General features: G+C 70.0%; 48 protein-coding genes, 1 tRNA gene and 1 pseudogene (1 of these 50 running past the window's edge). 22 read left to right on the top strand and 28 right to left on the bottom strand.

The window, feature by feature from the left end:
• Positions 1-35: 35 nt before the first annotated feature.
• Positions 36-1,397 carry an amidohydrolase gene (locus QFZ67_RS29865; RefSeq protein ID WP_307664157.1) on the bottom strand — a complete coding sequence of 454 codons (1,362 nt, stop codon included), beginning with the start codon at positions 1,395-1,397 and terminating at the stop codon, positions 36-38.
• 184 nt (positions 1,398-1,581) lie between these two features.
• Between QFZ67_RS29865 and QFZ67_RS29860 the strand changes: the two genes are divergently transcribed.
• The gene (locus QFZ67_RS29860) at positions 1,582-2,058 is read left to right on the top strand and encodes a DUF3574 domain-containing protein (protein ID WP_307664156.1); all 477 of its coding nucleotides are present in this window, start codon (positions 1,582-1,584) and stop codon (positions 2,056-2,058) included.
• A 31-nt stretch (positions 2,059-2,089) separates the two neighbouring features.
• Here QFZ67_RS29860 and QFZ67_RS29855 read toward each other — a convergent pair whose 3' ends face one another.
• Both QFZ67_RS29855 and QFZ67_RS29850 read right to left on the bottom strand, forming a co-directional pair.
• Positions 2,090-3,271: a cytochrome P450 gene (locus tag QFZ67_RS29855; RefSeq protein ID WP_307664155.1), complete on the bottom strand. Its 1,182-nt coding sequence runs from the start codon at positions 3,269-3,271 to the stop codon at positions 2,090-2,092.
• A gap of 38 nt (positions 3,272-3,309) precedes the next feature.
• Positions 3,310-3,660 (bottom strand): MerR family transcriptional regulator, encoded by a 351-nt coding sequence (locus QFZ67_RS29850; RefSeq protein ID WP_307664154.1) that lies wholly within the window; start codon positions 3,658-3,660, stop codon positions 3,310-3,312.
• Between the two features lie 128 nt (positions 3,661-3,788).
• On the opposite strand from QFZ67_RS29850, the gene QFZ67_RS29845 reads away from it, so the two are divergent.
• Entirely contained in the window at positions 3,789-4,673 is an 885-nt protein-coding gene (locus QFZ67_RS29845) for an SDR family NAD(P)-dependent oxidoreductase (protein WP_307664153.1), read from the top strand.
• A 73-nt stretch (positions 4,674-4,746) separates the two neighbouring features.
• Entirely contained in the window at positions 4,747-5,298 is a 552-nt protein-coding gene (locus tag QFZ67_RS29840; protein WP_307664152.1) for a hypothetical protein, read from the top strand.
• On the opposite strand, the gene QFZ67_RS29835 is transcribed toward QFZ67_RS29840, so the two are convergent.
• Positions 5,258-5,752: an ATP-binding protein gene (locus QFZ67_RS29835; protein ID WP_307664151.1), complete on the bottom strand. Its 495-nt coding sequence runs from the start codon at positions 5,750-5,752 to the stop codon at positions 5,258-5,260. The two genes, QFZ67_RS29840 and QFZ67_RS29835, sit on opposite strands and share 41 nt — an antisense overlap.
• Positions 5,753-5,906: 154 nt before the next feature.
• Between QFZ67_RS29835 and QFZ67_RS29830 the strand changes: the two genes are divergently transcribed.
• Together QFZ67_RS29830 and QFZ67_RS29825 are read left to right on the top strand one after the other, a co-directional pair.
• Positions 5,907-6,764, top strand: coding sequence for a helix-turn-helix transcriptional regulator (locus tag QFZ67_RS29830; protein WP_307664150.1), 858 nt, complete (start codon positions 5,907-5,909; stop codon positions 6,762-6,764).
• Positions 6,761-6,967, top strand: coding sequence for a DUF397 domain-containing protein (locus QFZ67_RS29825; protein WP_307664149.1), 207 nt, complete (start codon positions 6,761-6,763; stop codon positions 6,965-6,967). The genes QFZ67_RS29830 and QFZ67_RS29825 overlap by 4 nt, the downstream gene beginning before the upstream one ends.
• Before the next feature lie 17 nt (positions 6,968-6,984).
• Here the strand turns inward: QFZ67_RS29825 and QFZ67_RS29820 are convergent, their stop codons facing one another.
• The 7 genes from QFZ67_RS29820 to QFZ67_RS29790 form a co-directional block, all read right to left on the bottom strand.
• Positions 6,985-7,176: a hypothetical protein gene (locus QFZ67_RS29820; RefSeq protein ID WP_307664148.1), complete on the bottom strand. Its 192-nt coding sequence runs from the start codon at positions 7,174-7,176 to the stop codon at positions 6,985-6,987.
• Between the two features lie 286 nt (positions 7,177-7,462).
• Positions 7,463-8,710, bottom strand: a complete 1,248-nt coding sequence (locus QFZ67_RS29815; RefSeq protein ID WP_307664147.1) for an SWIM zinc finger family protein — start codon at positions 8,708-8,710, stop codon at positions 7,463-7,465.
• Positions 8,707-11,562, bottom strand: coding sequence for a DEAD/DEAH box helicase (locus tag QFZ67_RS29810; RefSeq protein ID WP_307666015.1), 2,856 nt, complete (start codon positions 11,560-11,562; stop codon positions 8,707-8,709). Before QFZ67_RS29810 ends, QFZ67_RS29815 begins: the two co-directional genes overlap by 4 nt.
• Positions 11,563-11,738: 176 nt before the next feature.
• Entirely contained in the window at positions 11,739-12,689 is a 951-nt protein-coding gene (locus QFZ67_RS29805) for a slipin family protein (RefSeq protein WP_307664146.1), read from the bottom strand.
• 201 nt (positions 12,690-12,890) lie between these two features.
• Positions 12,891-13,331, bottom strand: coding sequence for a DoxX family protein (locus QFZ67_RS29800; RefSeq protein ID WP_307664145.1), 441 nt, complete (start codon positions 13,329-13,331; stop codon positions 12,891-12,893).
• 125 nt (positions 13,332-13,456) lie between these two features.
• Positions 13,457-14,374: an acyltransferase domain-containing protein gene (locus tag QFZ67_RS29795; RefSeq protein WP_307664144.1), complete on the bottom strand. Its 918-nt coding sequence runs from the start codon at positions 14,372-14,374 to the stop codon at positions 13,457-13,459.
• Positions 14,375-14,438: 64 nt separating this feature from the next.
• Positions 14,439-14,744: an ADP-ribosylglycohydrolase family protein gene (locus tag QFZ67_RS29790; protein ID WP_373430144.1), complete on the bottom strand. Its 306-nt coding sequence runs from the start codon at positions 14,742-14,744 to the stop codon at positions 14,439-14,441.
• 112 nt (positions 14,745-14,856) lie between these two features.
• Between QFZ67_RS29790 and QFZ67_RS29785 the strand changes: the two genes are divergently transcribed.
• Complete coding sequence (locus QFZ67_RS29785) at positions 14,857-15,138, top strand: DUF6343 family protein (RefSeq protein WP_307664143.1); 282 nt, start codon at positions 14,857-14,859, stop codon at positions 15,136-15,138.
• Positions 15,139-15,192: 54 nt separating this feature from the next.
• Here QFZ67_RS29785 and QFZ67_RS29780 read toward each other — a convergent pair whose 3' ends face one another.
• From QFZ67_RS29780 to rpsA, 4 genes and pseudogenes are all read right to left on the bottom strand, one after another.
• Positions 15,193-15,561, bottom strand: a complete 369-nt coding sequence (locus QFZ67_RS29780) for a tetratricopeptide repeat protein (protein WP_307664142.1) — start codon at positions 15,559-15,561, stop codon at positions 15,193-15,195.
• Between the two features lie 85 nt (positions 15,562-15,646).
• Positions 15,647-16,261: a dephospho-CoA kinase gene (coaE, locus tag QFZ67_RS29775; protein WP_307664141.1), complete on the bottom strand. Its 615-nt coding sequence runs from the start codon at positions 16,259-16,261 to the stop codon at positions 15,647-15,649.
• 22 nt (positions 16,262-16,283) lie between these two features.
• Positions 16,284-17,222: a PAC2 family protein gene (locus QFZ67_RS29770; protein ID WP_307664140.1), complete on the bottom strand. Its 939-nt coding sequence runs from the start codon at positions 17,220-17,222 to the stop codon at positions 16,284-16,286.
• Positions 17,223-17,421: 199 nt separating this feature from the next.
• A pseudogene (gene rpsA / locus QFZ67_RS29765) lies at positions 17,422-18,931 on the bottom strand (30S ribosomal protein S1).
• A 364-nt stretch (positions 18,932-19,295) separates the two neighbouring features.
• Between rpsA and QFZ67_RS29760 the strand changes: the two are divergent.
• Both QFZ67_RS29760 and QFZ67_RS29755 read left to right on the top strand, forming a co-directional pair.
• Entirely contained in the window at positions 19,296-20,099 is an 804-nt protein-coding gene (locus QFZ67_RS29760; RefSeq protein ID WP_307666014.1) for a class I SAM-dependent methyltransferase, read from the top strand.
• 38 nt (positions 20,100-20,137) lie between these two features.
• Positions 20,138-22,795, top strand: a complete 2,658-nt coding sequence (locus QFZ67_RS29755) for an ATP-dependent RNA helicase (protein WP_307664139.1) — start codon at positions 20,138-20,140, stop codon at positions 22,793-22,795.
• 9 nt (positions 22,796-22,804) lie between these two features.
• Here QFZ67_RS29755 and QFZ67_RS29750 read toward each other — a convergent pair whose 3' ends face one another.
• From QFZ67_RS29750 to QFZ67_RS29740, 3 genes are all read right to left on the bottom strand, one after another.
• Positions 22,805-23,794: a DUF3068 domain-containing protein gene (locus QFZ67_RS29750; protein ID WP_307664138.1), complete on the bottom strand. Its 990-nt coding sequence runs from the start codon at positions 23,792-23,794 to the stop codon at positions 22,805-22,807.
• A 12-nt stretch (positions 23,795-23,806) separates the two neighbouring features.
• Complete coding sequence (locus QFZ67_RS29745; protein ID WP_307664137.1) at positions 23,807-23,944, bottom strand: SPW_0924 family protein; 138 nt, start codon at positions 23,942-23,944, stop codon at positions 23,807-23,809.
• 154 nt (positions 23,945-24,098) lie between these two features.
• Positions 24,099-25,775 (bottom strand): lytic transglycosylase domain-containing protein, encoded by a 1,677-nt coding sequence (locus QFZ67_RS29740; RefSeq protein WP_307664136.1) that lies wholly within the window; start codon positions 25,773-25,775, stop codon positions 24,099-24,101.
• Between the two features lie 201 nt (positions 25,776-25,976).
• Between QFZ67_RS29740 and QFZ67_RS29735 the strand changes: the two genes are divergently transcribed.
• Complete coding sequence (locus QFZ67_RS29735) at positions 25,977-26,786, top strand: DUF4184 family protein (protein WP_307664135.1); 810 nt, start codon at positions 25,977-25,979, stop codon at positions 26,784-26,786.
• A 231-nt stretch (positions 26,787-27,017) separates the two neighbouring features.
• On the opposite strand, the gene polA is transcribed toward QFZ67_RS29735, so the two are convergent.
• Complete coding sequence (gene polA / locus QFZ67_RS29730; protein WP_307664134.1) at positions 27,018-29,726, bottom strand: DNA polymerase I; 2,709 nt, start codon at positions 29,724-29,726, stop codon at positions 27,018-27,020.
• 116 nt (positions 29,727-29,842) lie between these two features.
• On the opposite strand from polA, the gene QFZ67_RS29725 reads away from it, so the two are divergent.
• The 8 genes from QFZ67_RS29725 to QFZ67_RS29690 all read left to right on the top strand — a co-directional run bounded on the left by QFZ67_RS29725 (position 29,843) and on the right by QFZ67_RS29690 (position 39,745).
• Positions 29,843-32,116, top strand: a complete 2,274-nt coding sequence (locus tag QFZ67_RS29725; RefSeq protein ID WP_307664133.1) for an FdhF/YdeP family oxidoreductase — start codon at positions 29,843-29,845, stop codon at positions 32,114-32,116.
• An 83-nt stretch (positions 32,117-32,199) separates the two neighbouring features.
• Positions 32,200-32,673, top strand: a complete 474-nt coding sequence (locus QFZ67_RS29720; RefSeq protein WP_307664132.1) for a PaaI family thioesterase — start codon at positions 32,200-32,202, stop codon at positions 32,671-32,673.
• 136 nt (positions 32,674-32,809) lie between these two features.
• The gene (locus tag QFZ67_RS29715) at positions 32,810-33,151 is read left to right on the top strand and encodes a hypothetical protein (RefSeq protein WP_307664131.1); all 342 of its coding nucleotides are present in this window, start codon (positions 32,810-32,812) and stop codon (positions 33,149-33,151) included.
• Between the two features lie 874 nt (positions 33,152-34,025).
• The gene (locus tag QFZ67_RS29710; RefSeq protein WP_307664130.1) at positions 34,026-35,255 is read left to right on the top strand and encodes a branched-chain amino acid ABC transporter substrate-binding protein; all 1,230 of its coding nucleotides are present in this window, start codon (positions 34,026-34,028) and stop codon (positions 35,253-35,255) included.
• 97 nt (positions 35,256-35,352) lie between these two features.
• Entirely contained in the window at positions 35,353-36,282 is a 930-nt protein-coding gene (locus QFZ67_RS29705) for a branched-chain amino acid ABC transporter permease (protein WP_307664129.1), read from the top strand.
• 5 nt (positions 36,283-36,287) lie between these two features.
• Positions 36,288-38,114, top strand: coding sequence for a branched-chain amino acid ABC transporter permease (locus QFZ67_RS29700; protein WP_307664128.1), 1,827 nt, complete (start codon positions 36,288-36,290; stop codon positions 38,112-38,114).
• A 3-nt stretch (positions 38,115-38,117) separates the two neighbouring features.
• Positions 38,118-39,029, top strand: coding sequence for an ABC transporter ATP-binding protein (locus QFZ67_RS29695; protein ID WP_307664127.1), 912 nt, complete (start codon positions 38,118-38,120; stop codon positions 39,027-39,029).
• Positions 39,029-39,745 (top strand): ABC transporter ATP-binding protein, encoded by a 717-nt coding sequence (locus QFZ67_RS29690; RefSeq protein ID WP_307664126.1) that lies wholly within the window; start codon positions 39,029-39,031, stop codon positions 39,743-39,745. The genes QFZ67_RS29695 and QFZ67_RS29690 overlap by 1 nt, the downstream gene beginning before the upstream one ends.
• Positions 39,746-39,813: 68 nt before the next feature.
• Here QFZ67_RS29690 and QFZ67_RS29685 read toward each other — a convergent pair whose 3' ends face one another.
• Entirely contained in the window at positions 39,814-40,467 is a 654-nt protein-coding gene (locus tag QFZ67_RS29685; protein ID WP_307664125.1) for an ANTAR domain-containing response regulator, read from the bottom strand.
• A 98-nt stretch (positions 40,468-40,565) separates the two neighbouring features.
• Between QFZ67_RS29685 and QFZ67_RS29680 the strand changes: the two genes are divergently transcribed.
• Positions 40,566-40,640 (top strand) — tRNA-Leu (locus QFZ67_RS29680).
• Positions 40,641-40,749: 109 nt separating this feature from the next.
• The gene (locus tag QFZ67_RS29675; RefSeq protein WP_307664124.1) at positions 40,750-41,514 is read left to right on the top strand and encodes a hypothetical protein; all 765 of its coding nucleotides are present in this window, start codon (positions 40,750-40,752) and stop codon (positions 41,512-41,514) included.
• 29 nt (positions 41,515-41,543) lie between these two features.
• Here the strand turns inward: QFZ67_RS29675 and pyk are convergent, their stop codons facing one another.
• Positions 41,544-42,977 carry a pyruvate kinase gene (pyk, locus tag QFZ67_RS29670; protein ID WP_307664123.1) on the bottom strand — a complete coding sequence of 478 codons (1,434 nt, stop codon included), beginning with the start codon at positions 42,975-42,977 and terminating at the stop codon, positions 41,544-41,546.
• Positions 42,978-43,180: 203 nt separating this feature from the next.
• Positions 43,181-43,894, bottom strand: a complete 714-nt coding sequence (locus tag QFZ67_RS29665; RefSeq protein WP_307664122.1) for an SIMPL domain-containing protein — start codon at positions 43,892-43,894, stop codon at positions 43,181-43,183.
• A gap of 170 nt (positions 43,895-44,064) precedes the next feature.
• Here QFZ67_RS29665 and QFZ67_RS29660 point away from each other — a divergent pair, with 170 nt between their 5' ends.
• Positions 44,065-45,864: a bifunctional UDP-sugar hydrolase/5'-nucleotidase gene (locus QFZ67_RS29660; protein WP_307666013.1), complete on the top strand. Its 1,800-nt coding sequence runs from the start codon at positions 44,065-44,067 to the stop codon at positions 45,862-45,864.
• Here the strand turns inward: QFZ67_RS29660 and QFZ67_RS29655 are convergent, their stop codons facing one another.
• The 5 genes from QFZ67_RS29655 to QFZ67_RS29635 form a co-directional block, all read right to left on the bottom strand.
• Positions 45,865-47,298: a lysine N(6)-hydroxylase/L-ornithine N(5)-oxygenase family protein gene (locus QFZ67_RS29655; protein ID WP_307664121.1), complete on the bottom strand. Its 1,434-nt coding sequence runs from the start codon at positions 47,296-47,298 to the stop codon at positions 45,865-45,867.
• Complete coding sequence (locus QFZ67_RS29650) at positions 47,295-48,695, bottom strand: aminotransferase class V-fold PLP-dependent enzyme (RefSeq protein ID WP_307664120.1); 1,401 nt, start codon at positions 48,693-48,695, stop codon at positions 47,295-47,297. The genes QFZ67_RS29655 and QFZ67_RS29650 overlap by 4 nt, the downstream gene beginning before the upstream one ends.
• A 358-nt stretch (positions 48,696-49,053) precedes the next feature.
• Positions 49,054-51,582: an aminopeptidase N gene (pepN, locus tag QFZ67_RS29645; protein WP_307664119.1), complete on the bottom strand. Its 2,529-nt coding sequence runs from the start codon at positions 51,580-51,582 to the stop codon at positions 49,054-49,056.
• 81 nt (positions 51,583-51,663) lie between these two features.
• Positions 51,664-52,050, bottom strand: coding sequence for a chorismate mutase (locus QFZ67_RS29640; protein ID WP_307664118.1), 387 nt, complete (start codon positions 52,048-52,050; stop codon positions 51,664-51,666).
• 36 nt (positions 52,051-52,086) lie between these two features.
• On the bottom strand, positions 52,087-52,965 hold the full coding sequence (locus tag QFZ67_RS29635) for an AraC family transcriptional regulator (protein ID WP_307664117.1): 879 nt from the start codon (positions 52,963-52,965) through the stop codon (positions 52,087-52,089).
• Between the two features lie 151 nt (positions 52,966-53,116).
• Here QFZ67_RS29635 and QFZ67_RS29630 point away from each other — a divergent pair, with 151 nt between their 5' ends.
• A complete protein-coding gene (locus QFZ67_RS29630; RefSeq protein ID WP_307664116.1) occupies positions 53,117-54,868 on the top strand; it encodes a beta-galactosidase family protein in 1,752 nt (583 codons plus the stop codon).
• Between the two features lie 110 nt (positions 54,869-54,978).
• Here QFZ67_RS29630 and QFZ67_RS29625 read toward each other — a convergent pair whose 3' ends face one another.
• Positions 54,979-55,737, bottom strand: a complete 759-nt coding sequence (locus QFZ67_RS29625) for a trypsin-like serine protease (RefSeq protein WP_307664115.1) — start codon at positions 55,735-55,737, stop codon at positions 54,979-54,981.
• Between the two features lie 254 nt (positions 55,738-55,991).
• Here QFZ67_RS29625 and QFZ67_RS29620 point away from each other — a divergent pair, with 254 nt between their 5' ends.
• On the top strand, positions 55,992-56,805 hold the 5' portion of the coding sequence (locus QFZ67_RS29620; protein ID WP_307664114.1) for a hypothetical protein. Its footprint extends 95 nt past the window's final position; the window shows 814 of its 909 coding nt (coding positions 1-814); the start codon lies at positions 55,992-55,994; its stop codon lies off the right edge, out of view.

Genomic DNA, 56,805 nt, shown 5'->3' with positions numbered 1-56,805 from the left:
TGTCGAACTGGCCGTCGTGGCCGCACTCCGGTCCGCTAACCGTCGTAGTCCTGGATCCGGCGGCCTTTACGGCGCTCGGTCAACGCGGGCAGCTGACCGGCGAGTTCGGCGACGATCGCGGGTACGTCAAGGGTCAGCAGCCGCCGGTCCCGCATCAGGATCCGCCCGTCGACGACGGTGGTCCGTACGTCACTGGAGCGCGCGCTGTGCACAAGGGTCGCGGCGATGTCGTGCAGCGGCTGGGTGTGCGGCCCGGTGAGATCCACCAGAATCAGGTCGGCCCGCCGCCCGGGGGCGAGCGCGCCGATCTGATCACCGAGCCCAATGGCCCGCGCGCTCTGGGTGGTTGCGTGGCCGAGCGCCTGGCGGGCGGTCAGCCAGGTCGGGTCGTTCTCCACGGACTTCTGCACCAGTGCGGTGAGTGCCATGCTCTCCCACACATCGAGGGTGCCGTTCGAAGCGGCTCCGTCGGTGGCCAGACCGACGGGAATCCCCGCGGAGGCGAGCGCCCGGATCGGAGTGGTGTCCCAGGCGAACTTGAGGTACCCCTTGGGCGCACTGGCGACCGCGATCCGCCCGGCGCCCCGCCGCAGTACGGACAGGTCCTTCTCGGTGATCCCGGTGCCGTGCGCGATGAGCACATCCACATCCAGCAGCCCGGCCCGCTCGAGCACCTCGACGGGCGTACGGCCGCACCGCGCAAGGCTGTTCTCCGTCTGCGCCGCATTCTCAGCCGCGTGGATGTGCACGAGCAGCCCATGCTCACGAGCCAGCGCGGCGGTGACCTCGAGATCGCCGTCGTCGACGGTGTACGGGGCGTGCGGAGCCAGCGACGTGGTGATCCGCCCCTCGGCCGCGCCCCGCATCCGCAGCGCGAAGTCGAGGGAACGCTCGCGCCCCTCGGCGCCCTGACTGGAGAAGTAGGCCCAGCCGAGATTGGCCCGCAGCCCGCTGTCCGCCACGGCGGCGGCCACCTTGTCCATCGAGAAGTAGTGATCGGCGAACGCGGTGACCCCGCCCCGGATCATCTCGGCACAGGCCAGCTGGGCACCGAGCTCGACGACCCGGTCGGTGAGGTTGGACTCGATGGGCCAGATCCAGTCGTTGAACCACTCCTCGACGGGCATGTCCTCGGCGATTCCGCGCAGGGCGACCATCGGTGTGTGGGTATGGCAGTTGATCAGCCCGGGCATGGCGAGCTGCCCACGCCCGTCGATGCGCTCGACGGCGGGGAGTCCGGCCACGGCACGCGCGGAGGTGACGGCCTCGATGAGCCGGCCGCGTACGACGACGGCGGCGTCCTGGAGGAAGCCGATCCCTTTCTCTTCGTCGTGTACGAGGGCGATGCACCCTTCAATGATCAGATCCGCGGGCCGCTCGGCGTCCGCAGCAACCATGTGGTCCTCCTCGTGACGTTCTGGGGATTCCAGTCTGTCGGCATACCGGCTTGACGAAGTCCCCATCCGAGTGGGATCCGGCCGAAGTTGGCGTCCCGGCGCGCAGCGGCGACGGACGCTTGCCAGAGTGAACGCGCACGTGGCAGCCCGCCGTGCAGACCACCGGAGGAAGGAACCCCCACCCGTGCCCAGCTTGAAGCAGCGCACTCTGCTCTCCGTCGCCGGTGCCACCTTCGCCGTGCTGGCCGTGGGTGCGCCCGCCGCCACCGCCGCGCTGGACAGCCAGAAACCCAAGGCGTCCACCGCCCGGTCCACCGCGGCGGCGCATGGCAGTGCGTACATCGAGACGCGACTGTTCTTCGGTACGGAGCGGCCCGACGGCGGGCCCGATGTGACCGATGAGCAGTTCATGGCCTTCGTCGACCGGAATGTCACGCCGGGTTTCCCGTCCGGGCTGACGATCCAGGACGGGCGCGGGCAGTGGCGCGACTCCAACGGCACCATCGAGAAGGAGCGGTCGTACGAGCTGATCCTGCTGTATCCGGCCCAGGAGGCCGCGACCCGGAGTCCGCTCATCGAGCGGATCCGGGAGGCGTACGAGAAGGCGTACGGGCAGGACTCGGTGGCGCGGCTGGACGAGCCGACACTCGCCGACTTCTGAGAGCGCGGCTTTCCTGCGAGCGCCCCGGGGGTCAGTAGCGCACGGGCAGGGTGAGCAGACCACGGGCCCGCATCGAAGGCCGCCATCGCAGTTCGCCGTACGGGACGTCGAGCTCCAGCCGCGGAAACCGCTCCAGCAGCGCGGCGAGAGCGATCTCGGTCTCCATCCGGGCCAGGGGGGCGCCCAGGCAGTAGTGGATGCCATGGCCGAGCGCGAGGTGGCCAGTCGCGTCGCGGCCGATGTCGAGACGGTCGGGGTCGGTGAAACGGTGCGGGTCGCGGTGGGCGGCCGCGAGCGAGAGCAGGACGGTCTCGCCCGCCGGGATCGTGACGCCTCCGACGGTGATGTCCTCGGTGGGGAAGCGGCGGATGGCAAGCGGTACGGGGCCGTCGTAACGGGCCAACTCCTCGACGGTGCCGCCCAGTCGGCCAGGGTCGGCGCGCAGCGCGGCCAGTTGGTCGGGGTGGCTGAGCAGGGCCAGGGTGGCGTTGCCGATGAGGTGGACGGTGTTCTCGTATCCGGCGAACAGGATGAGGAAGGCCAGGGACATCAGCTCGTCCTCGCTCAGCCGGTCTTCCTCGTCGCGTACCGCGATCAGGGCAGAGAGCAGGTCGTCGGCCGGCTCGGCGCGCTTGCGGGCGATGAGCTGGGTGAAGAACGCCAGCATGCCACCGACCGCTTCCTTCGCCCGTGACGGCTCCGCAGGATCCGGGGCAACGAGGGCGTCGGTCCACGCCCGGAAATCGCGCCGGTCTTCAGGGGCCACGCCGAGCAGGTCGCAGATGACGTTGATCGGCAGAGGCGCGGCGTACGAGGCGATCAGGTCGGCGCGTCCGTACGGGGCGATGGCGTCCAGCAGCTGATCGGCTGTTTTCCGGATCGGCTCGCGCAGCTGCGCGACGCGACGCGGGGTGAACGCCTGGGACACCAGACGCCGGATGCGGGTGTGGTCCGGCGGGTCCATGTTGAGCAGGTTCGCGTCCAGCGCCGGCGGCAGCGCCATCCCCCGGTAGCCGCCGGGTGCCGCGTTGCGCTTGTCCAGGGAGAGCCGGGGATCGGCAAGTGCCTGGCGTACGTCGTCGTAGCGGGTGACAAGCCAGGCCGGCAGCCCGTCCGTCCCAGCGATGCGGTGTACGGGCCCGGCCTCGCGGAGCCGCGTGTACACGGCGTAGGGGTCGGCCATCAGCTCGCTCGTCGGATCTTGGAGTGCCATGGCTCCACCCTAGACAGAGGCGAGCAACACAGGCTCGGTCAGGCGAAGTTATCGCTGAGGTAGCGGGTAAGAGCGTCGCTGGTACGGGACAGCTCTGCGGCCTGCTCGGAAACGCTGTCGCGGATCTCGCGGATCTTCGCCAGCAGTGTGGGGCAGACCTCGGGCTGCCGTCCCGCCGCGCCTTCGCAGGGCAGGATGTCGCGGATCTTGTCAGTCGGCAGGCCGATGGCCAGCAGCGCACGGATGCGGAGGACCACTTCGGGCGCTTCAGGACCGTAGTCGCGATACCCATTGGCCCGGCGTTCGGACGTGAGGATGCCCTGCTGCTCGTAGTAGCGCAGCGAGCGGGTGCTGACGCCGGTCGCTCGACTCAACTCGCCGATCGTCATGCTTCTCCACTCGCAGTCGCTTACCGCTCGGACGCTTCCTTGACCTTGACACTGATGTCAAAGTTTAGCGTCGGCGCATGAGCACTCGTTCTCCCCGATTTCCTGCCCTCTCATGGTCCACCGATGACATGCCCGACCTGGCCGGACGTACCGCCGTTGTCACTGGCGCCGCAAGCGGTCTCGGACTGGCGATCACACGATCGCTTTTCGCCCACGGCGCACGAGTAGTCATGGCGGTGAGGAACACAGCCAAGGCCGAACTCGTGCGCACCGAACTGCCCCAAGGTCCGGGTGAAGCGGTGGTGATGGAACTCGACCTGCTCGACCTGGCCTCGGTGCGCCGGTTCACGGCCGCGTTGCACGACCGGTTCGCGGCGGTCGACCTGCTGATCGAGAACGCCGGGATCAGCAGCCAGTCGCTCACGTTGAGCGCCGAGGGCGTGGAGAGCCAGTTCGCGACGAACCACCTGGGCCACTTCGCGCTGACCGGCCTGCTGCTGGATCTGCTCGGCAAAGGCCATGATCCGCGGATCGTCGTCGTCGCGTCCGCGCTGTATACGAGCGCCGACTTGGACCTGGACCGTCTCGACGGTAGTGGCACCTACTCACCGGGCCGGGCCTACAACCGCTCGAAGCTCGCCAACGTACTCTTCGGCCGCGAACTCCAAAGTCGCCTGCAAGCGACTGGCTCCACGGCCAGAAGCTTCGTCGCCCACCCGGGCATGGCGAAGACACCGCTGCACACCACCTACCCCTCACCCGCGCTGCGGCTCGTGACGAAAACGGTGGCGGCGCTGATCGGACGGCCCGCAGAACAAGCTGTCGTTCCGATCCTCTACGCCGCAACTTCCCCCGACGCGGTGCCGGACAGCTTCTACGGCCCGACCGGCCCCAAGCTCCACGCGCGCGTGCAGCCCTCGGCGTTCACCGGCCCAGGCCGCGACCACGACACAGCCTGGGCCCTATGGGAGAAATCACAACAACTCACGGGTGTCCACTACCTCGACGGCTGAGCGGGCAGGACCATTCCGGAGCTGTCGACGGCTGCCTGCCGTATTCCGGCCCCGCAATGGGCAGTTCTCCCCCATGACGGATCGCCCGCTGCTCCTACTCGACGTCGACGGCCCACTCAACCCGTACGCGGCGCGTCTGCCGCGCCTGCGCGGCTACGCGACACACCGCCTGCACCCCTCGTACTGGCTCTCCAACCAGCCCTCGGGCTCCCGGCGCCACCGCCGGGGCCTGCGCATCTACCTCAACCCGGCCCACGGCCCACGGCTGACGGGCCTTCCCTTCGAACTGGCCTGGGCCACCACCTGGATGCACGAGGCCAACACCATGATCGCCCCGGGCGTCGGCCTGCCCGCCGACCTGCCGGTGATCGAGTGGCCGGAACTCTTCGCGAAGGACCCGGACGGGCTGTACTGGAAGACCCGGCCGCTGCTGGAGTGGGCGGCGGGGCGCCCGTTCGCCTGGGTGGACGACATGATCACGGACCTGGACACGGCGCACGTCGCGGCGCACCACGACGCGCCGGCGCTGCTCTTGCGGATCCATCCGCGGCGGGGGCTGCGGGAGGCGGACTTCGCCACGCTGGTCAGTTGGGCGGAGGACTTGTCACCCGCCGGGCCCCAGTGACGCTGGGGCCCAGGGCGATCGAACACCAGACGGTCTTCAAGACGGCGTCGCTGTCGTCGACGCCCCAGTCGGCAGCGAGGGCGTCGACGAGAAGCAGGCCGCGACCGCCCTCGGAGTCGAGAGGTGCGGACCCAAGGTCAGCCGGGGCGGGCAGCCCGCGGTCGCGGCGGGCATCGCTGACCTCCATACGGAGCGTGCCAGGAGGAATAACGGTGAGCCCCACCCGGAAATCCCGGCCGGGGACACGACCGTGCGTGATGGCATTCGCGGCGAGTTCAGCCACAAGGAGGGCAGCCGTACGGGAGGAGTCGGAGTCGTACGGCCAGCCCCAGGCGTCGAGTTGCTGAGTGGCGAGTCGTCGGGCGAGGCGGGCGCCACGGCGAGTCGCGCTCAGCCGGACCGTGAAGCGGTGGGTGGAAACGGGGAGTTCGGTACTGACGGTTTCGTGATTCACATCACTCAGCGTGTCCGTGCGTGCGTAATCTGAACAGGAGCGTTGTCGGTACGCAGCGTGATTGTCCAAGCTCGGAGGCGTGCTGTCCGGGTTGTCGGGCGTGACGCAGTGCGCAGGGCGACGTTGGGCAGGGGCGCGGCGAAGGTGGGACGACATGGCGGATACGACAGGGCCGATGAACGACGAGGCGGAACAGCAGCCGGACTGGGACGAGGGGACGGCGGAACTCCTCAAGACCGTCGGCAAACAGGTCAGGCTGTGGCGGGAACGGATCCACTTGACCCAGGCCGAGCTCGGCAGGGCGATCGGCTACACCGAGCACCAGGTCTCAGCGGTCGAGCGGGGACGGCGCATCCCGAAACCGGAGTTCCTGGACAGGGCGGACGAGGCGCTGGGGGCGGGCGGAATCCTGGCTGCGTTCAAGGAGGACGTGGAACGGGCCCGGTATCCCAGGAAGGTGCGGGATCTCGCCAAGTTGGAGGCGGATGCGGTCGAGTTGGGCGCGTACGCGAGCGCCGTTATTCACGGGCTCCTTCAGACCGAGAAGTATGCCCAGGCGCTGTACCGCATGCACCGGCCGATGCTGGACGAGGATGCCATCGAGCGGAATGTGGCCGCGCGTATGGCCCGGCGGGAGATCTTCGAGCGGCGGCCGGCGCCGTTCTTGAGTTTTGTCCAGGAAGAGGTGACGCTGCGCCGCCCGGTCGGTGGCAGGATGGTGATGCGCGGGCAGCTCGAACGGATGCTGGAGATCGGCCAGTTGCGGAACGTGGAGATTCAGGTGATGCCGACGGACCGCGAGGACCATGCGGGTCTCCCGGGATCGTTCCTGCTGCTGGATCCCAAGAACGGGCAGAAGGCAGCGCATTCGGAGGCCGCGTTCTCCAGTCACGTGACGGCTGAGCGGAATAAGGTCCGCGTCCTTGAAGCACGCTATGGGATCATCCGGGCGCAGGCTTTGACTCCACGGGAGTCACTGGCATTCATCGAGAAAGTGCTGGGAGAGACATGACCATCAAGCCCTCTGCCGACCGTGCCGCCGGACTGAAGTGGTTCAAGAGCAGCTACAGCACAAGCGAAGGCCCCGAGTGCATAGAGGTCGCCTCCGCCCCCGGCACCGTCCACGTCCGGGACTCCAAGGACAAGGCAGGCGCGCAACTCGCCTTCACAGACGGCTCCTGGGCGGCGTTCGTCCCGTTCGCGGCCTCCCGCTAGCGCCCAACGGCCCCGGCTCAGCCGCGCTGGCTGCCGAAGTGGATGTTCCCGATCGTGCCCGACTGGATCACCGGACCGTGCTGTGTGCCGCCGCTGATCGTGTTGTGGACGTCGAGCCGCTGCGGGGCGGTCTCCCCCGGCGACAACTCGTCGAGCAGCGTGCGCAGTTCCGCCGCGGACTCCGGGTCCGCTCGGAGGGTGCGGCGCATGCGGGAGCGCCATTCGGCCTGGATGTCGGCGGCCGCCTCCTCGTCCCTGTACTGCTGGGCGTCGACCAGTTCGGCGCGGGCGGTGTCCAGGTCGGCGGCGACGCTCTCGGGGGTGGGTGGAGCCGCGGGAGAAGAAGCTCACTGCGTGCTCCCGCACCGAAGTCCAGGTGTCCGTGACCATCTGCTGGACGAGCGCGGTCGCTCCCGCCGTCGCCAGTGCCACCAACTCGGCTTCCACGAGGCCCCCTTCGGCCGACTGCAGGTTCTGGGCAGAAAGCCTGGTCGGTCACCTGCCCAGCAGTGCGGTGAGAGCGCCCACCGGGTCGGCGTCGGGGGTGCCGCGGGGCCACCAGTCCTCGCGGTCCGGGTCCGATTCATAGCCGTACCAGAGGCCGTCGCGGCCGAAGCGGAGTTGGAGGGAGCGGGTGGAGAGGTGGTTGCGCCAGGGGCGGAAGTGGGGGAAGTCGGCAGCGATCAGGGCCGGGCGGGCGCGGTCGAAGGGGCCCGCGGGCGGGTCCCAGGGCTCTTCGAGTACGGCTAGGGCCTCGCGGCCGCCCTGCCGCCAGGCGGCCACCGCGCGGGCCAGGTCGGTGGGGGTGTGGTCGGTGGCGGAGGCGAGGTCGCGGTAGAGCGCGCGGGTGGAGGCGGTCAGGCCCGAGCCGGGGTGGGCAGCGGCAAGCCGGACCGCGTCCTGCCATTGGGTCAGCTCCGCGGTGGGGTCGGCGCCGGTGGTGAGAAGGGTGTGGGCGCGGGCGGCCGCCTCGGTGGCGAGGAGGTCCAGGGCGAGGGGGTCGGGCGCGCCGGGCGTGTGGGGGTAGGCCGGGGGGCGGCCCGGGTGGCTGGGCACGGGGAACGGGGGCGGGAGAGCCGGGAGCGAGCGCGGGGCGAGCGCCTCGCGGGCAAGGACCGTCGGCACGGGCGCGGCGGTCGCGGCGCTCGTTCGCTCGGCAGCCGACCGGGTCGCGTTGCGATGGGAGAGGTCGGCGAGGATTTCGCGTTCACCACGACCGCGCATCAGGAACAGTACGAAGGGGTCCTGGTCGAGCAGCCTGGCCGTCTGGTAGCAGAGCGCGGCCGCGTGCTTGCAGGGGTAACCGTCGTCCGGGCAGGAGCAGTCGGGGATCAGGTCGCCGGGCGTGGGAAGGAGGTCCGCCACGGCTGCCAGCGCATGCGGTACGTCCTTGTCGAGCAGCGCCGCGATGTGGTCGGGGCGGGCCGCCGCCACGGCCAGGAACTCGTCCCAGTCGTCGTCGGTGAGCGTACGCAGGCGGATCTCCGTGCGGTACGGGCGCGGTCTGGTGCCGTGGACGTACGCCATGACCCGGCCCGGCATGACCGTGATCGCGTCGACATGGCCGCGGCTCGCGTACGCACGCCCCCGGGTCAGCCGCGCCCGGTCCAGCGCGGTGTCCTCCAGCGCCTCCACCCAGGCGTTGCCCCACCAGCTGGACGCGAACTCCTCGCCCGTGAGCGGCTCCAGGGCCGGGAACGTCCGCCGGCGGTCGTCGTAACGGGAAGGCGTGCGAGGCGTCATGACGGCCTCCGCAGCGAGACGAGGTCTGCCAGCTCACGGTCGGTCAGCTCGGTCAGGGCCGCCTCGCCGGAGCCGAGGACCGCATCGGCCAGCGCCCGCTTGGATGCGAGCATGTCGGCGATCCGGTCCTCCACCGTGCCCTCCGCGATCAGCCGGTGGACCTGCACCGGCTGTGTCTGGCCGATGCGGTACGCGCGGTCCGTCGCCTGCTCCTCCACCGCCGGATTCCACCAGCGGTCGAAGTGCACGACATGGCCCGCCCGGGTCAGATTCAGGCCGGTGCCGGCCGCCTTGAGGGAGAGCACGAAGACCGGGATCTCACCGGACTGGAAGCGGTCCACCATGCGCTCGCGCTCCGCCACCGGCGTTCCCCCGTGGAGGAGTTGGGACCCGATCCCCCGGGACGTGAGGTGCGCGGAGAGCAGGCGGGCCATAGAGACGTACTGGGTGAAGATCAGGACCGAGCCGTCCTCGGACAGGATCGTCTCGAGGAGTTCGTCGAGGAGTGCGAGCTTGCCGGAGCGGCCGGCCAGCCGCGCGGTGCCGTCCCCCGCACTGTGCTCCTTCAGGCTGTGCTCTTTCAAATACTGCGCCGGGTGGTTGCAGATCTGCTTGAGGCCGGTCAGCAGCTTCATCACAAGCCCGCGCCGCGCGATACCCTCCGCGCTCTCGATCGCCGCCATCGTCTCCCGTACGACCGCCTCGTACAGCGACGCCTGCTCCCGGGTGAGCGCCACGGGATGGTCGGACTCCGTCTTCGGCGGCAGCTCGGGCACGATGCCCGGATCGGACTTCTTGCGGCGCAGCAGGAAGGGTCGGACCAGCCGGGACAGCCGCTCGACGGCGTCGTCGTCCTCGCCGTTCTCCACGAGGCGTGCGTGGCGGGAGCGGAAGGCCTTCAGGGGGCCGAGCAGTCCTGGGGTCGTCCAGTCCAGCAGCGCCCACAGCTCGGAGAGGTTGTTCTCGACGGGCGTGCCGGTCAGCGCGACCCTGGCCGGGGTGGGGATGGTGCGCAGGGCTTTGGCGGTCGCCGAGAACGGGTTCTTGACGTGCTGCGCCTCGTCGGCGACGACCATCCCCCAGGTGTGCGCGGCCAGCCGGTCCGCGCTGGTGCGCATCGTGCCGTACGTGGTGAGGACGAAGCCGCCGTCGAGCTCGGGCAGGGTGCGGTCGGCGCCGTGGAAGCGGCGCACCGGCACGCCGGGGGCGAAGCGGGTGATCTCCCGCTGCCAGTTGCCGAGCAGGGAGGCGGGGCAGACGACCAGCGTCGGGGCGGTGCGGTCGCGGTGGAGGTGGAGGGCGATCACCGTGACCGTCTTGCCCAGGCCCATGTCGTCCGCGAGGCAGCCGCCGAGCCCGAGCGAGGTCATCAGGTCGAGCCAGGCGAGGCCCCGCAGCTGGTAGTCGCGCAGCGTGGCGGCGAGGGCAGGCGGGGGTGCGACCGGGGTGGAGGCCGCGGTGAGCCGGTCGCGAAGGGTGGCCAGCGCGCCCGTCGGCACCGCCTCCACCGTCTCGCCTTCCACGTCTGCCGTGCCGGTCAGCGCCACCGCGAGCGCGTCGACCGGCTGTAGCAGCCCCAACTCCCGCTTGCGCGCCTTGCGTACGAGATCGGGGTCGACCACCACCCACTGGTCCCGCAGCCGCACGATCGGGCGGTGCGACTCGGCCAGCCTGTCCATCTCGCGCTCGGTCAGTGGATCCCCGTCGAGCGCCAACTGCCAGTTGAACTTGAGCAGTTCCTCGCTGTCGAAGAAGGGTGTGCCGTCCGTCGCCGAGCCGGGCGCGGGCCGTACGACCGCGGCGGCCGAGAGCGTACGAGCCAGTTCCTTCGGCCAGTGCACGGCCACCCCGGCCGCCGCCAGCCGTGCCGCCCCCGGTCCCAGCAGCTCGTACAGCTCGTCCTCGGTGAGCGGCAGCACATCGGGCACGTTCCGCTCGAGGAGGCCGGCGAGCGGCGGCCAGACCCGGGCAGCGCGGCGCAGCGCCAGCACCGCGTCGATCCGGGCGCGCGGCCCGAAGTGCTCGTCCCCGTCGCCCGCCCACAGCCGGGCCGCGTCGATGACGAGCGTCGGATCGGCGAGGCTGTGCACCTGGACGAGGGCCGCCCCGGCGTTGCGCTCCGCCCCGTCTTCCTCCTCCCCGATGTCGAAGAGCTCGAACGCGGACAGGTCGAGGCGCAGCGAGATCCGCACCCCCGCGTCCATGCCCGCCGCGGCCTCCGCCGCCCACTCCCGCGCGCCGGGCAGATGCTGGGCGGAGGCAGCCGCGAACGGCGCCCCCGCGGCGTAAGCGGCGGCCGGCGTACGCGGCAGGGTGTCGGCCACCGCGTCGAAGAACGACCTCACCAGCGCCTCGGGGTCGGGCAACTGCAACGGCCGCAGATCGGGGACGGGGACGGGGACGGCATGCGCCTCGTACGGCATGGCGGCGGCGATGGCCCGCAGCTGGGCGATGTCGGCCGCGTCCAGGGGCCCCGCGCGCCACGCGTCATGATCGGCCGCGGTCAGTCCGGGCAGCAGTCTGCCGCGCGCCACCAGATGGACGGCGTGCAGTGCGGCCGCGCCCCAGCAGGCCGCGGCCGCGTGCGCGGCTGGGTGGTGGCGGGCGCGGGTCAGCAGCGGTACGGCCTCGGCGACCGGCAGCAGCAGGGCGGGAACGGTGCGGCTGCGGACGCCTGTGTCGGTGCCTGTGTCGGTGCCTGTGTCGTCGCGGCCTACGACGGTGAGTTCGCCGGTCGCGCCCCGGAGCCGGTCGCCGTCCGGATCCCAGAAGGCGACCCGGCCCTCGCGGGGCAGCGGTGCCGGAATGAAGACCGCGGCACAGGTGTGCAGCGTCTCCCGCAGGCGCAGCATGTCGGACGTCACAGGGTCGCCTCCCACCCACAGGTCGTATGCGGATGTACCGAAGTACTGGATCTACGACCTTACGGGTGGGGTCTGACAATGGGCACCGACAACCGCCCGAGCGCCCCGCGACCTGCGACCCGCGACCCGCGACCCGCGACCCGCGACGACGGTGCTGCGACCGGTCAGGCCGCAGGCGGCACCGATGGCGGCGCGAGCGGCGGGACGGCCTGCGGCGGTGGCGGTGGCTGCGCGGGTGCCTGTGCGGGCTGTGACTGCGGTGACTGCGACTCCACTTGCGGCGGCTGGGACTCGGCCTGCGCATCCACGGCCTGTGAACCGGCGTGCGACTCCACCGCCTGCGGCTGTCCTGGCGGCTGAGCCGCCCGTTCCAGGAACCGCAGCAGCTCCACCGGGAATGGCAGCACCAGGGTGGAGTTCTTCTCCGCGGCGACGGCTACCACGGTCTGGAGCAGCCGCAGCTGAAGCGCCGCGGGCTGTTCCGCCATCACGCCGGCCGCCTCGGCCAGCTTCTTGGACGCCTGGAGCTCGGCGTCCGCGTTGATGACGCGGGCCCGCCGCTCTCGGTCCGCCTCCGCCTGCCGCGCCATCGACCGCTTCATCGTCTCCGGCAGTGAGACGTCCTTGATCTCCACCCGGTCGATCTGCACGCCCCAGCCGATGGCCGGACTGTCGATCATCAACTCCAGCCCCTGATTGAGCTTTTCGCGGTTCGACAGCAGATCGTCCAGATCGCTCTTGCCGATGATCGACCGCAACGACGTCTGCGCCATCTGCGAGACCGCGAACCGGTAATCCTCCACCCGGATCACGGCATCGGCGGCGTCGACGACCTTGAAATAGATCACCGCGTCGACCCGCACCGTCACGTTGTCCCGCGTGATGCCGTCCTGCGCGGGCACCGGCATGGTCACGATCTGCAGATTGACCTTACGGAGCCGGTCCACGATGGGCACGATCATGGTGAAACCCGGGCCGCGCACGTCACTGCGCAACCGGCCGAGGCGCAGGACCACACCTCGCTCGTACTGCTTGATCACCTTGGCGGCCGCCATGACATACGCCAGACAGCCGGACGCCGCCACCACGCCCGCAGTCACCAGCTCCTCGACCATCAGGGCACCCCCTACCGTCCGAGCCGGATGTCAAATACCAGGGTATGCCCGATATACCCCCTCGGGCGAGCCTCAAGCGCCAGCGGATCCGTGCCCTGCCACGGCGGAACGGAGGGAGGCCGCACCCGTCGCGGGTGCGGCCTTTCCCGAGCCCGCCGAGCGGACCGAGCGGACGGTGCCCGCCGAGCGGACCCCCTGCGGCTAGAGGCGCTTGCGTACGAGAGCGACGAGCTCCGCCGTGTGATTGCGCCGCACCCAGGCGATCCCGCCGAAGACGACGAAGAGGATCACCGGCGTGATCGCGTACTGGCCGTCGAACACCGTCACCTGAGTGATGAAAGCGCCGATCATCAGGCCCATGAAGGCGAGCGCCGAAAGCCCGGAGAGGATCGGGATCACCAGCGCGATCGCGCCGGCCAGCTCCAGACCGCCGGTGAGATACATGAACCAGTCACCGAAGCCGATCTTGTCGAAGGACTCCGCCGCGGAGGAGTGGCCGATGAGCTTGGGCGCGGCGCTCGCGATGCCCATGAACACCGCGAGCAAGATCTGGAGCGTGCGCACGGCGAGGTGCGAGCGGCGGCCCAGGGTCGTCCCGGTGGTGGCGGTCGTGGTGACGGCGGTGGCGGTCGTTGCGGACATCGTGGTCTCCTCCGTAAGCGTTCCGTAGTGCTTTCGCAGAGGTAGACCGGGAGGCGGCCCGGGACTCATCGCTCCCCCCGGGCCCCGACTTCAAAAACTTCGACTTCGCTTGTCCGGCACGGTGTTCAGAGCTCGAACCAGCCGTGGCCGGAGTACCAGTGGCGGCCCGCCCGCAGATGGTCGCCGATCGCGCGCTCCAGCGTCGTGCGGCGCGGCAGCGCGTCGAGCGGCAGTTCCGGATCGCCGAACACAAAGCCGACCGGAACGTCGTCCTCCGCCTCCTTCTTCTCGTACGCGGAACGGAAGCGGTGCTGGAAGCGGACGATGTTGGATTCCTTCGGCAGATACTCGGCGAGCTGCGGGTCGAGCAGCCATGAGTGGCAGGTGGCGACCCGGTACGTCTCCTCGGGGAAGTGGCGCGCGAAAAACTCCCTGGCCCGGGCGAGGGACCGGTCGCACGCCGCGGGCGTGATCGGCCCGAGGAAGTCGGGGATGTGCACATTCAGCGCGAAGTCCCCCGGCCCCAGCGGCAGTCCGGCCGCCCTCACGGCCTCGCCGCTCCGCCCGCCGAGCCGGGACCGCTGGAACTGCAACCGCCCCAACTGGTAGATCTCGCCCCGGAAGTGCAGCCCCAGCCAGCCCGGTATCAACAGTCCGCCGGTGCCCCGGCGCCTGCGGTGAAGGACCATATGGCGGCCGAGGTCGGCCAGCGTGTAACGGGAGACGTCGTCCGGCACGGAACGCTCCCGGTGGTACGCCCGTACGTACGGGAGGGCCGCGACAAAGACGTACACCGGGAAGCAGCGGGCAGGCGCGCCCGAGTCATCGGGCATCCGCGGCAGTTCCCCGCCTCCGCCGATCCTGCCCATGTCCTCGAGCATCTCCTGGACGCCCGTCTCCAGCAGCCGGCGCAGCCCGGGGTCCGCCGTCATCCCGCCCCGCAGCGCGAGGAGTTCATTGATGTCCTCGTGCGGCACCGCCAGATCCAGCAGCGCCTCGGCCAGCTCGTCCGCCTCCGGCAGCTCCACCAACGCGGTTGTCACCAGCGACTCCTCCCCCTCACCGTCCCGAATATCCGTGGTATCCGGTATACCCGGTATATCCGGCTCAGTTGTGCGGATATCGGTCGTACGGATGCACCGGCTCGCCGTAACCCACCGTGGCGTGCTCGGTCTGCAGGCTCAGATCGTCGGCCAGCTCGGCGATCACGCCCCGCCCCTCGGTCAACACCAGCCAGGATGCAGGCAGTTGTACATCGCTGTACCGCACGCCGAGCAGACTGCCGCAGATGGCCCCGGTGGAGTCGCTGTCACCCGAGTGGTTGACCGAAAGCAGCAGGGTCTCGGTGCCGAGCAGGCATCCGCGGATCCTGGCCCGACGGGCGGCCGTGCTCTCCCAAGACTGCTTGTCCACTGCTCGGCTCCTCGACGTCGGCTTCGGCTTCGGCTTCGGCTTCGGCTTCGGTTTACGGGAACGGGAACGGGAACGGATACGGGTGCATCCTGGAGTAGGAGATGCGATTGCCATGCGCACTGGGAGTGAACCGACAACTGCACGCAGTCCCCTGCGACTGCGGCTCTGGCTGAGTGTATGGGGCCTGATCTGGGCCGGGACGGGCACGGCGGCCTTCGCCCTCGCGGGGCGTCCCGGCTGGGCGGTGGCGTGCGGGGTGCTGATGCTGATCGTCACCATTGATCTGTTCATGGTCCTGCGGCACATCCACCAGGGGCCGCACTACCAGCCGGGCCGCGACATCCCGCCGTACGAACCGGACCACGGCGGCCGCAGCCCGCGTCCCGGTCGCTAGACGTGCCCCGGTCTCAGGACGGCCACTGGATTCTGTGAGATCAAGCCTCGAAAGTCAGGTCTCCGCGTCGAAGCGCGCGGCCTTTACATACTCCGGCTTCGGGTCCAGCGCCGCCGCCAGGCGGAAGTGGCGCTTGGCCTGTTCCGGACGGCCGGCCCGTTCGAAGGTGCGGGCCAGTGCGAAGTGGGCGAAGGCGTTGTCCGGCTCGCGCTCCAGGACCAGCTCGAATTCGAGCTCGGCCGGGCGCAGTTGGGCCGCGGCGAAGAAGGCGCGGGCACGCAGCAGCCGGGCCGCGGTGTTCTCGGGGTGGGCCGCTATCACCGAGTCCAGCAGTTTCACGGCACCGCGCGGATCCCTCGCGGCCAGCAACTGCTCGGCCGCGCGGTAGTCGATGACGTGCGTCTCCGGATTGCTCTTGGGCACGGTCGCATCCTTCCCCTTGCTGCCCGGTTCCAACACCGCGTCCGGCAACGGTATTCCGATCAACTTCGCACAGGTCTGCGGATGCCTAGCGAGAGCGGGGCTGCGCGGCGGCACGCTGGATCAGCTCCGCCCAGACCTTCCGTACCTGCGGCTCCAGATTCTCCAGCGGCCCGTCGTTGTCGATGACCAGATCGGCGATGGCCCGCCGCTGCTCGCGCGTGGCCTGGGCAGCCATCCGCGCACGCGCCTCGGACTCCGCCATTCCGCGCAGCCGTACCAGCCGGTCCAGCTGCGTCTCGGGCGAAGCGTCTACCACGACCACCACGTCGTACAGCGGCGCCAGATTGTTCTCGGCGAGCAGCGGTACGTCGTGGATCACGACGGCGTCCGGCCCTGCGGCCTTCTCCAGCTCCATGGAACGCGCCCCGACCAGCGGGTGGACGATCGAGTTGAGCGTCGCCAGGCGGTCGGAGTCGGCGAAGACGATCGAGCCGAGCTTGGGCCGGTCCAGGGTGCCGTCGGGGCTGAGGATCTCCGGGCCGAAGGCCTCGACGACGGCCACGAGTCCGGGCGTACCGGGCGCGACGACCTCGCGAGCGATCTTGTCGGCGTCGATCAGCACCGCTCCGTACGTTTCGAGGAGTCGGGAGACTTCGCTCTTGCCGGCACCGATTCCGCCGGTCAGGCCCACCTTCAGCATGGCCGCAGCCTACGCGAGCGGGCTATGCGTCACCCTCCCGCTCAGCGAGGAAGCGTTCGAAATCGCGGCCGATCTCGTCGGCGGACGGCAGGTCCACCGGCTCCGCGACCAGACTGCCCCTGGTCTCGGCGCCCGCCACCGCGTCGTACTGGTGCTCAAGGCCCTGCACCAGCGCCACCAACTCCTCGTCGCCCTCCCCGATCTGCCGCTCGATCTCGGTCTGGGTGCGGTGCGCCTCCGTGCGCAGCGAATGCGCGACGCCCGGCAGGACGAGGCCCGTCGCGGCCGTGATCGCCTCCAGAGCGGTCAGCGCGGCGTCAGGGTAGGAAGATCGTGCGACATAGTGCGGCACATGCGCGGCGACGCCGAGGACGTCGTGGCCCGATTCCATCAGGCGGTACTCGATCAGCGCCTCCGCGCTGCCCGGTACCTGCGCCTCGTCGAAGGGGCTGCGGTGGCCCGGCATGAGGTCCGTGCGGTTGCCGTGCGGGGTGAGGCCGACGGGGCGGGTGTGCGGGACGCCCATCGGAATGCCGTGGAAATTGACCGCGAGCCGCACGCCGAGCCGCTCGACGATCTGTCGGACGGCGGCGGCGAAGCGCTCCCACTCGACGTCCGGCTCGGGGCCCGACAGCAGCAGGAACGGGGCGCCCGTGGCGTCCTGGACCAGTCGGACATCCAGCGTCGGGGTCTCGTAGGCGCTCCAGCGGTCGCGGCGGAAGGTCAGCAGCGGGCGGCGGGCGCGGTAGTCCACCAGCCGGTCGTGGTCCAAGCGGGCCACCACCTGGTGGGGCAGCGTCTCGAGCAGGTTGTCGACGATCTGCTCGCCGGCTTCACCCGCGTCGATATATCCGTCGAAGTGGTACAGCATGACCAGGCCGGCCGATTCCTGCGCGAGCGCCATGTCGACGACGGCGAGGCCCTTCGGCTCCCATTCGTACAAACCCTGCGGATCAAGCACGATTACCGCTCCTCCTCGTGTTCGTACAGAAGAACGCCCGGTGACTCACGGGCATTCCCGCCTCACGCGATGAACACACCGAAGGGGAGGCTCTGTTCAGGGCGGCGGGTTTGCGGCGGGTATGCCATAACGCAGTAAGGCCCGCTCCCCAGGGGGAGCGGGCCTTACTTTCAGCTAGTTACCAGCTGTGGTCAGAGCGTCAGCTCTGGCCGCCGGCCAGCTTCTCGCGCAGGGCAGCCAGGGCCTCGTCCGACGCCAGGGCGCCGGAGTTGTCGTCCGACTCCGAGGAGTACGAACCACCCGTGACACCCGCACCGGTGTTGCCACCGGCGGCCGGGGCGGCAGCGCCCTCGGCAGCAGCGGCCTCGTCGGCCTCGCGGGACTTGATGACCTGGGCCTGGTGCTGCTCGAAGCGCTGCTGCGCCTCGGCGTACTGGCCCTCCCACGCCTCGCGCTGGGTCTCGAAGCCCTCGAGCCAGTCGTTGGTCTCCGGGTCGAAGCCCTCGGGGTAGATGTAGTTCCCCTGGTCGTCGTACGACGCGGCCATGCCGTACAGCGTCGGGTCGAACTCGACCGAGGCCGGGTCGGCACCGAAGGACTCGTTGGCCTGCTTCAGCGAGAGGCTGATGCGACGGCGCTCGAGGTCGATGTCGATGACCTTGACGAAGATCTCGTCGTTGACCTGGACGACCTGCTCCGGGATCTCCACGTGGCGCTCGGCCAGCTCGGAGATGTGGACCAGACCCTCGATGCCCTCGTCGACGCGAACGAACGCACCGAACGGAACGAGCTTGGTGACCTTACCCGGGACGACCTGACCGATCTGGTGGGTCCGGGCGAACTGCTGCCACGGGTCTTCCTGCGTCGCCTTGAGCGACAGGGAGACGCGCTCGCGGTCCATGTCGACGTCGAGAACCTCGACGGTGACTTCCTGGCCGACCTCGACAACCTCGGAGGGGTGGTCGATGTGCTTCCAGGAGAGCTCGGAGACGTGGACGAGACCGTCGACGCCACCCAGGTCCACGAAGGCACCGAAGTTGACGATCGAGGAGACGACGCCGGAGCGGACCTGACCCTTCTGCAGGGTGGTGAGGAACGTCTGGCGAACCTCGGACTGGGTCTGCTCGAGCCAGGCGCGGCGGGACAGGACCACGTTGTTGCGGTTCTTGTCCAGCTCGATGATCTTCGCCTCGAGCTCCTTGCCCACATAGGGCTGGAGGTCGCGGACACGGCGCATCTCGACGAGAGATGCCGGCAGGAAGCCACGGAGGCCGATGTCGAGGATGAGACCACCCTTGACAACCTCGATGACGGTGCCGGTGACGATGCCGTCCTCTTCCTTGATCTTCTCGATGGTGCCCCAGGCACGCTCGTACTGGGCGCGCTTCTTCGAGAGGATCAGGCGGCCTTCCTTGTCCTCCTTCTGGAGAACAAGGGCCTCGATCTCGTCGCCGACCTTGACGACCTCATTCGGGTCGACGTCGTGCTTGATCGAGAGCTCGCGGCTCGGGATGACACCTTCGGTCTTGTAACCGATGTCGAGCAGGACCTCGTCCCGGTCGACCTTCACGATGACGCCGTCGACGATGTCGCCGTCGTTGAAGTACTTGATCGTCTCGTCGATCGCCGGCGAGGAAGGCTTCCTCGTTACCGATGTCGTTGACCGCTACCTGCGGAGTGGTGGCGGTGGTCTCGGTGCTGCTCGTCATGTGGGAAAGGGCTCCGGTACGGACAGTGAGTCGTAGGTACTGCTACGCCGAGAGCCCGTATCGCAGCTGTAGAAGCCGGACAGCCTAGGAAGCGCCGCCCAGGAAAAGGGGGCGCCTCGTGAACCGAGGGGACATACATACAGATGCGAGCGCGGCCTGCTCTGTCTGAGGCGCGCAGGCCCGCAGCGCAACTTGTAGCATACGGGGGCAGCCGGACACGGTCAATGCGCGAAGGCGCACACCCGGGCGGAAGACCCCATACCGGCACAACTAACCACGCGGCGGTAGCCGCATATTGGCGCGGCGCCGAGGCCACGATGGCCGCCATTGGTCGCGCTGAACGCAAACTACAACGACGGTGACGATGTTCCAAGATTTCGAGCCGGAAGCCACCCGCCGTAACGCCGGCGACTCGGAGAGCAGCCACGCCAGCCGCGGCTGGTGGGACCGGAACGCCGATGAGTACCAGACCGAACACGGCGCGTTCCTCGGCGACGACCGCTTCGTGTGGGGGCCGGAAGGGCTCGACGAGGCGGAGGCCGGGCTGCTGGGTCCGCCCGGTTCGCTGAAGGGGCTCGACGTCCTCGAGATCGGCGCGGGCGCCGCGCAGTGCTCGCGCTGGCTGGCCGCACAGGGCGCGCGCCCGGTGGCCCTGGACCTCTCCCACCGGCAGCTCCAGCACGCCCTGCGGATCGGCGACGACGTCCCTCTGGTCGAGGCGGACGCGGGGGCGCTGCCCTTCCTGGACGGCTCCTTCGACATCGCGTGCTCGGCGTACGGGGCGGTGCCGTTCGTCGCGGACCCGGTCAAGGTCTTCCGCGAGGTACGGCGTGTGCTGCGGCCGGGCGGGCGGTGGGTCTTCTCGGTCACCCACCCGATCCGCTGGGCGTTCCCCGACGAGCCGGGCCCCGAGGGTCTTTCGGTGGCCGCCTCGTACTTCGACCGCACTCCCTACGTCGAGCAGGACGAGGCGGGTCGTGCGGTGTATGTGGAGCACCACCGGACGATCGGCGACCGCGTGCGGGACGTGGTGGCCGGCGGATTCCGGCTGGTGGATCTCGTCGAGCCCGAGTGGCCCGACTGGAACAGCCACGAGTGGGGCGGCTGGTCCCCGCTGCGCGGGAATCTGATCCCCGGCACGGCGATCTTCGTCTGCGAGCGCGACTGAGGCGGCTTCGGCCTCAGGACTCTTGCGAGACTGGGGCGGTGATCCGCGACGAAGCACTCGGCAGCCTGCCCGTACGCTCCGCCCTGCCCGCCCTGGAGCGGGCGCTGGACGAGCACGGGTGTGCCGTGCTGTGCGCGCCCCCCGGAACCGGCAAGACCACCCTCGTGCCGCTGGCCCTCGCCGAACGCGGCGCACGCGTCGTGGTCGCCGAGCCGCGGCGGATCGCGGCGCGGGCCGCGGCCAGGCGGATGGCGTGGCTGCTGGGCGAGAAGGTCGGCGGGAAGGTCGGCTTCACCGTGCGCGGGGAGCGCGTGGTGGGGCGCGGGACGGTGGTGGAGGTGGTGACCACCGGTGTGCTGTTGCAGCGGCTGCAGCGCGACCAGGAGCTGGCCGGGGTCGATGTGGTGATCCTCGACGAGTGTCATGAGCGGCATCTGGACGCCGACACGGTGGCCGCCTTTCTGCTGGATGTACGGGCCGCGCTGCGCCCCGAGCTGCGGCTGGTGGCGGCCTCGGCGACCACCGACGCGCAGGGCTGGGCGCATCTGCTCGGCGATGCGCCGGTGGTTCAGGCGCAGGGCGTGACGCATCCGGTGGAGGTGGTGTGGGCCCCTCCCGCACGGCCGGTGCGGCCGCCGCACGGGATGCGGGTCGATCCGGCGCTGCTGACCCATGTGGCCGCTGTGGTGCGCCGGGCGCTCGCCGAGCGCGCGGGCGATGTGCTGTGTTTTCTGCCCGGGGTCGGTGAAATCGCCCGGGTGGCGGGCCAGTTGGGGAATGTGGAGGCGGAGGTGCTCCAGGTCCACGGGCGCGCACCCGCGGCGGTGCAGGACGCGGTGCTGTCCGGGGGCTCCGGGCGCCGGGTCGTGCTCGCGACGTCGGTCGCCGAGTCGTCACTGACCGTGCCGGGCGTACGGGTCGTCGTGGACGCGGGTCTCGCGCGCGAGCCGCGCACCGATCACGCGCGAGGTCTGAGCGCGCTGGCCACGGTGCGAGCTTCGCAGGCGGCGGCGCGGCAGCGGGCGGGACGAGCCGGCCGGGAGGCTCCCGGCACGGTGTACCGCTGCTGGTCCGAGGCGGAGGACGCCAGGCTGGTGCGGTTTCCGTCACCCGAGATCAAGGTCGCTGACCTGGCGGAGTTCGCCCTGCAGGCGGCGTGCTGGGGCGATCCGGCGGCCTCGTCTCTCGCGCTGCTCGACCCGCCCCCGGCCGGTGCACTGGCCGCGGCGCGCTCGGTACTGACCGCGGTCGGCGCGGTGGACGCGGCGGGCCGGGCGACCGAACGGGGCATACGGATGGCCCGGTTGGGCCTGCATCCACGGCTGGCGCGGGCGCTCCTGGACGGCGCGCACGAGGTGGGTGCGCGCCGGGCCGCGGAGGTGGTGGCGCTGCTCAGCGAGGAGCCGCCGCGGGAGTACGGGGACGACCTGGCCGCGGCGTGGCGCTCGGCGCGGCGGGGCGGTGACGCGTATGCGGGGCGGTGGCGAGCGGAGGCGGGGCGGCTGGCGTCGTCGCTGTCGTCTGTTCCCCACCCCGCCCCTTCCCGTAACTGGGGGCTTCGCCCCCAGACCCCCAGTCCTCAATCTCCCCCAGACTTCGTCCGGGGGGACCCCCAACGGGCTGAAAATCCAGCCTCGCCGGCGTTTGAGGCGCGGGGTCCGGGGCGGAGCCCCGGTGCGGGAAGGGGCGGAGTGGGGGAAAGCCACCTCTCCGACGACGCCGCCGCCGGGGTCGTCGCCGCGCTCGCGTTTCCCGAGCGGGTGGCCAAAGCCCGTGGCGAAGGCGCGTTCTTGATGGCCTCCGGGACCGGCGGCGAGCTCGTCCCCGGATCGGGGCTGCGCAACGCGCCCTGGCTGGCCGTCGCCGTCGCGGACCGGCCCGCGCACTCCGCCTCCGCGCGGGTGCGGCTGGCCGCCGTCGTCGACGAGGAGAGCGCCCGTACGGCCGCCGCGCATCTGCTCGTCACCGGCGAGGAGGTCCACTGGGAGAACGGCGACGTCGTCGCACGGGAGGTGGAGCGGCTGGGGGCCATAGAGCTCTCCGTACGCGCCCTCAAGGACCCGGATCCCGCTCTCGTACGCGAAGCTCTGCTGGACGGGCTGCGGCGCGAGGGGCTCGGGCTGCTGCGCCGGACGCGCGAGTCGGAGGGCCTGCGCGAGCGGCTCGCCTTTCTGCACCGGGAACTGGGCGCGCCCTGGCCCGATGTGTCGGACGCCGCGCTGCTGGACCGTACCGACGAGTGGCTGGAGCCGGAGCTGTCCCGGGCCCGGCGGCGGGCCGATCTCGGGCGCGTCCAGGCCGGGCAGGCGCTCCAGCGGCTGCTGCCCTGGGCGAGCGGGGACGCGGCCCGGCTCGACGAGCTGGCGCCGGAGCGGATCGAGGTGCCGAGCGGCTCGCGGATCCGGGTGGAGTACGGCGGGCCGCAGCCCGTCCTGGCGGTGAAGCTCCAGGAGTTGTTCGGGCTGCGCGAGACGCCCACGGTCGCGGGCGTGCCGGTGCTGGTGCATCTGCTCTCGCCCGCCGGACGGCCCGCCGCCGTCACCGCGGACCTGGCGTCCTTCTGGAAGGACGGATACCGCTCCGTACGGGCGGAATTGCGCGGCCGTTATCCCAAGCACCCCTGGCCCGAGGATCCTTCGACGGCGGAGCCGACCCGGCACACCAAGGCGCGCCTCAGCAGGGAGAGCGGCAGCTGATCCGACGGGTCAGACAGGGACGGGCTCGGGCTCCGGATCGGCCGCGGGCGTCTGCGGCCTGCGGCTACGCGCCTCCAGGACCAGTGCGAGCGCCAGCAGCGCGCCGCCCAGTACGAGGAAGCCCCAGGGCAGGTACGAGGTCATCAGCAGCACCAACTGCCGCTGGGACCTGACCAGTTCGACGGTCGAGTCGATGTAGTCGGGACGCATCTTCACATGCCCGGCGAACGCGGTGACCTTGTCGCGGCCGCCCAGCAGCGTGCCGCCGCGCAGCTCTTCCTTGTGGATCTCCTCGCCGTTGACCGGCGCGCCGGTGACCGGGTCGACCCAGAACATCCGCTTGGTGGTGTACCAGCGGGTGGTGCCGGTCTGCTGCTCCAGCGTGGTCGCGTCGATCCCCGGGATGGGCATCTTCTTCGGGTACGGCACCTTGGTCCACGGGATGGTCTGCTCGAAGTAGTAGACGTCGAGCCCGCGGAACTTCTGCGTCCCCTTGTAGTGGATGGGCGCGGACGTACGGGCCTGGGCGTCGAAGTACTCGTAGGCCCGCTTCTCGGTGAGGAACGGCCACTTGAACTCGATGCCCTCGCGCCGTACCGCGTCGCCGTCGACCGACTCGCCGGTGGCGTGCACGGGCGCCTGGCTGTGGGCGTCGAAGATGTAGCGCTCGGGGATCTGGGAGACCATCTTGCCGTCGGGGCCCTGGACGTACGAGAGGGAGTCCCAGACGACGACGTCGCGGCCGGCGCTGCGCTCGATCTTCTCGGACTCCTCCACATTGCCCTTGAGCGTCTGCACGATGGTGACCTTCTCGACCTCCTTCGCCGTGAGCGAGCCGTAGTCGAGGAGGGTGGCGGGCTTCGCCTCCAGCACCATCTCCTGGTACTGGCCGGCCGGGATCTTCGCGAGCCGCGGGAAGGCGTACCAGCGCAGCAGCGGGGAGAGCGCGGCGAAGAAGACGGCGAATGCGAGGAGTACGAGGCTCGCTCTGCGGCGCATGGTCCGGCCCTCCTACTTCTTGGGGCCGGGGACAGTGGTCAGCAGCGGCTTGGGTGAGGTCTCGCCGGGCGGCGCGCCGATCGCCGAGACGGTGAGGACGAGGGCGAGGGCGGCGGCCAGCCCGAGGGCGGCGGCGACGAGGGCGCGCATGCTCGGCCTCCCGGTGGCTCGGATCCGATGCGGATCTGATACGTCGTCAGGGCGGAGGCACCGTAGCAATGGAGCCGCGAGATGAGAACACGTTGCACCGCCCCCATGTCAGCCGTCGACACAGGGGCGGTGCGGGGGAGTGCTGCGTTGCGGGTCAGGCCGCCGGCGCGGCGACCTTGAGCTCGATGGTCACGATTCCGCCGCCCGGCGTGGTGAGGCGGAGCAGGAAGGTGCCCGTCTGATCGTCCGCGAAGATCTTCGGGAGCTTCAGGACGCCGTTGGCGTCGGTCTTCAGGTCCGTGAGGGTGCGGATCGTCTTGCCCTCGGCGTCCTTGAAGTAGGGGCCCTTGTCGTTCACGGCCGGGTCGTCCGCGGAGGTGATCACGGTGGCGGTGACCGCGACACCGGACGCGATGGCGCCCTTGTAGGTGGCCTTGACCTCGACGGCGTCCGCGAACTCCGTGCCAGGGGCGGCCGTCAGGACCTTCTCGTCGGTCCTGGCGATCACGTCCGCCGCCCGGACGGTGACGGTCGCGGCGAAGTCGACGGCGGGCAGGACACGGCCCACCACTGTGGCCCGGACCCGGAAGTTGCCGGTCTTCTCGCCCGCCTGGAGCGCGGGCGATGCGACTGTGCCGTCGGCGCCGGTGCTGAGGGTGACGCTCGCCTTCCCGCCGGTGAAGCGGGTGTCGGTGTCGCCGACGACGTCGAAGCGGACGGCCTGGTTCGGGACGGTCCGGCCTTCGGTGTTCTTCACCCGCACGATGGCCCGTCCGGTGAACGCGTGGCCCGCCATGGCGGTCAGCTCGCCGGTGCCGGCGTCCTCGATACGGGAGACGGGCGGCGGCGTCGGAGTGGGGGGCGGCGTCGGGGTGGGGGGCGGCGTCGGCGTCGGGGGCGGCGTCGGCGTCGGGGTGGTGGTGGTGCCACCGGGCTTCGGCGGGCTGGGGCTGGGGGTGGAGGGGGGCGTCGGAGTCGGCGTGGGCTTGCTCTCCGCGGAGTCGGAGCTGTCGGGCCCGTTGGAGATCGGCAGCACACCAGTGCCGTCCGGGACCTCGTGAGTGCCGCGCTTGTAGTACTCGAACCAGGACAGAACCGTACGCAAGTACTCGCGCGAGTGGTTGTAGCCGAGGATCGCCCGGTCGAGGTCGGACTTGACCGCCAGGTCGCGGCCGTCGGCGCAGAGATAACGTCCGGCGGCGAGTGCGGCATCGTAGATGTTGTTGGGGTCCCGGCGGCCGTCGGCGTTGGCGTCCTGACCCCACGTCTCCCAGGTGGACGGGATGAACTGCATCGGGCCGACCGCGCGGTCGTGCGTCGAGTCGTCGTCGTACGCACCGTTGTCGGTGTCCGAAATGTTCGCGAAGCCGACGCCGTTGAGGACCGGGCCGAGGATCGGCGAGAGCGTGGTGCCCTCGGCGTCGACACGGCCGCCGCGCGCCTGACCGGACTCCACCTTGCCGATCGCGGCGAGCAGTTGCCACGGCACATGGCAGCCGGGGTCCGAGCCGGCGATGGTCTGCTCGGCCTGCTTGTACGCCGCGAGGACGGTGGCGGGTATGCCCGCTTCCGTCGTACCCGTCGCGGGCAGATCGATTGAAGTGCCCGGTTTGTCCGGGGTGTTCAGCGGCGGAAGGTCCGTGTAGTACGGGGAGTTGCCGGTGACCGGGGTGCCGGACGGCGGGGTGGCGTCGGAAGCCCCCTGGCTGTCGCCCGTGGTGGCATGCGTGATGCCGGGCGCCTGTGAGGCGGAGAGTGCGGCCACAGCGGCCGCGGCCACAGCGGTCGTGGTCGCTCCCCTGCGCAGTCGGCGGCCGAATTGCGCTGCCATACGTCTGTTCCCTCCCCGTCGGCTGCCCGCGCTCCCCAGCGCAAGGACTCAGGTGACCCTACGGCAACTCCGCGCCCTGGAACACCGGCCCCTGACCGCTTTTCACCAGTCCGCCACCTCTCGGTCGCCCGGAATCCGGAGTCGGAGCATCACGCATACTGGGCGCCATTGATCAACAGCGGTCACCAGGGGGGCACGACCATGCCGTTCACACTGAGCCATGCCGCGGCGGTGCTGCCGGGCATCCGCGGGGACGGGGTGGCGCGCGGTCCGCTGCTCGCCTCGGCGCTCGTGATGGGCTCGTTCGCCCCCGACATGACGTACTTCGCGGCCACCGCCGTTCCGGGCGCGATGGAGTTCGGCAATGTCACCCACGCCCCGCTCGGGGTGCTGACGGTCGATGTGGCGATCACGGCGGCGCTGGCGGCGGTGTGGCTGATGGTGCGCGAGCCGCTGCTGGCCCTGCTGCCCGCCGCCTGGCAGGGGCGTGTTCACGCCTTCGTACGAGGGCGTGGGCTGCCCGCCGACCGGCCCCTGGCGCTCGCGCTCCGGTTCTACGCGTCGGCGGTCATCGGCGCGAGCACGCATATCGTGTGGGACGCCTTCACCCACCACGACCGGTGGGGTACGGAGTTGCTGCCGGTGCTCAACGAGACGGCGGCGGGGCTGCCGGTGTATTCGTACGCGCAGTACGGCACTTCGGGCCTGGCCATGGTGGCGCTGGTGTGGTTCACGGTGTCGGCGCTGCGGCGGCAGCCCGCGGTCGCCGCGCCCGCGTCGGTGCCGGTGCTGGACGGGCGGGGGCGGTGGCTCGCCGGATCGCTGCTGGCGGGGTGCGTGCTGCTCGGCGTCGTACAGCGGTGTGCGCGCTGGTACGCGTACTACGGGTGGGCGGACTCGCCCCTCGACATCATCCCGACGGCCTGCTTCGGGGCGGGCGCGGGGCTCGCGGTGGGCCTTGTGGGGTACGGGGCGGGGATGCGGCTGCGGGGGCGCGCGGTGCGGGTCTGAGGCGTGAGCCGTGCGGCGGCTCCTTCCCCTACCCGCCCGTTCCCGAACTGGGGGCAGGCTCCCAGGCCCCGTACTCGCCCTACGCCCGCGGGCGTAGGGCGAGTGCCCTCAAACGCCGGACGGGCTGAACATTCAGCCCGTCCGGCGTTTGAGGTGGGGGTCCCCCCACGCCCGCCAGGGGGAGGGGCCCGGGGGCGGAGTCCCGGTGGAGGGCCCGCGCGGGTGCCACGGTCAGTGCGCCGCGGACTCCCAGTCCGTGCCCACGCCGACCGAGACGTCCAGCGGCGCGCGCAGGGACACGGCCGCGGACATCTCCTTGCGCACCAGCGACTCGACCCGGTCGCGCTCGCCCGGAGCGATCTCCAGGACGATTTCGTCGTGGACCTGGAGCAGCAGCCGGGAGGAGAGCTTCGCCTCCGCCAGCGCACGGTCGACATGGAGCATGGCGACCTTGACGATGTCCGCGGCGGTGCCCTGGATCGGGGCGTTGAGCGCCATTCGCTCGGCCGTCTCGCGGCGCTGGCGGTTGTCGCTGTTGAGGTCGGGCAGATAGCGGCGGCGGCCGAGCATCGTCTCGGTGTAGCCGGTGGCCCTCGCCTCATCGACGACGCGCCGGAGATAGTCCCGGACGCCGCCGAACCGCTCGAAGTAGGTGTCCATCAGGCCGCGCGCCTCGGCCGCCTCGATGTTCAGCTGCTGGGAGAGGCCGAACGCCGAAAGGCCGTAAGCCAGTCCGTACGACATGGCCTTGATCTTGCGGCGCATCTCCGCGTCGACGGCGGACTTCGCCACACCGAACACCTGGGAGGCGACGGTGGTGTGCAGGTCCTCCCCGGAGGTGAAGGCCTCGATCAGGCCCTCGTCCTCGGAGAGATGCGCCATCACACGCAGCTCGATCTGGCTGTAGTCGGCGGTCATCAGCGACTCGAAGCCCTCGCCGACGACGAAGCCGCGGCGGATCGCCCGGCCTTCGTCGGTGCGCACCGGCACGTTCTGAAGGTTCGGGTCGGTGGAGGAGAGCCGGCCGGTCGCCGCCACGATCTGGCTGAAGCTGGTGTGGATCCGGCCGTCGGCCGCGACCGTCTTGATCAGGCCCTCGACCGTGGACCGCAGACGGGCCTGCTCGCGGTGGCGCAGCATGATCACCGGCAGCTCGTGCTCGGTCTGGGCTGCCAGCCAGGCCAGCGCGTCCGCGTCCGTGGTGTAACCGGTCTTGGTCTTCTTGGTCTTCGGGAGGTTGAGCTCGCCGAAGAAGACTTCCTGGAGCTGCTTGGGCGAGCCGAGGTTGAACTCGTGCCCGACGGCGGCGTGCGCCTCCTTCACGGCCTGCTGCACCGCGCCCGCGAACTGCTGCTCCATGGCCTCCAGATGGGGGCGGTCGGCGGCGATGCCGTGCCGCTCCATGCGGGCCAGCAGGGCGGAGGTGGGCAGCTCGACGTCGTGCAGCAGCTCGGCCGCGCCGACTTCGCGCAGCCGCTCGGTGAAGGCCTCGCCGAGGTCGAGTACCGCGCGGGCCTGCGCCATCAGGGCTTCCGCCTCGGCCTGTTCGTCCGTGCCGAAGGCAAGCTGGCCGTCGGCCGGGGCCGGTGCGAGCTCACGGCCCAGGTACTCGATGGCGAGCGCGTCCAGCGCGAAGGAACGGCGTCCCGGCTTGACGAGGTAGGCGGCGAGGGCGGTGTCCATGGTGACGCCGTCGACGCTCCAGCCGTGCTCGGGGAAGACCCGCATCGCGCCCTTGGCGTTGTGCATGACCTTGGGCCGGCCGGCGTCCGCGATCCAGGCGGCGAAGGCCCGCTCGTCGGACTCGTCGAGCTGGGTGGTGTCGAACCAGGCGGCCGCTCCGGAGGCCGCGGCGAGCGCGATCTCGGTGACATTGCCGGTGCCCAGGGCCCAGGTGTCGACGGTGGCCACGCCGAGCGGCTGCGTGCCGTGCTCCTCCAGCCACGGGGCGAGCTCACCGGAGCCCAGGACCGCGCCGTCCAGCTCGACGCCTGCGGCCGGGGCGACGGGCTCCTCGGCCTCGGCGCCCGGGTCGACGGCGAGGAGGCGCTCGCGCAGGCTCGGGTTGCGGATCTCCAGCACGTCCAGCACGCCCTTGACGGCGGCCCGGTCGTACGGAGCACGCTCCAGGTCCTGCGGGGCCTTGGGCAGCTCCACGTCGCGCACCAGCTGTGTGAGGTGGCGGTTGAGCTTGACCGCTTCCAGATGGTCGCGGAGGTTCTGCCCGGCCTTGCCCTTGACCTCCTCCGCACGCTCGACCAGATCGGCGAACGAACCGAATTGGTTGATCCACTTCGCGGCCGTCTTCTCGCCGACGCCGGGAATGCCCGGGAGGTTGTCGGACGGGTCGCCGCGCAGCGCCGCGAAGTCGGGGTACTGCTGCGGCGAGAGTCCGTACTTCTCGAAGACCTTCTCCGGGGTGAAGCGGGTGAGCTCCGAGACGCCCTTGGTCGGGTACAGCACGGTCACATGGTCGGAGACCAACTGGAAGGAGTCGCGGTCGCCGGTGACGATCAGCACGTCGAAGCCGGCCGCCTCGGCCTGCGTGGCGAGGGTGGCGATCACGTCGTCCGCCTCGAAGCCGTCGATCGCGAAGCGGTCGGCGTGCATCGCGTCGAGCAGCTCCCCGATCAGCTCGACCTGACCCTTGAACTCGTCAGGGGTCTTGGAGCGGTTCGCCTTGTACTCCGGGAACTCCTGCGAGCGCCACGTCTTGCGGGACACGTCGAAGGCCACCGCGAAATGCGTGGGCGACTCGTCGCGCAGCGTGTTCGCCAGCATCGACGCGAAGCCGTAGATGGCGTTGGTCGGCTGGCCGGTCGCGGTCGTGAAATTCTCCGCGGGCAGCGCGAAGAACGCCCGGTACGCCAGGGAGTGCCCGTCCATGAGGAGCAGGCGCGGTCGGTTGTCTGCGGTCTTCTTCGATGCCGTCTCAGCCACGGGCACGATCCTGCCACGTACCACTGACAATCCCGACCCACGGGCATTCCCGACCGTGACCGGAACCGTGGCAGGATCGAAGACGTACCAAAGATGCATGCTCGAGGGAGAGCGCGATGTCCAGCAAGCCGCCCGCAGGTGATCCGGTCCAGGACGCGCCGCAGGTCTCGGACCCGCAGCACGCGGCCGCCGGTCTCGCCGCCATCGGGCACACGCTGCGCATCGCCCAGCAGCAGATGGGCGTGCGCCGCACCGCGCAGACGCTCCTCAAGGTCAACCAGAAGGACGGCTTCGACTGTCCCGGCTGTGCCTGGCCGGAGGGCGACAAGCGGCACACGGCGGAGTTCTGCGAGAACGGCGCGAAGGCCGTCGCCGAGGAGGCGACGCTGCGCCGCGTCACACCCGACTTCTTCGCCGCGCACCCCCTCGCGGACCTCGCCTCACGCAGTGGCTACTGGCTGGGGCAGCAGGGCCGCATCACGCAGCCGATGTATCTGCCTCAGGGTGCCGACCGGTACGAGGCGGTGACCTGGGAGCGCGCCTTCGCGATCATCGCGGAGGAGCTCACGGCGCTGGCCTCCCCCGACGAGGCGCTCTTCTACACCTCGGGCCGCACCAGCAACGAAGCCGCCTTCCTGTTCCAGCTCTTCGCCCGCGAATTCGGCACCAACAATCTCCCCGACTGCTCCAACATGTGCCATGAGTCCTCCGGATCGGCACTCAACGAGACGATCGGCGTCGGCAAGGGCAGCGTCTCGCTGGAGGATCTCCACCAGGCGGACCTGATCATCGTCGCCGGGCAGAACCCGGGCACCAATCACCCCCGGATGCTCAGCGCTCTGGAGAAGGCCAAGAACGCGGGCGCGAAGATCATTTCGGTGAATCCGCTGCCCGAGGCGGGACTGGAGCGGTTCAAGAATCCCCAGACGCCGCGCGGCATGATCAAGGGCGTCGCGCTGAACGACCTGTTCCTGCAGATCCGCATCGGCGGCGACCAGGCCCTGTTCCGGCTGCTGAACAAGCTGATCCTTGAGACTGCGGGCGCGGTCGACGAGGAGTTCGTACGCGAACACACGCATGGGTACGAGGAGTTCGCGGCCGCGGCCCGCGGGGCCGACTGGGACGAGACGCTCGCCGCGACCGGGCTCGACCGTGCCGCCATCGAGCGGGCACTGGAGATGATCCTCACCTCGAAGCGCACCATCGTCTGCTGGGCGATGGGCCTGACCCAGCACAAGCACGCCGTGCCGACCATCCGCGAGGTGGTCAACTTCCTGCTGCTGCGCGGCAACATCGGCCGCCCCGGCGCCGGCGTCTGTCCGGTGCGCGGGCACTCCAACGTCCAGGGCGACCGCACCATGGGCATCTTCGAGCGCCCGGCCCCCGCCTTCCTGGACGCGTTGGAGAAGGAGTTCGGCTTCGCCCCGCCGCGCCACCACGGCTTCGACGTCGTACGGTCCATCCAGGCGCTGCGCGACGGTGAGGCGAAGGTCTTCTTCGCCATGGGCGGCAACTTCGTGGCCGCCACCCCCGACACCGAGGTCACCGAGGCCGCGATGCGCCGGGCCCGGCTCACCGTCCATGTGTCGACCAAGCTGAACCGCTCGCACGCCGTGACCGGCGCCCGGGCGCTGATCCTGCCCACCCTCGGCCGCAGTGACAAGGACATACAGGCGGGCGGCAGGCAGGTGGTCACCGTCGAGGACTCGATGGGAATGGTGCACGCCTCCCGCGGCAATCTGACACCGGCGAGCCCTCATCTGCTGTCCGAGCCGGCGATCGTGGCGCGGCTGGCGCGCGCGGTGCTCGGCCCCGGCTCGCTGACGCCATGGGAGGACTTCGAGAAGGACTACGGGACGATCCGCGACCGCATCGCGCGCGTGGTGCCCGGTTTCGAGGACTTCAACGCGAAGATCGCCCACCCCGGCGGCTTCACGCTCCCGCATGCCCCGCGCGACGAGCGCCGCTTCCCCACCGCCACCGGCAAGGCCAATTTCACCGCGGCGCCGGTCGAGTTCCCGAAGGTTCCGTCGGGCCGGCTGCTGTTGCAGACGCTGCGCTCGCACGACCAGTACAACACCACGATCTACGGCCTCGACGACCGCTACCGCGGCATCAAGGGCGGCCGCCGGGTGGTCCTGGTACACCCCGACGACGCGCGTGAACTGGGTTTGGCGGACGGCTCGTACACCGATCTGGTCAGCGAGTGGAAGGACGGCGTGGAGCGCCGGGCCGCCGGTTTCCGCGTGGTGCACTACCCCACCGCCCGGGGCTGCGCCGCCGCGTACTACCCGGAGACCAATGTGCTGGTCCCGCTGGACTCCACCGCCGACATCAGCAACACCCCGGTGAGTAAGTCCGTGATCGTCCGGTTCGAGAACAGGGAATGAGACCACCGGGCTAAGCGTTCGCTCAGGCATCTGATAAGACGGTGCACACCGCACGCAACGTACTGAGATCGGAGCCGGGCCGCATGGGCGAGCAGAGAACCGTGAAGTTCCCGCAAGGGGTCATCGACGAATACGCCGCGCTCGGGGTTGATCTGCCCGCGCTCTTCTCCGCCGGGCATCTCGGCAACCGCATGGGCGTGCAGATCGTCGAGGCGGCGGCGGACCGGGTCGTCGGCACGATGCCGGTCGAGGGCAACACCCAGCCGTACGGACTGCTGCACGGTGGCGCGTCCGCCGTGCTTGCCGAGACGCTCGGCTCGGTCGGCTCGATGCTGCACGGCGGGGTCACCAAGATCGCCGTCGGTGTGGATCTCAACTGCACGCACCACCGCGGCGTCCGCTCCGGCCTGGTCACCGGCGTCGCGACGCCGGTACACCGTGGTCGCACCACGGCGACGTACGAGATCGTCATCACGGACGAGCGGGACAAGCGGGTCTGCACGGCCCGGCTGACCTGTCTGCTGCGGGATGTGAACCCGGACGGCACGACGGGCTGACGCCCGCGGCCGCAGCCGCCGGACCGCACGTCCGGCGGCACCACGCGCACCATTGCCCTCTCCCGCCACCCCCCGCTAGCGTCGCGGCATGGGGCCAGGACCGCCACGCCGAGCAAGGCACTTTGCGGTGTGCGCCGTGTTGCTGTCGGTCGTCCTCACCGGCTGCGGGGGCGGCGGTCCCACCAGCTCCGCCTCACCGGCTCCACGCAGCACCCCACCGAAGGAACTGTGCGAACGGCTGATCTCCCACTGGGCGCGGGTCGTCCTCGACGGCGGCGAGCAGGCCAACCTCGACTACCAGGCCATGGGCCTGTCCGGCGGGCAGAACGAGATTCTGCTGGACGTGGTGGCTGCCGCCCGCGTCGAGCAGAAGCGCCAAGGGACCGACGCCGCACGGAAGTTGATCGACCGTCAGGCCGCGGACCGCTGCGCCGAGCGTCACCGCAGCGGCACGCCGACCGGGGGGCCCTGGCAATGAGCGGAGTCGGCCCGGTCGAGCCGGGCGAGGGCACCTACGCGCCGGACGGCGCCCACGCCCCCCTCACGGCCGGGCCCCGGCAGAGCCTGGCGGGCGCGTTCGCCGGGCGGCATCGCCCCATGGTCATCGCCGCCGCATCCGCGGCCATCCTCGCCGCAGGCATGTCGTACCTCTGTCTGACCCGGCCGACGCCGTCCCCGCCTCCCCCGACACCATGGCCGGCGCAGGCGGTCGCCTTGGCCTACGAGGCACCTACCCGGCCGGTCGCCGGACACGACTCGTTCGATTTCACCGTCATGGTCACCACCGTCTCCGGACCACCGGTCACCGTCGAGCGGATCACCCAGAACTCCGCAGGCCTGAGGGTCTCCACCACCCCGGCGGCGCCGTTCACTGTGAGTACTGAAAAGCCACGCAAAGTACTCATCATGGTCCATGTGTCGGAATGCGGAAGAGTGGCACGGAATGCCGGACTCCCCTTCCTCGACGTAACACTGCGTAATGCGCGCGCAATGCAAGAACATAGCTACATTCCGGGCGAGCGGTACGCCCGAGACCTGGCCAGAGCGATTGGCACTGCGTGCCACCAAGATCGGACGTCAGGACTCAAACCGCCGAACGGTCCTGCACGTTCTCAGCATGCGGACAAGACGAACCGGCCGGAATTCCCCCGTTCCGCCCACGAGAATCCGCTATGCATTACGCCGCGGCATAACAAGAGCGTCACATCCTTGGCCAGACCACTCCACCTCCCCCAATACCGCGCTTAGAGTCACGCCCAGTCACCGCGCCGCCGGATTACCTTCAGTTCGGTTCCAGCGCTCGACTCGGTACGTCCCGTGGGGGGCGGCCGTGCCAGGTGAAAGGACTGATCGTGCGTCAACGTTCGCTCGTAGCCATGACGGCTGCACTCACTGCGGGAGCGCTTGCGCTCACCGCCTGTGGCTCTCGCGACGACAGCAGTGGTGGGGCCGAGGGCGGCGGTACCACGGTCGTCATCGGCGTCGATGCCCCGCTGACCGGTGAGCTCTCCGCGCTGGGTCTCGGCATCAAGAACTCTGTCGACCTCGCGGCCAAGCAGGCCAACGCGAAGAAGTACGTCGACGGCATCACCTTCAAGGTCGAGGCCTTCGACGACCAGGCCCAGCCGTCCTCCGGACAGCAGAACGCCACCAAGTTCGTCGCCAACAAGGACGTCCTCGGTGTCGTCGGCCCCCTGAACTCCTCGGTGGCCGAGTCCATGCAGAAGGTCTTCGACGACGCCAAGCTGGCCCAGGTCTCGCCCGCCAACACCAACCCGGCCCTGACCCAGGGGCCGAAGTGGAACAGCGGCGAGAAGGCCCGCCCGTACAAGTCGTACTTCCGCACCGCGACCACGGACGCCATCCAGGGCCCGTTCGCCGCGCAGTACCTGTTCAACGACGCCAAGAAGAAGAGCGTCTTCATCATCGATGACAAGAAGACGTACGGCGCCGGTCTCGCCGCCACCTTCAAGGCGGAGTTCGAGAAGCTCGGCGGCAAGGTCGCCGGCACCGAGCACGTGAACCCTGACACCAAGGATTTCGCGGCCGTCGTCACCCAGATCAAGAGCTCCAAGGCCGACGTCGTCTACTACGGCGGCGAGTACCCGGTCGCGGGCCCGCTCAGCAAGCAGATCAAGAAGTCCGGTGCCGCGATCCCGCTCGTCGGTGGCGACGGCATCTACAGCGCCGACTTCATCAAGCTCTCCGGCAAGGAGGGCGTGGGTGACCTCGCCACCTCCGTCGGTGCGCCGGTCGAGACGCTCCCCTCGGCCAAGGACTTCGTGGCCAACTACAAGGCCGGCGGCTACAAGGAGGCCTACGAGGCCTACGGCGGCTACTCGTACGACTCCGCCTGGGCGATCATCGAGGCTGTGAAGAAGGCCGTCGAGGGCAACGACGGCAAGCTTCCCTCCGACGCCCGCGCCAAGGTCATCGAGGCCCTGCAGGGTGTCTCCTTCGACGGTGTGACCGGCAAGGTCTCCTTCGACGAGTACGGCGACGCCACCAACAAGCAGCTCACGGTCTACAAGTACGAGGGCACCGCCTGGAAGGCCGTCAAGTCCGGCACGTTCGCCGGCTGATCCTCAGTCCGTAACACCTCATATGCCGCGCGGGGCGCGCCGCAAAACCAGCGCCCCGCGCGGTGTCATATCCGTCGAAAGACTCGGAGGACCTGCGGTGCACGAACTGCCGCAACAGCTGGTCAACGGCCTGCTACTGGGATCCATGTACGGGCTCGTCGCCATCGGCTACACGATGGTTTATGGCATTGTCCAGCTCATCAACTTCGCCCATGGCGAGATCTTCATGACCGGAGGGTTCGGGGCCCTCACGGTCTGGCTCATCCTTCCCACCGGCACCACCATGTGGCTGGCCCTGCCACTCATGCTGGTCGGCGCGATCATCGTCGCCACCACCATCGCGGTCGGCGCGGAACGCTTCGCGTACCGGCCACTGCGCACCGCACCCCGCCTCGCCCCACTCATCACCGCCATCGGCCTCTCCCTGGCTCTCCAGCAGGCGGTGTGGGCCTGGTACCCCGAGGCGAAGTCCTCCCGCACCTTCCCCGAAATCCCCGGTGGCCCCTTCCACCTCGGCAGCGTCACCATCCAGACCGGTGACATCTTCCTGCTGATCGCCGCTCCCATCTGCATGGCGATCCTCGCGTTCTTCGTCATGAAGACCCGCACCGGACGCGGTATGCAGGCCACCGCCCAGGATCCGGACACGGCCAAGCTCATGGGCATCAACACCGACCGCATCATCGTGGTCGCGTTCGCCCTCGGCGCCGCGTTCGCCGCCGTCGGAGCCGTCGCGTACGGCCTCAAGTACGGCGAAGTGAACTTCCGCATGGGCTTCATCCTCGGCCTCAAGGCGTTCACCGCAGCCGTCCTCGGCGGCATCGGCAACATCTACGGCGCCATGCTGGGCGGTCTCGCCCTGGGCATCGCCGAAACCATGGCCACGGCCTACATCAACGACATCCCCGGCATGCAGCAGCTCGGCGGCCAGTCCTGGGCCGACGTCTGGGCCTTCGTACTTCTCATCGTCGTGCTCCTCGTCAGGCCACAAGGCCTCCTCGGCGAGCGCGTCGCGGACAGGGCGTGACACCGATGACGACACAGACCCCCACCGCGGGAACCCCGCGGACCCCGGCCGACAGCGCTCAGACGGGCCTCATCTCCCTCCCGCCGAACATCGCGCGCGCCGTCGCGACCGGAGGCGGCGCACTCACCGTCATCTCCGCGTTCCTCGCCTGGACCTGGACGGCCGCCTTCCCCGGTGACCTCACCGTCTACGGCTACCCCGGCGGACTCCAGTGGCTCGTCCTCATCGCGGGCGCCCTGACCACCCTGTTCGGACTCTCCTCGTACGGCGTCAAGGGCCTGAAGTGGCTCGCTCCCGCCGGTGCCGACAGCTCCATCAGGCTCTCCGCCCTCGGCGCCTTTGCCACCACCTGGTTCACCCTGATCGCCATCAGCTACGAGCTCGGCGGCCTCGCCAACCTCGAGCCCGGTGGGTACGTCGCGGGAATCGCCACCCTGGTCGCCCTCATCGGCGCCCTCGGGCTGCCCTTCGAGCGCCCCGCGCCCGACCCGGCAGACCCCGATGACACCGGCTGGGACCAGTTCAGGCACAACGCCCGCGGCTCCTTCACCACGTTCAAGGCGGCCTTCGCCAGCGGCACCGCGGCACCCGCCCGCAAGCTGCCCTCCTACGTCGAGATCCTGATCATCGTCGCGGCGCTCAGCTTCGGCCTGGTCGTCTTCACGTACGGCATCGGCACCGAGTACGACGAGCTCTTCATCGGCTTCCTCATCACCGCCGGTTTCGGGTTCGCCGCGCTCTTCAAGTCCGGCCTGGTCGGACGGGTGTCCGCGATCACGGCCAAGCACCGCAACGTGACGATGGCCGGCGCGTTCGCCGCCGCCGCGGCCTTCCCCTTCACCCAGTCCGACGACCAGTACGCGACCATCGGCGTCTACATCCTGATCTTCGCCACCGTCGCCCTCGGTCTGAACATCGTCGTCGGCCTCGCCGGACTCCTCGACCTCGGTTACGTCGCCTTCCTCGGCGTCGGCGCATACGCCGCGGCCATGGTCTCCGGATCGCCGTCCTCGCCGTTCGACATCCACCTCCCCTTCTGGGGGGCGGTCCTCGTCGGCGCCACCGCGTCCATGGTCTTCGGCGTCCTGATCGGCGCCCCGACCCTGCGACTGCGCGGCGACTACCTCGCGATCGTGACGCTCGGCTTCGGTGAGATCTTCCGGATCACCGTCAACAACCTCGACGGCACCTCCGGCCCTGACATCACCAACGGGTCCAACGGCATCTCGTCGATCCCGAACCTGCAGATGTTCGGCTTCGACTTCGGACTCGAGCACAGCATCTTCGGCATCACCATCGGCCGGTTCGCGAACTACTTCTTCCTGATGCTGCTGATCACCCTGATCGTCGTGGTGGTCTTCCGCCGCAGCGGAGACTCCCGCATCGGCCGCGCCTGGATCGCGATCCGCGAGGACGAGACCGCGGCGCTCGCCATGGGCATCAACGGCTTCCGGGTCAAGCTCATCGCGTTCGCCCTCGGTGCGACCCTGGCCGGCCTCGCCGGTACGGTCCAGGCCCACGTCACCTACACCGTGACGCCGGAGCAGTACCAGTTCGCCCACGTCGTCCCGCCGAACTCGGCCTTCCTGCTGGCCGCGGTCGTCCTCGGCGGCATGGGCACCATCAGCGGACCGCTCGTCGGCGCCGCGCTGCTCTACCTGATCCCGGCCAAGCTGCAGTTCCTCGGCGACTACCAGCTCCTCGCCTTCGGCCTCGCGCTCGTACTGCTGATGCGCTTCAGGCCCGAGGGACTCATCCCCAACCGGCGCCGCCAGCTCGAGTTCCACGAATCCGCGGAAGCGCCCGCAGTCCTCAGCAAGACAGGGGCCTGATCCATGACCACCGACACCACCACGAAGGGCACCGCCCCGGCCACCGCGCCCGGCGAGACGGTCCTCGACGCCCGCGGCGTCACCATGCGGTTCGGCGGCCTCACCGCCGTACGCTCGGTCGACCTCACCGTCAACAGCGGCGAGATCGTCGGCCTCATCGGCCCCAACGGCGCGGGGAAGACCACCTTCTTCAACTGCCTCACCGGTCTCTACATCCCCACCGAGGGCGAGGTCCGCTACAAGGGCACCGTCCTCCCCGCCAAGTCCTTCAAGGTCACGGCGGCGGGCGTCGCGCGAACCTTCCAGAACATCCGCCTCTTCGGCAACATGACCGTTCTGGAAAATGTGCTCGTCGGCCGCCACACCCGTACCAATGAAGGCCTCTGGTCCGCCCTCCTGCGCGGCCCCGGCTTCCACAAGGCCGAAGCCAAGTCCCGGGCACGGGCCATGGAACTCCTCGAGTTCATCGGCCTCGCGGGCAAGGCGGAACACCTCTCCCGCAACCTCCCGTACGGCGAACAGCGCAAGCTCGAAATCGCGCGCGCACTCGCCAGCGACCCCGGCCTGCTGCTCCTCGACGAGCCGACGGCCGGCATGAACCCGCAGGAGACGCGGGCCACTGAAGAACTCGTCTTCGCCATCCGGGACATGGGCATCGCCGTCCTCGTCATCGAGCACGACATGCGCTTCATCTTCAACCTGTGCGACCGCGTCGCGGTTCTCGTCCAGGGCGAGAAGCTCGTCGAAGGCGACAGCGAGACCGTCCAGGGCGACGAGCGCGTCATCGCCGCCTACCTCGGCGAGCCCTTCGAAGGCGCCCCCGGCGACGAAGAAGCGGCCGAAGTGGAAGCGGCCGAAACCGGCGCAGCCGGGTCCACCGGACCCGCCGAGTCCGCCAGCAAGGAGAACGACTGATGACCGCACTTCTCGAAGTCGAGGACCTGCGCGTCGCCTACGGCAAGATCGAGGCCGTCAAGGGCATCTCGTTCAGCGTCGAAGCCGGCGAGGTCGTCACCCTCATCGGCACCAACGGTGCCGGCAAGACGACCACGCTGCGCACCCTCTCAGGCCTTCTCAAGCCTGTCGGCGGCCAGATCAAGTTCAACGGCAAGTCGTTGAAGAAGACCCCGGCCCACCAGATCGTCTCGCTCGGACTCGCCCACTCCCCCGAGGGGCGGCACATCTTCCCGCGCATGACGATCGAGGACAACCTGCGGCTCGGCGCCTTCCTCCGCAGCGACAAGGCCGGAATCGAGAAGGACATCCAGCGCGCCTACGACCTCTTCCCCATCCTGGGTGAGCGTCGCAAGCAGGCCGCAGGCACGCTCTCCGGCGGCGAGCAGCAGATGCTCGCCATGGGGCGCGCGCTGATGTCCCAGCCCAAGCTGCTCATGCTCGACGAGCCCTCCATGGGTCTCTCTCCGATCATGATGCAGAAGATCATGGCGACGATCGTCGAGCTCAAGGCCCAGGGCACCACCATTCTGCTCGTCGAGCAGAACGCCCAGGCCGCGCTGTCGCTCGCCGACCAGGGCCATGTCATGGAGATCGGCAATATCGTGCTCTCCGGCACGGGCCAGGACCTGCTCCACGACGACTCGGTCCGCAAGGCCTACCTCGGCGAGGACTGAGCCGTACGCATACGGAGAGGCCCGCACCCCGAGCTCGGGGTGCGGGCCTCTCCGTATCTCCGTATGCCCTACTGGTCCTTCGCGGCCTTCTTCTCCTCGGCGTCCTCGATGACCGCCTCGGCGACCTGCTGCATCGACAGCCGCCGGTCCATCGACGTCTTCTGGATCCAGCGGAACGCGGCCGGCTCCGTCAGCCCGTACTGCGTCTGCAGAACGCTCTTCGCACGGTCCACGAGCTTGCGCGTCTCCAGCCGCTGCGAAAGGTCGGCGACCTCCTGCTCCAGAGCCTTCAGCTCGGTGAACCGGGACACCGCCATCTCGATGGCCGGCACCACATCACTCTTGCTGAACGGCTTCACCAGATACGCCATGGCCCCGGCGTCCCGAGCCCGCTCGACGAGATCGCGCTGCGAGAACGCGGTGAGCATCAGGACGGGGGCGATGGACTCCTCGGCGATCTTCTCGGCCGCGGAAATCCCGTCCAGGACGGGCATCTTCACATCCAGAATCACCAGATCGGGCCGGTGCTCCCGGGCCAGCTCGATGGCTCGCTGCCCGTCTCCGGCCTCGCCGACGACCGCGTAGCCCTCTTCCTCCAGCATCTCTTTGAGGTCGAGACGGATGAGGGCCTCGTCCTCGGCGATCACGACGCGGGTCGTCAGCGGAGGGACATGCGACTTGTCGTCGTCGGCGACGGGCTGGGGCGAGTCGGGGGCGGTCACGGGAGCTCCTCGTTCAGGGCAGGCACAGCTCCCAAGAGCCTACCCAGCTGCGGTAAGGTGGTGCTGCAGCAGGTCGGGGGCATCCTTTGATTCTGCGAGCCCCGGTAGCCCAATTGGCAGCAGGCAATGGATTCAAAACCCATACAGTGTCGGTTCGAGTCCGACCCGGGGCACTTTTCCTTCGGTTCCAAGGTCACGTCGGAATAGTTGAAGTTCACGTGAACGTGTGATCGTTTCACCGTTCCGCTCCCGGGCCCTGAAGATCCAGCCAGGCTCGTTCGCATGTACGACCCGGATACGCGCAAGCGAGCCCTGACGCTCGTCACCCAAGGGCGCAGCCTGAACTCGGTAAGCAAGCAGACCGGAATATCGCGCGCCGCAATCCGCGAGTGGCGGACGCGGATCGATCCCCTGCCACGCATGCAAGCCCCACCGTGTCCCAGATGCCTGCCCGATCGCGGACTTCCTGACGATGCCCCCGCGTACTCCTATCTCCTGGGCCTCTACCTCGGCGATGGTTGCATCAGCGCCCACCCACGCGGCGGATACCACCTGCGGATCGCGTGCGCCGACGCGTGGCCCGGGCTGATCGACAGCTGCCGGTCCGCCATCTTGGCGGTCCGCCCGGAGGGCAGTGTTTACATTCTGCAGAAGCAGGGCTGTGCGATGGTCACGAGCTATGGCAGGCACTGGCCATGCCTATTCCCCCAGCACGGGCCGGGCAAGAAGCACGACCGGAAGATCGCGCTTGAACCTTGGCAGCAGGAGATCGTTGACGGGCACCCTTGGGAGTTCATCCGCGGTCTGGTCCACTCCGACGGCTGTCGGATCACGAACTGGACCACCCGCCTCGTCAACGGCGCACAGAAACGCTACGAGTACCCGCGGTACTTCTTCACCAACGTCTCGGACGACATCCGGCAGCTCTACACCGAGGCTCTCGACAACGTTGGCGTCGAGTGGAAGCAGGCCAACCCGAAGAACATCTCCGTCGCCAAGCGCGCGTCCGTCGCTCTCATGGATCTGTACGTCGGGCCGAAGTACTGATCCCCCAGCCCGACAGCCCGTCCCGCCGCCTACTTGGGGCTGTCGTCCTCGCCGATGTGGTGGACGCGCACCAGGTTCGTCGAGCCCGGGACGCCGGGCGGCGAGCCCGCCGTGATCACGACGATGTCACCCTTCTCGCAGCGGCCGATCTTCAGCAGCTCCTCGTCGACCTGAGCGACCATCGCGTCCGTGGAGTCGACACGCGGGCCGAGGAAGGTCTCCACGCCCCAGGTGAGATTGAGCTGGGAGCGGGTGGCCGCGTCCGGGGTGAAGGCGAGCAGCGGGATCGGTGAGCGGTAGCGGGAGAGGCGCCTGACCGTGTCGCCGGACTGGGTGAAGGCGACCAGGAACTTCGCGCCCAGGAAGTCGCCCATCTCCGCGGCCGCGCGGGCCACGGCGCCGCCCTGGGTGCGGGGCTTGTTGCGTTCGGTCAGCGGGGGCAGGCCCTTGGCGAGGACGTCTTCCTCGGCCGCCTCGACGATGCGGCTCATCGTCTTCACCGTCTCGACCGGGTACTTGCCGACGCTGGTCTCGCCGGAGAGCATCACGGCGTCGGTGCCGTCGATGACGGCGTTGGCGACGTCGGACGCCTCGGCGCGTGTGGGGCGGGAGTTGTCGATCATCGAGTCGAGCATCTGGGTGGCGACGATGACCGGCTTGGCGTTGCGCTTGGCGAGCTTGATCGCGCGCTTCTGGACGATCGGCACCTGCTCCAGTGGCATTTCGACGCCGAGGTCGCCGCGGGCGACCATGATGCCGTCGAAGGCGGCCACGATGTCGTCGATGTTCTCGACGGCCTGCGGCTTCTCCACCTTTGCGATGACGGGGAGGCGGCGGCCCTCCTCCTCCATGATCCGGTGGACGTCGTCGATGTCGCGTCCGCTGCGTACGAAGGAGAGCGCGATGATGTCGGCCCCGATGCGCAGCGCCCAGCGGAGGTCCTCGATGTCCTTCTCGGAGAGGGCTGGGACGGAGACTGCGACGCCGGGGAGGTTGAGGCCCTTGTGGTCGGAGACCATGCCGCCTTCGACGACGGTGGTGTGGACCCGGGGGCCGTCCACCGCGGTCACTTCGAGGGCGACCTTGCCGTCGTCGACGAGGATGCGCTCACCGGTGGTGACATCGCCCGCGAGGCCCTGGTAGGTGGTGCCGCAGGTGTGGCGGTCGCCTTCCGTCTCCTCGACGGTGATGGTGAATTCATCGCCGCGTTCAAGCAGTACGGGACCTTCACGGAAGCGTCCGAGGCGAATCTTCGGACCTTGAAGGTCGGCGAGGATACCGACGCTGCGGCCTGTTTCGTCGGATGCTTTGCGTACGCGCTGGTAGCGCTCCTCGTGCTCGGCGTAGGTGCCGTGGCTGAGGTTGAAGCGGGCGACGTCCATTCCGGCTTCGACCAGTGCCTTGATCTGGTCGTATGAGTCGGTGGCGGGCCCCAGGGTGCAGACGATCTTTGCTCGGCGCATGGTTCGAGCCTAGGGCTTACCGGCGGGTAGAGAATTGGTCGCGCATGACTACTCAACAACCTTTACGTGAAGGGTTATTGACAAGTGTTGAATTGTGCGCAGCGGTGCTCTGATGAGCATTCATGACAAGTATGTGCGCAGCACCCAGGGGCCGGTCCGTAACGCAGTGTGATCACGGGGCGTGATGACGGGGACCTCGCTCGCTAAAGCTGCGGAGGAGTCATCGTGAAGCGCGCGTTCACCTGTGCGTAGACCGTCTGGCGCTGCGGTTCCAGATCGAGCGCCGGGGCCGTCTCGGCGGCCTCGGCCGAGCCGTACGCGGCCATGCGCATGCCGCCGGGAGCGGGCGGCATGCCGTACGGGACGGCGTTCTCGGCACCCAGGTCGGCCAGCTCGACCAGGGCGGCCAGCCTCGCCCCCAGTGCCTCGGCGTACTCACGGGCGCGCTGGACCGCCTCCCGCACCGCCTGGCGGCGGGCCTCGCCGTGGGCCGGGGAGTCGGGGCGCAGTGACCACCAGGGACCGTCAACCCGGGTCAGCTCCAGATCCGCGAGCCGGGTGGTGAGTTCTCCGAGCGCGGTGAAGTCGGCGAGCTCGGCGGTGATGTGGACCCGGCCGTGATAGGCGCGGACCCGTTCGCCCCTGCCGTGGCGGCCCAGTTCGGGGCTGATGGAGAACGCGCCGGTCTCCAGCTTCTCCACCGATTCGCCGTACGACTTGATCAGGTCCAGGACGGCGGAGTTGCGGCGGGTGAGGTCTTCCAGCGCGCTGCGCCGGTCGGTGCCGCGTGCGCTGACCGCGACGCCGATCCTGGCGATCTCCGGGTCGAACTCCAGGCGCGCCTCGCCGCGCACGGCGACGCGCGGCGTCTCGGGGGTGCCGTACGGCGCGGCGGTGTTGGGTGCGTCGGTGGTCACGGGAAGCTCCCTCGTACGTCCTCAAACAGTCGTCATGGACACTCTCGCACCCGCCGACGACAACTGGCAGACACCAGATCGAAACCCGCGAGGGGTGTTGCCGCGCGATGCTTCTGAGCCAGAATCTACGCGCGTTGTGCAGCTGACCGATGGACATCGAGGGAGACGAAATGCCGCTGAACCGAAGGACGTTCCTGGAGCGTTCGGCCGCCGCCGGGGCGGGAGTGGCCGTCGCCGGCGCCGCCGCCGCGCCCGCCGCGGCGGAGGGCCAGAGCCACGGACGTCCGCCGAAGCGGTACTCGTTCACCGTCATGGGCACCACCGATCTGCACGGCAATGTCTTCAACTGGGACTACTTCACGGACAAGGAGTTCGACGACAAGGCACACAACGACGTGGGCCTGGCGAAGATCTCGACGCTTGTCGATCAGGTGCGGAAGGAGAAGGGACGGCGCAACACCCTCCTCATCGACGCGGGTGACACCATCCAGGGCACCCAGCTGTCGTACTACTACGCGAAGGTCGACCCGATCACGGCCAAGCGCGGCCCTGTGCATCCCATGGCGCAGGCCATGAACGCCATGGGCTACGACGCTGCGGCGCTCGGCAACCACGAGTTCAACTACGGCATCCCGGTGCTGCGGAAGTTCGAGGAGCAGTGCGACTTCCCGCTGCTCGGCGCGAACGCGCTGGACGCCAAGACGCTCCGTCCGGCCTTCCCGCCGTACAGCATCCACCGCCTGTGCACCCCGCACGGCCGTGACGTCAAGGTCGCGGTCCTCGGCCTGACCAACCCCGGCATCGCCATCTGGGACAAGGCCAATGTCCAGGGCAAGATGGTCTTCCCCGGTCTGGAGGAGCAGGCAGCGAAGTGGGTGCCGAAGCTGCGCTCCATGGGCGCGGACGTCGTGATCGTCTCCGCCCACTCGGGCTCCAGCGGCACTTCTTCGTACGGCGACCAGCTCCCGTACATCGAGAACGCCGCCGGTCTCGTCGCCGAGCAGGTGCCCGGCATCGACGCGATACTCGTCGGTCACGCGCACACCGAGATCGCCGAGTACTTCGTCGCCAACAAGGAGACCGGCGAGAAGGTCGTACTCTCCGAGCCGCTCAAGTGGGGCCAGCGGCTCACCCTCTTCGACTTCGACCTGGTCTGGAACAAGGGCCGCTGGACGGTCGAGAAGGTCGGCGCGCAGGTCCTCAACTCCAACACGGCCGCCGAGGATCCGAAGATCACCCGGCTCCTCGACGACGAGCACAAGAAGGTCGTCGCGTACGTCAACCAGGTCATCGGCACCTCCGCCGCCGCGATGGCCGCGACCGAGGGCCCGTACAAGGACGTCCCGATCATCGATCTGATCAACCATGTCCAGGCGGAGACGGTGAAGACCGCCCTGGCCGGCGGCGAGTACGCGGCGCTGCCCGTCGTCTCCCAGGCCTCCTGTTTCTCCCGGACGGCGGCGATCCCGGCCGGCCAGGTGACGATCCGCGAAGCGGCCGGACTGTACGTCTTCGAGAACACCCTGGAGGCGCGGCTGCTGACCGGCGCCCAGCTGAAGGACTATCTGGAGTTCTCCGCGAAGTACTTCGTCCAGACGGCCCCCGGTGCTCCGGTGGACCCGGCGAGGCTCACCAACGCCGACAGCATTCCGGACTACAACTACGACGCTCTGTACGGCCTGACGTACGAGATCGACATCGCGAAGCCGGGCGGTTCGCGGATCGTGAACCTGTCCTTCGCGGGCAAGCCGATCGATCCGGCCGCTCAGTTCGTGCTGGCGGTCAACAACTACCGGGCCAGCGGCGGCGGGAACTTCCCGCATGTCGCACAGGCCAAGCAGCTGTGGGCCAACTCCGACGAGATCCGCAACACGATCATCACGTGGGCGAAGGCCAAGGGCACGATCGATCCCGCGCAGTTCGCTTCGGTGGACTGGAAGCTGACGCGGGACGGCACGCCCGTCTTCTGATCAGGAGTGTTCCAGCAGCGGGCGCAGGCCCTCCGGCGTGTGTGCCGGCAGGGCCCGTTCGCGGTCCAGGCCGAAGCTGGTGAAGGCGGTGCGACGCGGCAGCGGGTAGGGCTCCTTGCCGGTGAGGGAGTTGAGGATGCTCGCGCTGCGCCAGGCGGCCAGGCCGAGGTCGGGCGCGCCGACGCCGTGCGTGTGCCGCTCCGCGTTCTGTACGTACACCGAGCCGGTCACCGAACTCTCCAGGAGCAGCCGGAACTGGTCGTCGATGCGCGGGCGCCCGGCCGCGTCACGGATCATGTGCGGGTCGAGGCCGGCCAGCATCCGGTCGAGCGAGCGCTCGCGGTAGCCGGTGGCGAGGACCACGGCGTCGGTGGTGAGGCGGGAGCGGGTGCCCTGCTGGGTGTGCTCGATGTGGAGTTCGACCTTGGTGGTGGCGACCCGGCCGGCGGTGCGGACCGAGACGCCGGGAGTGAGGACGGCGTCGGGCCAGCCGCCGTTCAGGGTGCGGCGGTAGAGCTCGTCGTGGATGGCGGCGATGGTGTCGGCGTCGATGCCCTTGTGGAGCTGCCACTGGCGTGGGACGAGGGCGTCGCGGGTCTGCTCGGGCAGCGCGTGGAAGTAGCGGGTGTAGTCGGGGGTGAAGTGCTCCAGGCCGAGCTTGGAGTACTCCATCGGCGCGAAGGCTTCGGTACGGGCCAGCCAGTGGATCTTCTCGGCGCCCGCCGGCCGGGCCCGTAGCAGGTCGAGGAAGACCTCGGCGCCCGACTGTCCGGAGCCGATGATCGTGATGTGCTCGGCGGCCAGCAGCCGTTCGCGGTTGTCGAGGTAGTCGGCGGAGTGGATGACCGGGACGGTCGGGGCGTCGGCGAGCGGTCTGAGCGGCTCGGGCACGTACGGCTCGGTGCCGATGCCGAGCGCGATGTGCCGGGTGTACGCGCGCCCCAGGGCCTCCGCCTCGCCCTCGGCGTCGAGCTGCGTGAAGTCGACCTCGAACAGGGAGCGTTCGGGGTTCCAGCGCACGGCGTCGACCTGGTGGCCGAAGTGCAGGCCGGTGAGGCTGTCGCTGACCCAGCGGCAGTAGTCGTCGTACTCGGCGCGCTGGATGTGGAACCGCTCGGCGAAGTAGAAGGGGAAGAGCCGGTCCCGGGAGCGCAGATAGTTGAGGAAGGACCAGGGGCTGGCGGGGTCGGCGAGCGTCACCAGGTCGGCGAGGAACGGGACTTGGAGGGTTGTGCCCTCGATCAGCAGGCCGGGGTGCCAGTGGAAGGCGGGCCGCTGCTCGTAGAAGGCGGTGGCGAGGCCGCCGTGGACACCGTCGGCGAGCGCGGCGAGGGAGAGGTTGAACGGGCCGATGCCGATGCCCACGAGGTCGTGGGGCTGGGGGTCCCCCCACGCCCCCTGGGGGGAGTGTTCGGTTGCGGGCATGCCGGTCATCGTGGGGTGCTGCCTTTCACGAGTTCGATCAGGACTTCCTGGATCAGAGCTGCCAGGTCGCCGGGGGTGGCGTGCGGGTTGAGCAGGGTGGCCTTGAGCCAGAGGCGGCCGTCGGCGCGGGCCCGGCCGAGTACGGCCCGGCCGTCGGCGAGGAGCGTGCGGCGGATGTCCGCGGTCTGCTCGTCGGTGGCCCCGGTGGGCCGGAACAGGACGGTGGAGAGTACGGGCCGCTCATACAGGTCGAGGCGGGGGTGCTCCTCGACGAGGTCGGCGAGTTGCTGGGCGGCGGCGCAGGTGCGGTCGACGAGCGCGCCGAGGCCGGTGCGGCCGAGCGCCCGGAGGGTGACGGCGACTTTGAGGATGTCGGGGCGTCGTGTCGTACGCAGGGAGCGGCCCAGCAGGTCGGGCAGCCCGGCCTCGGTGTCGTCGTCGGCGTTGAGGTAGTCGGCGGTGATGCCGAGGGGAGCGATCAGGGCCCGGTCGGGTACGGCGAGCAGGCCAGCAGCGATCGGCTGCCAGCCCAGTTTGTGCAGGTCGAGGGTTACGGATTGGGCGCGCTCCAGGCCGGCCAGCTTGCCGCGGTGCTCCGCGCTGAACAGCAGCGGTCCGCCGTAGGCGGCGTCGATGTGGAGCTCGGCGCCGTGGCGCCCGCACAGGTCGGCGATCTCGGGGAGCGGGTCGATTCGCCCTGTGTCGGTGGTGCCCGCGGTGGCGGCGACGAGGAGCGGGCCGGGCAGATCCGCGAGGGCCTTGTCGAGTGCGGCGGGGTCGAGGACGCCGGAGGGGGTGGGGACGGTCACCGGCTCGGGCAGGCCGAGGAGCCAGGCGGCGCGGTGTACGGAGTGATGGGCGGCGGCGCCGCATATCACCTGGACCGCGCCGCGGCGTTCGCGGGCCAGCAGCAGGCCGAGCAGGTTGGACTCGGTGCCGCCGGTGGTGACGAGGGCGTCGGGGCCGGCCTGGTGCGGGTAGACCTCGGCGGAGAGGGCGCGGCAGACCAGGGCCTCCAGCTCGGACGCGGCCGGGGCCTGGTCCCAGGAGTCCATGGAGGGGTTGAGCGCGGAGGCGGCGAGATCGGCGGCGACGGCGAGCGCGAGTGGCGAGGTGTGCAGATGGGCCACGCACAGGGGGTCCGCGGGGTCGGCGGCGCCGTGCGCGAGGGTGCGGACGAGGCCGCGCAGGGCGTCTTCGGCGCCGGTGCCGCGGTCGGGGAGCACGGGCTCGGCGGCCTCGCGGACCCGCGCGGCGACGGCGTCGGGGCCGCCGGCGGGGAACGGCCCGCCGCGCGCCACCGCGCCCTCGTGGAGCGCATCGAGCACGACGGCGAGCAGCGGCCGCAGGGCGTCGGGGCCTGCGGTTCCTCCGGCGAGGGGCGGGCCGGGCGGCGGCGTACTCATGCGGGGTCCTCCGGTGAGCGCGGGGTGTCACACCAGGGTGTACGGGGGACCCGGCGGGGTGCCCGCAGAGCTCAACGATCCGGACCCGAAAGTGGTACTGCGGTGGGGAAGGGGGGAGTTGGGGGGCGGGTTGTTGATATGGCCCGGGGGGTGAGTGGGGTGCGGGGGCCGCTGCGCGGAGCCTGTTCCCCTACCCGCCCCTTCCCGCAACTGGGGCTCCGCCCCAGACCCCGCGCCTCAAACTCCCCCAGACTCCGTCCGGGGGGACCCCCACGAGGCTTGATTTCGGGGCTCCGCCCCGGACCCGCTCCTCAATCGCCGGAGGGGCTGAATTTCGGGGCGGAGCCATCAGCGAGGGCTAGCCGCCGCGGACCGTCAACGCGCGGCGCAGGTCGTCGAGTTGGTCGGCCAGCTTGCGGCGCAGCGCCGGGATCAGGTCCGCGTCGCGCAGGCACTCCTCGCCCAGTCGCAGCGCCTCCGCGTCCACCGCGTGGAGCGGGAAGGCGTAGCGGCCCGCCGCCTCCGCGATGGCGGGGCCGCGGCGGGTGGCCAGGGACACCGAGTCGGAGTAGTAGCGGGGGACGTACTCCCTTACCAGATCGGCCTGTTCGGGCTGCCAGAAGCCCTGGGCCGTTGCCGTGAACAGGTAGTTGGACAGCGAGTCCGTGGTGAACAGCCGCTGCCAGGCCGCCGCCTTCGCCTCCGGCGTGGGCAGGGCTGCGCGGCAGCGGGCCGCGCCCTCCTGGCCGGTGGCGCTGGGGTCGCGGTCAAGTTCCGCGGCGATCGCCGCGTCGTCGATCGCGCCGAGGACCGCGAGGCGGTACAGGATGCGCCAGCGCAGTTCCGGGTCGAGCTCCGGGCCGCCGGGCACGCTGCCGTCGGCCAGCCACTCCTGGAGCGTCTCCGGCTGGGCGGCGGCGTCGATGAAGTGGCGTACGGCGGTCAGGCGCAGGCCGGGGCCGTTGCCGTCCTCGGTGCGGCGCAGCAGGTCGCGGCAGATGCCCCTGATCGCGCCGAGGGCGGCGGGCCGCTCGTCGGCGGGAAGGTAGCGGTCGGCGATCTGGCCGGCGGCGAAGGCGAGGACGCCCTGGACGACGGCGAGGTCCGACTCGTGCGGGAGGTGGGCGCTGGCGGCCTCCAGATAGGCGGTGGGGGTCATGGTCAGGGGGCCGGAATTCGCCCCGCGGGAGACGCTGCCGCCGTCGCGGACCATGTCGCGGGCGGCGTTCCACACGACGGCGCGGGTCAGCGGGTCCGGGATGCCGGAGAGGGAGCGTACGGCCGTGTCCCAGGAGGCGGCGTCCAGGCGGACCTTGGCGTAGCTGGCGTCGCCGTCGTTGAGGACGACGAGGGCCGGGCGACGGCCCGGGTGGGTGCCGCCGTTCCCGTTCTGCGGGACGTCCAGTTCGAGCCTGTCTCGCAGCACGAGCCGGCCGGGGTCCACCGGGTCGGCGTCGTACGCGCCGACCGCGATGCGGTGCGGGCGGCTGCCGTCGCGGGCGATCTGCAGCGCCCAGCTGCCGTTGGACTCGGTGACCGTCGGCGTGAGGGTGTCGACGCCGGTCGTACGCAGCCAGGACTCCGCCCAGCCGTGCACATCGCGGTCAGTGGCGTGCGCGAGGGAGTCGATGAAGTCGGCGAGTGTGGCGTTGGCGAACTTGTGCCGGGCGAAGTGGGTGTTGATCCCGGCGAGGAAGTCCTTCTCGCCCAGCCAGGTCACCAGCTGGCGCAGGGCGGACGCGCCCTTGGCGTACGAGATGCCGTCGAAGTTGAGCATTGCCGACGCGGTGTCGGGGACGGCGTGCGGGTCCGGGACGACGGGGTGGGTGGAGGGCCGCTGGTCGGCGTCGTAGCCCCAGGACTTGCGGCCGATCGCGAAGTCAACCCAGGTGTCGGTGAAGCGAGTGGCCTCGGTGAGGGTCTGGTAGCCCATGTACTCGGCGAAGGACTCGTTCAGCCAGATGTCGTCCCACCACTTGAGCGTGACGAGGTCGCCGAACCACATGTGGGCCATCTCGTGGGCGATGACCATGGCGTGGGTCTGCCGCTCGGTGTCGGTGACGGCGGAGCGGTAGATGAACTCGTCGCGGAAGGTGACCAGGCCCGGGTTCTCCATCGCCCCGGCGTTGAACTCGGGCACGAATGCCTGGTCGTAGGAGTCGAAGGGGTACGGCTCCTCGAACTTCTCGTGGTACCGGTCGTAGCACTGGCGTGTGATCTCGAGGATCTCCTCGGCGTCCGCGTCGAGGTGGGGGGCGAGCGAGCGGCGGCAGTGGATGCCGAAGGGCAGCCCTGCGTGCTCGGTTGTCACGGAGTGCCAGGGGCCCGCCGCGACGGCCACGAAGTAGGTGGCGAGCGGTGGGGTCTCCGCGCAGGTCCAGCGGCCGTCGCCGTCGGGGGTGGCGACGCCGTTGCCGAGGACGGTCCAGCCCTCGGGCGCTGTGACGGAAATTTCGAAGACGGCCTTGAGGTCGGGCTGGTCGAAGGCGGCGAAGACGCGCTGGACGTCCTCCATGAAGAGCTGGGTGTAGACGTAAGTCTCGCCGTCGGTGGGGTCGGTGAAGCGGTGCATGCCTTCACCGGTGCGGGAGTAGCGCATGTCCGCCTCGACGCGCAGTTCGTGCTCCCCGGCGCTCAGGCCGGTGAGCGCGAGCCGGTTCTCGGCGAGTGACTCCGGGTCGATGGGCTGCCCGTCGAGAGTGACGGAGCGCAGCACGGCCGGCTTGAGCTCGACGAAGGTGTCCCCGGCCGCGCGCGCGGTGAACTGGATGACGGTTCGGGAGTCGAAGGTCTCTTCGCCGCCGGTGAGATCGAGCTCGACCGTGTACCGGTGGACGTCGAGGAGCTGGGCTCGGGTCTGCGCTTCGTCGCGCGTCAGTACGGACATGGGGGCCATGCTGCCCGATGGCCCCTGTCCTGCACACGGGTATCGATTGTGCTCTCGGCGCACAGACCGGCGGCGGGGGCCTCAGGCGTCGGGCGATGCCTTCGGGGCGGCGTCCGAGGCCGTTTTCGGGGCCGTGTTCCGGTCGGCCCCAGGGCCTTCCTTCGGGCCGGCCGCGATTGTCTCGTGGTGGCGGATGACCTCGGCGATGATGAAGTTCAGCAGCTTCTCCGCGAAGGCGGGGTCCAGCTTCGCGCTCTCCGCGAGCTGCCGCAGCCGCTCGATCTGGCGGGACTCACGGTCCGGGTCGGCGGGCGGCAGATGGTGCTGCGCCTTGAGGTGGCCGACCTGCTGTGTGCACTTGAAACGCTCGGCGAGCATATGGACGACTGCCGCGTCGATGTTGTCGATGCTCTCGCGCAGACGGTTCAGTTCGGCGCGCACGTTCTCGTCGATGTCCCTCGTGGTCATGGTCATCGAGCTTACGTCGATGAGGCTGCCCGCCGATCACGAGGTGATCGTCGGCGGGTGTTCGGGGTCCGGGATCTGGTTGCTCCAGCCGCCCGGGACGGCGCGGCCCTGCTGCTCGCGGAAGCGGATGGGGGCGGTGCCGACGCGGCGGGTGAACAGCCGGGAGAAGTACGCAGGGTCCTCGTAGCCGACGCGGCGGGCGACGGCGGCGACGGGGAGTTCGGTGGCCGCGAGCAGTTCCTTGGCCCGGCCCAGGCGGATGCCGAGGAGGTAGTCCTTGGGGCTGCAGCCGGCGCCGCGGCGGACCGCGGTGCGCAGTTCGGCGGGGGTCATACCGTGCCGGGCCGCGTGTTCGGCGACGGAGAGCGGCTGGAAGGCGTCGCGGGCGAGGGCGGTGAGCACCGGGTCGCCGACGGCATTGGTGTCGGCGCGGCCGCGGCGCAGGGCGACGAGGAGCTCATGGACGGCGGCGCCCGTCTCGACCTCCAGGAGCGGGTTGCCGAGGCGTGCGGCGCGGACGATGCGGCCGACGGCGGCGCGGGCGCCCGTGGCCTCGGAGAGCGGGACGACGGGCCGGTCGGGCTCGATGTAGCCGAGCTCGGTGTACGTGGCGGTGGCGGGCCCGGTGAAGTCGACGAAGCTCTCGTCCCAGCCGCCGGCCGGATCGGGGCCGTAGTGGTGCGGGACGCCGGGGGTGAGCCAGATCAGGGCGGGTGCGGTGACGGCGGTGCGCCGTCCGTCGGGGCCGCGGAACCAGCCGCCGCCGGCGCTGATCACGACGGCGACATGGTGGTCGAGGGTGCGGGGGCCGACGGTGGGCAGGACGCCGTGCTGAAGGCCGACGCCGAGACAGACGAGGCCGAGGCGGTGGTGGACGGGGGCGGGGGTGAAATAGCGCATCCAGGTGTGGTACATCCGCCTTCGTCCTTTCCCTGGGCGCCGGAGGCTCCGCACTGCGTCCAAACAGCGCCGATCTTTGTCCATGGACCGGCCTGCCGCCAGGGGGCGATCGTGTCGACAACGGGTACGAGCGCCCGGAGGTGAACCGAGCGCATAAGGGGTGTCGGTGGGTGAGTTCACTGTGGGCGATGAGGACTTCCTCGTGGACGGGCGGCCGGTGCGGCTGCTGTCCGGGGCGCTGCACTACTTCCGGGTGCACGAGGAGCAGTGGGGCCACCGGCTGGCGATGCTGCGGGCCATGGGCCTCAACTGCGTGGAGACCTACGTCCCCTGGAATCTGCACGAGCCGGAGCCCGGCCGGTACGCCGACGCGGACGCACTCGCCCGGTTCCTCGACGCCGCGCACGCGGCCGGGCTGTGGGCGATCGTGCGCCCCGGTCCGTACATCTGCGCCGAGTGGGAGAACGGCGGGCTGCCGCACTGGCTGACCGGCCGGCTCGGACGGCGCGTGCGCACGGACGACGCCGAGTATCTGGGGCATGTGGAGCGCTGGTTCACCCGGTTGCTGCCGCAGGTCGTGGAGCGCCAGTCCGGCCCCGGCGGCGGCCCGGTGATCATGATGCAGGTCGAGAACGAGTACGGCAGTTACGGCTCCGACCAGGGCTATCTGCGCCATCTCGTGGACCTGCTGCGCGGCTGCGGGGTGACCGTGCCGCTGTTCACATCCGACGGGCCCGAGGACCATATGCTGACCGGCGGTTCGGTGCCGGGGGTGCTCGCGACCGTGAACTTCGGCTCGGGGGCCCGCGAGAGCTTCGAGACGCTGCGCCGCCATCGGCCCACCGGGCCGCTGATGTGCATGGAGTTCTGGTGCGGCTGGTTCGATCACTGGGGCACGGACCATGCCGTACGGAAGCCGGCGGACGCGGCCGCGGCTCTGCGGGAGATCCTGGCGGCCGGGGCCTCGGTGAATGTGTACATGGCCCACGGCGGGACGAGCTTCGGAGGCTGGGCGGGGGCGAACCGCGCGGGCGACTTGCACGACGGCGCGCTGGAGCCGACCGTCACGTCGTACGACTACGACGCGCCGATCGACGAGGCCGGCCGGCCCACGGAGAAGTTCTGGCTGTTCAGGGACGTGCTGGCGCTGTATCAGGAGAGTCCGCTGCCGGAGCTGCCAGAACTGCCGGAGCTGCCGGAGCTGCCGCCCGCGCCGCCCGCTCTGGGTGGGCCGGTGCGGGCGGAGTTGGGCGAGTGGGCGCCGCTCGGCGACGTACTCGAGACGCTCGGTGACGCGGAGGTGGACTCGCCCGTTCCGCCGACGTTCGAGGAGTTGGGCGTGGACCGCGGCGTGGTCCGCTACCGGGTGGACGTGCCGGGGCCCAGGGCCGCGTACCCGCTGACCGTGAGCGGGCTGCGGGATCTGGCGGTGCTGTACGTGGACGGGGTGCGGGGCGAGTTGGGCGACCCGGTGGCCGGGCCTGCCGCGGTCGAGCTGTGGGTCGAGTCGCTGGGGCGGGTCAACTACGGGCCGCTGACGGGCGAGTCCAAGGGCATCACCGGCGGCGTACTGCACGAGCGGCAGTATCTGCACGGCGTACGGGCCCGGGCGCTGCGGCTGGCCGCCTTCGACGAGGAGGGCGCGGTCGCGAAGGTGCCGTTCCGGTCCGCGGAGGCGGGTGGCGGTCCTGGGCTGTACCGGGGTGCCGCGAAGACCCCTGCCCCCGGGGACGCCCGGATTGAACTGCCTGGCTGGGGACGGGGGTTCGTCTGGGTGAACGGCTTCTGCCTGGGGCGGTACTGGAGTGCCGGGCCGCAGCGGTCCCTGTTCGTCCCTGGCCCTGTGCTGCGGGCGGGCGCGAACGAGGTGTGGGTGCTCGAGCTCGACGGCGCGACCGGGGACGTACGCCTGGCCTGAGCGCCCCGCCAGTACGAGCACACCGCCAGGGACGAACACGCCCATGGGCAAAGGAGGGGCGGGTGTTGGACGGACGCGTCCAGCACACCTGCCCCTCCCCCGCTCAGGTTCTAGAGGCCTGCCGCGGCGGACTTGATGGCGGCGGCGAAGGTGGACACCTCGGTGTAGACACCCGGGAGGTTGGGCCGTGCGCAGCCCTCGCCCCAGCTGACGATGCCGACCTGGATCCACGCGTTGTTGTTGTCCTTGCGGAACATCGGGCCGCCCGAGTCACCCTGGCAGGTGTCGACACCGCCCTGCGGGAGACCGGCGCAGATCTCCTCGCGGGAGACGAGCTCGGGGTACGCCTGCTTACAGCTGGCGTCGGAGACGAAGGGCACCTTGGCCTTGAGGAGGTAGCGCTGCTGAGCGCCGCCCTCGCGGGCCGCGCCCCAGCCGGCGACGTCGAACGTGCCGTTGTCGAACGCCTTCGTCTCAGCGATCTTCAGGGTGGGCAGGTTGATCGGCTTGGCGAGCTTGATCAGCGCCCAGTCCTTGCCCGTGCCGTTGTAGCCGGGGGCCTGGAGGACCTTGGTCGACTTGACCTTTATGGCGCTGGAGCTCTGCAGGTCGACGACGCCCGCGGTCGCGGTGATGCTGGTGTTGTTGCCGGAGCCGTTCACACAGTGGGCGGCGGTCAGCACGATGTCCTTGGCGTACAGCGCGCCGCCACAGCCCATGGAGAGCCGGACCATGAACGGGAATTCGCCCTGGGCGGCGCGGGTTCCGCCGACGACGGGCGGCGCGGCGGCCGAGGCCGATGTGGGCTGGAGGCTGATCGCGGCGAGGACGACGGCGCCGGCCGCCGCGCATCTCTGGAGCACACGCATAAGCTTCAACGGACTGCCTTTCGTGGGGGGTTGAGCCTTTCGCTCACGCCGGATCCACGCAGCATCGTCCGCGCTGACATGGGCCCGACAAAGCGTGATCCGGATTATGGAGAGTGGATCACCCGTGCCACAAGGAGCAGTTTTCGGCCACCGTCACCAGCGGGATTCGCCCACCGTCACCAGCGGGGATTCGCCGCCCCTTCGCCGTAGAGTTGAGTCGGGCCGACCGTCGTGCATGGGGGTACGGGGACGTGGTGGCGAAGGACAGTGAGGTCGTACACGGCTATCCGCACCTCGACACCGTGCGGGCGGCCATCACCGCGCTGCACAGACGGCTCTCGCCCGAAGGCGTGCTCTCCTACGCGCCCAGCGTCCTGCCCGCCGATGTGGCCTTCGCCGACCATGACGATCTGCACCTGGGCGCACAGCGCGTCGCGCGCGCCCTGGTCCAGCATCTGCATCTGCCCGAGGCCCGGGTGATCGTGAGCTTCCGCGAGATGCACCACGCCGCGAGCGTCGAACTCACCGCGGGCCCCGAGTACTTCATCGAGCTGAACGACCGCTTCCGCACCCACCGCAGGGACATCGGCGCCGCCCTCGCCCACGAGATCATGCATGTGCTTCTGCACAGGCTCGACCTGTCCTTCCCCGGCACCCGCGCCAACGAGATCCTCACGGACACCGCGACCACCTATCTCGGCGCGGGCTGGCTGCTGCTCGACGCGTTCCGGGAGGACAGCCTCTCCAGCCAGAAACTGGGCTACCTCACGCCCGAGGAGTTCGGTTACGTCCTCGCCAAGCGGGCGATCGCCTTCGACGAGGACCCCTCGCCCTGGTTCACCAGCCCGCAGGGCTACACCGCGTACACAAAGGGCCGCGCCCAGGCGCTGCGCGACGCCCAGCGGCCGCCGCTGACCACCGCGGGCTGGACGGGCCGCCACCGCTATGCCAAGGAACGGCGCTACGCCATGGAGAACCCGGGCCGGGCCGCCGCCCACCACCCGGACGCCGGCTCCTCCGCGTACGCCTTCGAGCACGGCCCGGACGGGCTGCGCGTCTCCTTCCCCT

The organism is Streptomyces sp. V1I1 (assembly GCF_030817355.1).
In the GTDB taxonomy this organism is placed as follows: domain Bacteria; phylum Actinomycetota; class Actinomycetes; order Streptomycetales; family Streptomycetaceae; genus Streptomyces.
Note: the sequence above shows the minus strand (reverse complement) of the source record. Positions and strands in the feature narration are given on the sequence as shown.

Excerpts from the sequence above, each read along its gene's own strand:
- QFZ67_RS29865 (WP_307664157.1), bottom strand. The coding sequence starts at position 1,397 with ATGGTTGCTGCGGACGCCGAGCGGCCCGCGGATCTGATCATTGAAGGG.
- QFZ67_RS29855 (WP_307664155.1), bottom strand. The coding sequence starts at position 3,271 with ATGGCACTCCAAGATCCGACGAGCGAGCTGATGGCCGACCCCTACGCC.
- QFZ67_RS29850 (WP_307664154.1), bottom strand. The coding sequence starts at position 3,660 with ATGACGATCGGCGAGTTGAGTCGAGCGACCGGCGTCAGCACCCGCTCG.
- QFZ67_RS29845 (WP_307664153.1), top strand. The coding sequence starts at position 3,789 with ATGCCCGACCTGGCCGGACGTACCGCCGTTGTCACTGGCGCCGCAAGC.
- QFZ67_RS29840 (WP_307664152.1), top strand. The coding sequence starts at position 4,747 with ATGACGGATCGCCCGCTGCTCCTACTCGACGTCGACGGCCCACTCAAC.
- QFZ67_RS29830 (WP_307664150.1), top strand. The coding sequence starts at position 5,907 with ATGGCGGATACGACAGGGCCGATGAACGACGAGGCGGAACAGCAGCCG.
- QFZ67_RS29825 (WP_307664149.1), top strand. The coding sequence starts at position 6,761 with ATGACCATCAAGCCCTCTGCCGACCGTGCCGCCGGACTGAAGTGGTTC.
- QFZ67_RS29820 (WP_307664148.1), bottom strand. The coding sequence starts at position 7,176 with ATGCGCCGCACCCTCCGAGCGGACCCGGAGTCCGCGGCGGAACTGCGC.
- QFZ67_RS29815 (WP_307664147.1), bottom strand. The coding sequence starts at position 8,710 with ATGACGCCTCGCACGCCTTCCCGTTACGACGACCGCCGGCGGACGTTC.
- QFZ67_RS29810 (WP_307666015.1), bottom strand. The coding sequence starts at position 11,562 with ATGCTGCGCCTGCGGGAGACGCTGCACACCTGTGCCGCGGTCTTCATT.
- QFZ67_RS29805 (WP_307664146.1), bottom strand. The coding sequence starts at position 12,689 with ATGGTCGAGGAGCTGGTGACTGCGGGCGTGGTGGCGGCGTCCGGCTGT.
- QFZ67_RS29800 (WP_307664145.1), bottom strand. The coding sequence starts at position 13,331 with ATGTCCGCAACGACCGCCACCGCCGTCACCACGACCGCCACCACCGGG.
- QFZ67_RS29785 (WP_307664143.1), top strand. The coding sequence starts at position 14,857 with ATGCGCACTGGGAGTGAACCGACAACTGCACGCAGTCCCCTGCGACTG.
- coaE (WP_307664141.1), bottom strand. The coding sequence starts at position 16,261 with ATGCTGAAGGTGGGCCTGACCGGCGGAATCGGTGCCGGCAAGAGCGAA.
- QFZ67_RS29760 (WP_307666014.1), top strand. The coding sequence starts at position 19,296 with ATGTTCCAAGATTTCGAGCCGGAAGCCACCCGCCGTAACGCCGGCGAC.
- QFZ67_RS29750 (WP_307664138.1), bottom strand. The coding sequence starts at position 23,794 with ATGCGCCGCAGAGCGAGCCTCGTACTCCTCGCATTCGCCGTCTTCTTC.
- QFZ67_RS29745 (WP_307664137.1), bottom strand. The coding sequence starts at position 23,944 with ATGCGCGCCCTCGTCGCCGCCGCCCTCGGGCTGGCCGCCGCCCTCGCC.
- QFZ67_RS29740 (WP_307664136.1), bottom strand. The coding sequence starts at position 25,775 with ATGGCAGCGCAATTCGGCCGCCGACTGCGCAGGGGAGCGACCACGACC.
- QFZ67_RS29735 (WP_307664135.1), top strand. The coding sequence starts at position 25,977 with ATGCCGTTCACACTGAGCCATGCCGCGGCGGTGCTGCCGGGCATCCGC.
- QFZ67_RS29725 (WP_307664133.1), top strand. The coding sequence starts at position 29,843 with ATGTCCAGCAAGCCGCCCGCAGGTGATCCGGTCCAGGACGCGCCGCAG.
- QFZ67_RS29720 (WP_307664132.1), top strand. The coding sequence starts at position 32,200 with ATGGGCGAGCAGAGAACCGTGAAGTTCCCGCAAGGGGTCATCGACGAA.
- QFZ67_RS29700 (WP_307664128.1), top strand. The coding sequence starts at position 36,288 with ATGACGACACAGACCCCCACCGCGGGAACCCCGCGGACCCCGGCCGAC.
- QFZ67_RS29695 (WP_307664127.1), top strand. The coding sequence starts at position 38,118 with ATGACCACCGACACCACCACGAAGGGCACCGCCCCGGCCACCGCGCCC.
- QFZ67_RS29690 (WP_307664126.1), top strand. The coding sequence starts at position 39,029 with ATGACCGCACTTCTCGAAGTCGAGGACCTGCGCGTCGCCTACGGCAAG.
- QFZ67_RS29675 (WP_307664124.1), top strand. The coding sequence starts at position 40,750 with ATGTACGACCCGGATACGCGCAAGCGAGCCCTGACGCTCGTCACCCAA.
- pyk (WP_307664123.1), bottom strand. The coding sequence starts at position 42,977 with ATGCGCCGAGCAAAGATCGTCTGCACCCTGGGGCCCGCCACCGACTCA.
- QFZ67_RS29660 (WP_307666013.1), top strand. The coding sequence starts at position 44,065 with ATGCCGCTGAACCGAAGGACGTTCCTGGAGCGTTCGGCCGCCGCCGGG.
- QFZ67_RS29655 (WP_307664121.1), bottom strand. The coding sequence starts at position 47,298 with ATGACCGGCATGCCCGCAACCGAACACTCCCCCCAGGGGGCGTGGGGG.
- QFZ67_RS29650 (WP_307664120.1), bottom strand. The coding sequence starts at position 48,695 with ATGAGTACGCCGCCGCCCGGCCCGCCCCTCGCCGGAGGAACCGCAGGC.
- pepN (WP_307664119.1), bottom strand. The coding sequence starts at position 51,582 with ATGTCCGTACTGACGCGCGACGAAGCGCAGACCCGAGCCCAGCTCCTC.
- QFZ67_RS29640 (WP_307664118.1), bottom strand. The coding sequence starts at position 52,050 with ATGACCACGAGGGACATCGACGAGAACGTGCGCGCCGAACTGAACCGT.
- QFZ67_RS29635 (WP_307664117.1), bottom strand. The coding sequence starts at position 52,965 with ATGTACCACACCTGGATGCGCTATTTCACCCCCGCCCCCGTCCACCAC.
- QFZ67_RS29625 (WP_307664115.1), bottom strand. The coding sequence starts at position 55,737 with ATGCGTGTGCTCCAGAGATGCGCGGCGGCCGGCGCCGTCGTCCTCGCC.